This is a genomic window from Streptomyces sp. DI166 (assembly GCF_900091315.1).
In the GTDB taxonomy this organism is placed as follows: domain Bacteria; phylum Actinomycetota; class Actinomycetes; order Streptomycetales; family Streptomycetaceae; genus Streptomyces; species Streptomyces fuscus.
Window position 1 is genome coordinate 1 of sequence record NZ_FLSP01000067.1, and the last position, 49,842, is coordinate 49,842.

46 protein-coding genes and 1 pseudogene are annotated in these 49,842 nt (G+C 70.7%); 21 read left to right on the plus strand and 26 right to left on the minus strand.

Annotated features, from left to right (window positions below; translation table 11 throughout):
- Positions 1-49 precede the first annotated feature (49 nt).
- The gene (locus GA0115233_RS27640) at positions 50-754 is read left to right on the plus strand and encodes a restriction endonuclease (protein ID WP_093723064.1); all 705 of its coding nucleotides are present in this window, start codon (positions 50-52) and stop codon (positions 752-754) included.
- Positions 755-779: 25 nt separating this feature from the next.
- Here GA0115233_RS27640 and GA0115233_RS27645 read toward each other — a convergent pair whose 3' ends face one another.
- Both GA0115233_RS27645 and GA0115233_RS27650 read right to left on the minus strand, forming a co-directional pair.
- Positions 780-4,511, minus strand: a complete 3,732-nt coding sequence (locus GA0115233_RS27645; RefSeq protein ID WP_093723025.1) for a caspase, EACC1-associated type — start codon at positions 4,509-4,511, stop codon at positions 780-782.
- Positions 4,508-4,924, minus strand: a complete 417-nt coding sequence (locus tag GA0115233_RS27650; protein ID WP_093723026.1) for a hypothetical protein — start codon at positions 4,922-4,924, stop codon at positions 4,508-4,510. The genes GA0115233_RS27645 and GA0115233_RS27650 overlap by 4 nt, the downstream gene beginning before the upstream one ends.
- Positions 4,925-5,596: 672 nt before the next feature.
- Here GA0115233_RS27650 and GA0115233_RS27655 point away from each other — a divergent pair.
- Together GA0115233_RS27655 and GA0115233_RS27660 are read left to right on the plus strand one after the other, a co-directional pair.
- Entirely contained in the window at positions 5,597-7,873 is a 2,277-nt protein-coding gene (locus GA0115233_RS27655) for a GmrSD restriction endonuclease domain-containing protein (RefSeq protein ID WP_093723027.1), read from the plus strand.
- 371 nt (positions 7,874-8,244) lie between these two features.
- Positions 8,245-9,072 carry a glycoside hydrolase domain-containing protein gene (locus GA0115233_RS27660; RefSeq protein WP_093723028.1) on the plus strand — a complete coding sequence of 276 codons (828 nt, stop codon included), beginning with the start codon at positions 8,245-8,247 and terminating at the stop codon, positions 9,070-9,072.
- Here GA0115233_RS27660 and GA0115233_RS27665 read toward each other — a convergent pair.
- Together GA0115233_RS27665 and GA0115233_RS27670 are read right to left on the minus strand one after the other, a co-directional pair.
- Entirely contained in the window at positions 9,069-9,449 is a 381-nt protein-coding gene (locus GA0115233_RS27665; protein WP_093723029.1) for a MazG-like family protein, read from the minus strand. The two genes, GA0115233_RS27660 and GA0115233_RS27665, sit on opposite strands and share 4 nt — an antisense overlap.
- Positions 9,450-9,484: 35 nt before the next feature.
- Entirely contained in the window at positions 9,485-10,042 is a 558-nt protein-coding gene (locus GA0115233_RS27670; protein WP_093723065.1) for a DoxX family protein, read from the minus strand.
- A 140-nt stretch (positions 10,043-10,182) separates the two neighbouring features.
- On the opposite strand from GA0115233_RS27670, the gene GA0115233_RS27675 reads away from it, so the two are divergent.
- Positions 10,183-10,509, plus strand: coding sequence for a hypothetical protein (locus tag GA0115233_RS27675; protein ID WP_093723030.1), 327 nt, complete (start codon positions 10,183-10,185; stop codon positions 10,507-10,509).
- Positions 10,510-10,562: 53 nt separating this feature from the next.
- Positions 10,563-11,443 (plus strand): IS5 family transposase gene (locus GA0115233_RS27680; protein ID WP_107406465.1). Its coding sequence is split into 2 segments (ribosomal slippage): positions 10,563-10,923 and positions 10,923-11,443, totalling 882 coding nucleotides; the frame shifts between segments, so codons are not numbered across the junction.
- Between the two features lie 14 nt (positions 11,444-11,457).
- Here GA0115233_RS27680 and GA0115233_RS27685 read toward each other — a convergent pair.
- Positions 11,458-11,781: a hypothetical protein gene (locus tag GA0115233_RS27685; protein ID WP_255310375.1), complete on the minus strand. Its 324-nt coding sequence runs from the start codon at positions 11,779-11,781 to the stop codon at positions 11,458-11,460.
- Between the two features lie 235 nt (positions 11,782-12,016).
- Here GA0115233_RS27685 and GA0115233_RS27690 point away from each other — a divergent pair, with 235 nt between their 5' ends.
- Positions 12,017-13,006 (plus strand): aldo/keto reductase, encoded by a 990-nt coding sequence (locus GA0115233_RS27690; RefSeq protein WP_093723032.1) that lies wholly within the window; start codon positions 12,017-12,019, stop codon positions 13,004-13,006.
- A 297-nt stretch (positions 13,007-13,303) separates the two neighbouring features.
- Here the strand turns inward: GA0115233_RS27690 and GA0115233_RS27695 are convergent, their stop codons facing one another.
- A complete protein-coding gene (locus GA0115233_RS27695) occupies positions 13,304-14,071 on the minus strand; it encodes an SDR family oxidoreductase (RefSeq protein ID WP_093723067.1) in 768 nt (255 codons plus the stop codon).
- Between the two features lie 135 nt (positions 14,072-14,206).
- On the opposite strand from GA0115233_RS27695, the gene GA0115233_RS27700 reads away from it, so the two are divergent.
- Complete coding sequence (locus GA0115233_RS27700) at positions 14,207-15,850, plus strand: alkaline phosphatase D family protein (RefSeq protein WP_093723033.1); 1,644 nt, start codon at positions 14,207-14,209, stop codon at positions 15,848-15,850.
- A 28-nt stretch (positions 15,851-15,878) separates the two neighbouring features.
- Here the strand turns inward: GA0115233_RS27700 and GA0115233_RS27705 are convergent, their stop codons facing one another.
- Positions 15,879-16,874: a Gfo/Idh/MocA family protein gene (locus GA0115233_RS27705; protein ID WP_093723034.1), complete on the minus strand. Its 996-nt coding sequence runs from the start codon at positions 16,872-16,874 to the stop codon at positions 15,879-15,881.
- 88 nt (positions 16,875-16,962) lie between these two features.
- Here GA0115233_RS27705 and GA0115233_RS27710 point away from each other — a divergent pair, with 88 nt between their 5' ends.
- The 5 genes from GA0115233_RS27710 (at position 16,963) to GA0115233_RS27730 (ending at position 22,127) form a co-directional block, all read left to right on the plus strand.
- Positions 16,963-18,297: a multidrug effflux MFS transporter gene (locus GA0115233_RS27710; RefSeq protein ID WP_093723035.1), complete on the plus strand. Its 1,335-nt coding sequence runs from the start codon at positions 16,963-16,965 to the stop codon at positions 18,295-18,297.
- Complete coding sequence (locus GA0115233_RS27715) at positions 18,234-19,424, plus strand: serine hydrolase domain-containing protein (RefSeq protein WP_176711958.1); 1,191 nt, start codon at positions 18,234-18,236, stop codon at positions 19,422-19,424. Before GA0115233_RS27710 ends, GA0115233_RS27715 begins: the two co-directional genes overlap by 64 nt.
- Positions 19,425-19,561: 137 nt before the next feature.
- Entirely contained in the window at positions 19,562-20,584 is a 1,023-nt protein-coding gene (locus tag GA0115233_RS27720; protein WP_093723036.1) for a small ribosomal subunit Rsm22 family protein, read from the plus strand.
- A 50-nt stretch (positions 20,585-20,634) separates the two neighbouring features.
- Positions 20,635-21,237, plus strand: a complete 603-nt coding sequence (locus GA0115233_RS27725) for a TetR/AcrR family transcriptional regulator (protein ID WP_093723037.1) — start codon at positions 20,635-20,637, stop codon at positions 21,235-21,237.
- A gap of 158 nt (positions 21,238-21,395) precedes the next feature.
- A complete protein-coding gene (locus tag GA0115233_RS27730; protein ID WP_093723038.1) occupies positions 21,396-22,127 on the plus strand; it encodes a bifunctional DNA primase/polymerase in 732 nt (243 codons plus the stop codon).
- A 10-nt stretch (positions 22,128-22,137) separates the two neighbouring features.
- Here GA0115233_RS27730 and GA0115233_RS27735 read toward each other — a convergent pair whose 3' ends face one another.
- The 7 genes and pseudogenes from GA0115233_RS27735 to GA0115233_RS27765 form a co-directional block, all read right to left on the minus strand.
- Positions 22,138-23,133 carry a hypothetical protein gene (locus GA0115233_RS27735; protein WP_093723039.1) on the minus strand — a complete coding sequence of 332 codons (996 nt, stop codon included), beginning with the start codon at positions 23,131-23,133 and terminating at the stop codon, positions 22,138-22,140.
- Positions 23,093-23,965 (minus strand): iron uptake transporter permease EfeU, encoded by an 873-nt coding sequence (gene efeU, locus GA0115233_RS27740; protein ID WP_093723040.1) that lies wholly within the window; start codon positions 23,963-23,965, stop codon positions 23,093-23,095. Before efeU ends, GA0115233_RS27735 begins: the two co-directional genes overlap by 41 nt.
- 4 nt (positions 23,966-23,969) lie before the next feature.
- Positions 23,970-25,196, minus strand: a complete 1,227-nt coding sequence (gene efeB, locus GA0115233_RS27745; protein WP_093723041.1) for an iron uptake transporter deferrochelatase/peroxidase subunit — start codon at positions 25,194-25,196, stop codon at positions 23,970-23,972.
- Between the two features lie 10 nt (positions 25,197-25,206).
- Positions 25,207-26,343, minus strand: a complete 1,137-nt coding sequence (gene efeO, locus GA0115233_RS27750; protein WP_093723042.1) for an iron uptake system protein EfeO — start codon at positions 26,341-26,343, stop codon at positions 25,207-25,209.
- A gap of 126 nt (positions 26,344-26,469) precedes the next feature.
- The gene (locus GA0115233_RS27755; RefSeq protein ID WP_093723043.1) at positions 26,470-27,291 is read right to left on the minus strand and encodes a heme ABC transporter ATP-binding protein; all 822 of its coding nucleotides are present in this window, start codon (positions 27,289-27,291) and stop codon (positions 26,470-26,472) included.
- Between the two features lie 102 nt (positions 27,292-27,393).
- Positions 27,394-28,482, minus strand: coding sequence for a FecCD family ABC transporter permease (locus GA0115233_RS27760; RefSeq protein ID WP_093723044.1), 1,089 nt, complete (start codon positions 28,480-28,482; stop codon positions 27,394-27,396).
- Positions 28,479-29,478, minus strand: a pseudogene (locus GA0115233_RS27765) (hemin ABC transporter substrate-binding protein). The gene GA0115233_RS27760 and the pseudogene GA0115233_RS27765 overlap by 4 nt, the downstream one beginning before the upstream one ends.
- A gap of 170 nt (positions 29,479-29,648) precedes the next feature.
- On the opposite strand from GA0115233_RS27765, the gene GA0115233_RS27770 reads away from it, so the two are divergent.
- From GA0115233_RS27770 to GA0115233_RS27780, 3 genes are all read left to right on the plus strand, one after another.
- On the plus strand, positions 29,649-31,046 hold the full coding sequence (locus tag GA0115233_RS27770; protein ID WP_093723045.1) for an HtaA domain-containing protein: 1,398 nt from the start codon (positions 29,649-29,651) through the stop codon (positions 31,044-31,046).
- A gap of 32 nt (positions 31,047-31,078) precedes the next feature.
- Positions 31,079-32,572 (plus strand): HtaA domain-containing protein, encoded by a 1,494-nt coding sequence (locus GA0115233_RS27775; protein ID WP_093723046.1) that lies wholly within the window; start codon positions 31,079-31,081, stop codon positions 32,570-32,572.
- 68 nt (positions 32,573-32,640) lie between these two features.
- Complete coding sequence (locus tag GA0115233_RS27780; RefSeq protein WP_093723047.1) at positions 32,641-33,285, plus strand: PhzF family phenazine biosynthesis protein; 645 nt, start codon at positions 32,641-32,643, stop codon at positions 33,283-33,285.
- Between the two features lie 39 nt (positions 33,286-33,324).
- Here GA0115233_RS27780 and GA0115233_RS27785 read toward each other — a convergent pair whose 3' ends face one another.
- Entirely contained in the window at positions 33,325-33,972 is a 648-nt protein-coding gene (locus tag GA0115233_RS27785; RefSeq protein WP_093723069.1) for a biliverdin-producing heme oxygenase, read from the minus strand.
- 118 nt (positions 33,973-34,090) lie between these two features.
- Complete coding sequence (map, locus tag GA0115233_RS27790) at positions 34,091-34,948, minus strand: type I methionyl aminopeptidase (protein ID WP_093723048.1); 858 nt, start codon at positions 34,946-34,948, stop codon at positions 34,091-34,093.
- A gap of 58 nt (positions 34,949-35,006) precedes the next feature.
- On the opposite strand from map, the gene GA0115233_RS27795 reads away from it, so the two are divergent.
- Positions 35,007-35,234 carry a hypothetical protein gene (locus GA0115233_RS27795; protein WP_093723049.1) on the plus strand — a complete coding sequence of 76 codons (228 nt, stop codon included), beginning with the start codon at positions 35,007-35,009 and terminating at the stop codon, positions 35,232-35,234.
- Here the strand turns inward: GA0115233_RS27795 and GA0115233_RS27800 are convergent, their stop codons facing one another.
- Together GA0115233_RS27800 and GA0115233_RS27805 are read right to left on the minus strand one after the other, a co-directional pair.
- Positions 35,235-36,506, minus strand: a complete 1,272-nt coding sequence (locus tag GA0115233_RS27800; protein WP_093723050.1) for an MFS transporter — start codon at positions 36,504-36,506, stop codon at positions 35,235-35,237.
- A gap of 58 nt (positions 36,507-36,564) precedes the next feature.
- Positions 36,565-37,167 (minus strand): hypothetical protein, encoded by a 603-nt coding sequence (locus GA0115233_RS27805; protein ID WP_093723051.1) that lies wholly within the window; start codon positions 37,165-37,167, stop codon positions 36,565-36,567.
- Between the two features lie 104 nt (positions 37,168-37,271).
- On the opposite strand from GA0115233_RS27805, the gene npdG reads away from it, so the two are divergent.
- Together npdG and GA0115233_RS27815 are read left to right on the plus strand one after the other, a co-directional pair.
- Positions 37,272-37,979 (plus strand): NADPH-dependent F420 reductase, encoded by a 708-nt coding sequence (gene npdG / locus GA0115233_RS27810; RefSeq protein ID WP_093723052.1) that lies wholly within the window; start codon positions 37,272-37,274, stop codon positions 37,977-37,979.
- A 60-nt stretch (positions 37,980-38,039) separates the two neighbouring features.
- Positions 38,040-38,222: a hypothetical protein gene (locus GA0115233_RS27815; RefSeq protein ID WP_093723053.1), complete on the plus strand. Its 183-nt coding sequence runs from the start codon at positions 38,040-38,042 to the stop codon at positions 38,220-38,222.
- Here the strand turns inward: GA0115233_RS27815 and GA0115233_RS27820 are convergent.
- The gene (locus GA0115233_RS27820) at positions 38,212-39,012 is read right to left on the minus strand and encodes a site-2 protease family protein (RefSeq protein ID WP_093723054.1); all 801 of its coding nucleotides are present in this window, start codon (positions 39,010-39,012) and stop codon (positions 38,212-38,214) included. The two genes, GA0115233_RS27815 and GA0115233_RS27820, sit on opposite strands and share 11 nt — an antisense overlap.
- A gap of 104 nt (positions 39,013-39,116) precedes the next feature.
- Between GA0115233_RS27820 and GA0115233_RS27825 the strand changes: the two genes are divergently transcribed.
- Positions 39,117-39,650 carry a DUF6578 domain-containing protein gene (locus tag GA0115233_RS27825; RefSeq protein WP_093723055.1) on the plus strand — a complete coding sequence of 178 codons (534 nt, stop codon included), beginning with the start codon at positions 39,117-39,119 and terminating at the stop codon, positions 39,648-39,650.
- 51 nt (positions 39,651-39,701) lie between these two features.
- Entirely contained in the window at positions 39,702-42,932 is a 3,231-nt protein-coding gene (locus tag GA0115233_RS27830) for a BTAD domain-containing putative transcriptional regulator (RefSeq protein WP_093723056.1), read from the plus strand.
- Positions 42,933-42,945: 13 nt separating this feature from the next.
- Here the strand turns inward: GA0115233_RS27830 and GA0115233_RS27835 are convergent, their stop codons facing one another.
- The 7 genes from GA0115233_RS27835 to GA0115233_RS40285 all read right to left on the minus strand — a co-directional run bounded on the left by GA0115233_RS27835 (position 42,946) and on the right by GA0115233_RS40285 (position 49,288).
- Positions 42,946-43,755 (minus strand): ABC transporter permease, encoded by an 810-nt coding sequence (locus GA0115233_RS27835; protein ID WP_093723057.1) that lies wholly within the window; start codon positions 43,753-43,755, stop codon positions 42,946-42,948.
- A complete protein-coding gene (locus GA0115233_RS27840) occupies positions 43,752-44,777 on the minus strand; it encodes an ATP-binding cassette domain-containing protein (protein ID WP_176711959.1) in 1,026 nt (341 codons plus the stop codon). The genes GA0115233_RS27835 and GA0115233_RS27840 overlap by 4 nt, the downstream gene beginning before the upstream one ends.
- Positions 44,778-44,853: 76 nt before the next feature.
- Positions 44,854-45,903 (minus strand): endonuclease/exonuclease/phosphatase family protein, encoded by a 1,050-nt coding sequence (locus tag GA0115233_RS27845; RefSeq protein ID WP_093723059.1) that lies wholly within the window; start codon positions 45,901-45,903, stop codon positions 44,854-44,856.
- Between the two features lie 180 nt (positions 45,904-46,083).
- Positions 46,084-46,725: a TetR/AcrR family transcriptional regulator gene (locus GA0115233_RS27850; RefSeq protein WP_093723060.1), complete on the minus strand. Its 642-nt coding sequence runs from the start codon at positions 46,723-46,725 to the stop codon at positions 46,084-46,086.
- Positions 46,726-46,762: 37 nt separating this feature from the next.
- A complete protein-coding gene (locus tag GA0115233_RS27855; RefSeq protein WP_093723061.1) occupies positions 46,763-48,313 on the minus strand; it encodes an MFS transporter in 1,551 nt (516 codons plus the stop codon).
- A 182-nt stretch (positions 48,314-48,495) separates the two neighbouring features.
- Positions 48,496-48,867, minus strand: coding sequence for a VOC family protein (locus tag GA0115233_RS27860; protein WP_093723062.1), 372 nt, complete (start codon positions 48,865-48,867; stop codon positions 48,496-48,498).
- Between the two features lie 91 nt (positions 48,868-48,958).
- Positions 48,959-49,288, minus strand: a complete 330-nt coding sequence (locus GA0115233_RS40285; RefSeq protein WP_141689575.1) for a hypothetical protein — start codon at positions 49,286-49,288, stop codon at positions 48,959-48,961.
- A gap of 84 nt (positions 49,289-49,372) precedes the next feature.
- Here GA0115233_RS40285 and GA0115233_RS41200 point away from each other — a divergent pair, with 84 nt between their 5' ends.
- Positions 49,373-49,816, plus strand: a complete 444-nt coding sequence (locus tag GA0115233_RS41200; protein WP_304363118.1) for an IS3 family transposase — start codon at positions 49,373-49,375, stop codon at positions 49,814-49,816.
- The last annotated feature ends 26 nt before the right edge of the window (positions 49,817-49,842 follow it).

Here is a 49,842-nt window from a genome sequence, read left to right on the forward strand (position 1 = left end):
GTCCCGCCTTGCCGAGACTCTCGCTCAGGGCGGTTCGGGGGAGGGCGGGATGGCTGTTCAACGTGGACGGAATGCGGCTCGTCGTCGTGGGCGGGCGACAGGAGCGAAGCCGATCGTGCTCGGTGGTGGCGGGCTGCTGATCGTGCTGGTGGTGTTCTGGTCGGAGGTGTGGCCGTACGTCGCCGGGAGCGTGGTCCTCGGCGGTATCGGAGCCGTGGGCTGGTGGCTGTGGCGCACCGACCGGAGGGTGCGTGCCCGGGATCGCCGTTGGCGCCAGGACGAGGCGGTGAAGGCCGGTCGGCGGACCCTGGTCGAGGTGGATGCGATGACGGGCACCGAGTTCGAGGAGTTGGTTGCCGGCTTGTGCCGCAGGGACGGGTGTACGGAGGTCCGGCGGGTGGGTGGTTCGCACGACAACGGTGCCGATGTCGTCGGTCGTCTGCCGGATGGCCGGACGTTTGTGATCCAGTGCAAGCGGTACGCGCCCAGCAGCACCATCGCCAGCCGTGAGCTGCGCGATCTGCTGGGTGCCAAGGTCCACTTCCAGGCCGACGTGGCGGTGTTCGTGACGACCACCAGGTTCAGCCGTCCCTCCGAGAGGTTCGCCGTGGAGCACGGCATTCTCGCCGTGCACCGCGATCACCTCGGCTTGTGGAACAACGGAGCGTCCCTGCTGGCGCTGAGCCGTGTGAACGGTCGCGGTCAGGGGGACTCCCGTCACCGGGCGCGCTGGAAGCAGGCCTACGGGAAGTGACCGGCGCCCCAAAGCCGTTCAGCGGTCAGTGGGTGCTCGTGTCGTACAGTCTCCACGCCGGGTACCGCAGGGCGGGACCGCACTCTTCGCCGTTCTCCACGAGCCGACGGCGGTGCAGCATCAGGCGCAGGTGGCGCGCTTCGTCAGCGCCTTCGTCCGGCCCGCGGTCGAGCAGGACGGCCTGTGTACGGTCAGCGTCCTGGGTTCGTACCAGGACATCGACGGGGTGGCCGTGGACACTCTCGCCGACCGCTGCTGTTGTTCCCGGCTGCGTGGACATGACCTTGTAGAGGCGCTGCAGCAGGTCGTCTCCTGCTAGGGCTTCGATGCGAGACCCGGTCGTGGTGGCGGCGTTCAGGAGCTCGCCGGCGACACCACCCCATCTGCGCCACAGGTGCATGTCGCCGACCACAATGAGGTGGCTGCGGGCGCGGGTGATGGCGACGTTCCAGAGGTTGAGCTGGCGGTGGACCCAGCCAATCGCGCTGTCGTGCATGCCTTGACCGGCGACGAGGGAGAAGACCATGACGTCGCGCTCACCGCCCTGGAAGGTGTGCACGGTGCCCACGCGCACGCGTTGCCGGTCGTATTGCCTCAGTTGCGCGCGGAGTTCGTCGGCTTGAGGCGCGAAAGGGGTTACCACGCCGATCGTGGCTTCGTCGGGGAGTCCCTCCAGCAGGGCGCGTACAAAACTGTCCACCTGCCGGACCTCGTCGTGGTTCACCCAGGAGCCGCCGTACGGGGGCCGGGCGGCTCGTCCGGGAACGTGGGACCAGAAGATCGGTGGCTTGCGCAGGGATGGGCGGTCCCGGGTGTCGGTGAGGACCGTCAGCCCTTGGTCGTAGAAGAGTTCGTTGGACACGGCGGCGATGTCCGGGTGGCAGCGGAAGTGTTCGTCGAGGAGCAGGGTGCCTCCCGCGGAGCGCTCGGCGGCGTGGAATGCGGAGTGGCGGCGGTGGGCGAGCCGGTTCTTCTCCAGCCAGCCGGAGCGCAGGCCGGCCTTGCGGCGGATCAGAGCTTCGCGTTCGGGGCTGACCTTGACGATGTGCGGGAGCTGCATGGCATCCCCGATGACCAGGGCCCGCCGCGCCCGGAACAGCAGTGGAAGCACGTGCGGAATGGCGCACTGGCTGGCTTCGTCGATGACGACCAGGTCGAACAGGGCGGGACCGAGCGGGAAGCGCCGAGCGGAAAGGCTGGTGACCGCCCAGCCGGGTGCGGCAGGGAGCACTTCACGCATGGCGGCCCAGTCGGTGCGGTTGCTGTCTCTGGCGCTCAGAAGATCGCGAATGCGCCGTCGGCCGGTCCACGCGTTGCTTCGTACGGTGCTTTCCAGCAGGATGCGCGAGGCGTTCTGCACGCCCGCTTCAGCAGCGTCGACCTTCGTAGCCAGCGCGGTGTCATCGACACGGGAGACCTGTGCGTATCCGTTGCGCCAGGCCACTTCCGCAGCAGCGAAGTCGGCCAGAGCGAGGCAGCCTTCTGCCCGGTCCCCTTCGAAGGCCTTGAGACCGATCTTGCTCAGGAAGCGGCCGCGCCGCCAAGTGCCGAAGAACCGGGCGTGGGCCAGACGCCGCGCCCGGACCTCCACCTGATCAAGGCTACTTACCTGTTCAATGACCGCGTTCAGTTCGGTTACGGACCGGCCGAGTTGGGCGGCGTGCTCCTCACGCAGCCGGCCGGCTTGAAGCAGGTTCTTCTCGGTCATGGCGACCTGGGCGAGATCCTGCTGGACACGCGCGAAATGGCCGCGGGCGATGTCGACGTCCATGGCGGCCGTGGCCACGTTGGGAACGGGTTCCGGCGCGGTGCGCAGGGTGTCCAGGCCTTTGGCCTCGGCTTCGACGTAGTTCCCGGTCTTGGCCCTGGCCGAGCCGGTGCGTATGACACTGCCGGGTACGAGCGTGTCGCAACGGCGCCAGACCTCGTCCACCGCCTCGTTGTTGTTGGAGGCCACGAGAACGGTCTGGTCGCTCGTCACCGCTGTGGCGACGAGGTTGGCCACCAGCTGGCTCTTTCCGGTGCCCGGCGGTCCCGTGGCGACGGTCAGCCGTTGCGTCATGGCCGAGTGCAGTACGGCGGCTTGGGCCTTGTTGCAGGGCAGTGGTGTGACCAGGCGCGTCGGCTCTGGTTCCGACAGGGTCAGTGCGCGGCTGCGTTCGGCCGGATCGGGCGAGAGAGCGGCGAGCGCCGTCGCCTGGATGCGGTCCGTCTGCTCCGCGATACCGGCGAAGTCGTCCAGGAGCTTCTTCGTGTAGGCGGTGTCGGGCAGAGCCGTGAAGAGCACGGCGGCGTTGCGCGCGCCGTCGCCGGGCGTGTGAATGTCGATGTGGTCGGCCAGCTGATCGGGCAGGAGTTCCTGGACGCAGGGAATCTCGAACTCCTCCCGGAGGAGCTTGCTCGCTTCCACCGCCATGCGGTCGTGCTGGCCCCGATGCCAGGTCGGCTGGAAGGTGTCTGCGAACTGGGCGGCCTCCTCGTCACCCAGCCAGTTTCGCGCCAGCTGAGGGTGCGGCTGGACGGGACCGTACGGCTTGAGCCGTACCCGGCCCTCTTCGGACACGACCTCCACGCGGCGGGTCAGCAAGGGCGCGAACTTCGGGTGCCGCCAGGGGCCGCCTCCTCGTGGCCCGGTCAGGACCACGGCCGGGTAACCGGCCCACAATTCGGCCTCCTGCTCGACGGCCGACTCGATCAGCGCGTCTGCCTCTGCCGGGACGGGGATGCAGCCGTCGTCATCGACATCGCCGGAGAGAAGCCGCTCCGTGCCGGAGAGGCAGACGTACGAAGTGTCGTGGTCGCCGACGGACATCAGCGGTGTCTCGGTCTCGTCGGACAGCACGCACTCGCGGTAGTAGTCCAGGAGACGGTGCCACGTTGGCTGAGACGAGGCGGATTTGCGAGTAGGGGCCCCGGCCTGCGGTTCGGACGAAGCGGTGGGGCGACGGGTGAGAGGGGTGAGCAGCGGAGCCGCGCCGAACGGGCAGTCGGCGATGACGATACGGTCGTCGACGCCGTGCGCGAACTTGACCGGCACCTGGCGGGCACCCTGGGCTCGCATGCGTCGGTTGACGTAGTGGAAGAGGTCCTCCACCGACACGTCGCCCTTGCCGTCCTTGCCCACCCTGCCGGTGCGCAGGGCTTCGATGACCTCAGCGGTGAAGGCGGACGGCTGCACCTCGCCGGTACTGGCCGCGTCGGCGTACGAGTCCTCACCGGCCCGTGACGACGACAGCACGTACACGCCGCGGCTGGTGAGCAGAGGCCGCTCCTGCTCGGCGGACTTCGCTACGGAATCCGGCTGCCGGTCGGAGGTGCGCAGGCCCACGGCGAAGCCGCCGCTGCGGCAACAGTCGATCAGCACCACCTTCTGCGGGGCCCAGCACTGCTCCAGCTGCTCGTTGACGAACCCCGCGCTCACGCCCGTTTCAGCGATCCGGTCGAAGTCGGTGTCGGTGGCGATGAAGTGGAACTCCCCGCCGTCCCGCACGAGTCGCGCACCGTGTCCGGACACGTAGACCAGGGCCAGTTCATCTTGCTCGCAGGCGTCCAGGAACTCGCTGACGGCCTCCTGCATGTCGGCGGCGGTCAAATTCTCCCGGGACGTGACGGAGACGAACCCGCCGATGTTGCGGTGCCTGAGAACCTGCTCCATGCCCCAGACGTCGGCCCGTGTGGAGGGCAGCGGAGGGAAGCGGCTGTCGTCGTAGTGCTCAATGCCGATCAGCAGGGCGCGGCGCTTGACGAGCCGGGTCACTCGCCGTCACCTTCCGGTCCGTAGGACGGGGCTTCACCCACCTTGTCCAAAAATTCGCGGACGACTCGCTCCTGAGCAGCGTCCGGGCGGCCTGTGATAGAGACGGAATGTCCGTCGTAGGTGACCTCGACCTTGCGGTGACGGTCCTTGGCGCACCATTCCTTGATCGCGGTGATCAGGACTTGCGAAGCGGGCCGGGCGACCGCGGTTGCCGTGGCTGCCCACAGCGCCACCTCGCCGACGCCGACGCCCTTGTGGCCCGGTTGGAGGGCCGCGTCGTCTTCGGTGAAGCCGGCGACCACGCCCTCTGTTCCGTGCAGGGCCGCAAACAGATCGCGCGTGAGGCGTTCCTGCCGCAGCGCGTCCCCGCCGGCAGCCACCACGAGCTGCCACCGGCGTCCCCCGTCCTGCATGCACCGCTCCTCGTCATCACGTCATCACGTGGGATGACTTTGGCATGAAGGTGCCCCCGGAAACAGCTCGCCGGGGACGCGCAGGGGCACCATTCAGCCAGCCGTGACTTCAGTGTTGCCGACGCGGCGTAACGGGCCCGTCCCAGTCGTCCTGGCGGCTGACAGCTCTCCACCTCGATCGCAGAGCGTGTGCGGGCGGGTGGAGGAGTACACCACCCGAGTACCGCCCGTTCCGCAGCGACATCGTCGGAGCGTCGATATGGGACAACGTGATTCCTGCTGTGGCGTGCCGCATTAGCACGGTGTGTTATCGCGTCCTGCTCTTCGGCTGTCTGTTGAGGGCGATTCTGTCGGCCACAGCCAGTAAATACGCACAGGTGTTCATTTGTGACTCCTCCCGCCTGTGTTTATCGAACAAGGCGCACCCCAGCCCTCATCTCGCCTGAGTGTTAACCGAGTCGACATGAGGCGCTAGTTGTTGCGTTCGCCGACTGTGCGTTACGCGCGGCCATGCCTTCCGGCGAGGCTCCTCCCTGGAAGAGCAGTGGCTGGTTGGATCCCGTCACCGCGCATTCCGCGGCGTCCCCGCGTGGTAGAAACCTGAGGCGTTGTTCCCACGCTCTGACCCCTGCCACCCGCCCAGTTGACCTCGGACGTTAGGAGCCCTCGGCTGTGCCACCCACTTTGTACCGTGACACCAATTACACGATCAGGCATCTGATCGAGAGCATCGAAGGCGGCCGTATCGGACTCCCCGACATCCAACGCCCGTTCGTCTGGTCTGCGGCGAAGGCCCGCGATCTCTTCGACTCGATGTACCGGGGCTACCCCATCGGTACGCTGATGTTCTGGGAGACCGGTGCTGAGGTGGGGACGCGACAGATCGGAACTGAAACAGGCGATCGAACGCCCCAGTTGTTAGTTGTCGATGGGCAGCAGCGGCTCACCGCCCTGTTCGCTGTCCTCACCGGGCGCAAGATCGTCACTAAGTCTTTCGACGAGATCAACGTTCGTATCGCGTTTCACCCCGAGGACCAGGCGTTCGAGGTCACGGACGCGGCGATCGAGCGTAACCCTCACTTCATTCCGGACATCACCGCGCTCTGGGTACAAGGCGGTTACAAGCCCACCGTCCGGCAGTTCTTCCACCGACTCGAACAGGCCAGCGGACAGCCGTTGTCGAACGCTGTCAAGGATGAGCTCGAAGAACGCATCGACAGGGTCCGTGACCTGCACGAGTTCCACTTCCAGGTTGTGGAGTTGGGAGCTTCGGCCGACGAGGAGCAGGTGGCGGACATCTTCGTGCGCATCAACTCCGAAGGCGTGAAGCTCAATCAGTCCGACTTCATCCTCACCCTGATGTCAGTGCATTGGGAGAAGGGGCGCCGCCAGCTCGAAGACTTCAGCCGCAGCGCGGTGATCGCGGGGCTCCCCGGTCCCAGCCCTCGGAATGCCTTTCTGGATCCCAGCCCGGATCAACTGCTGCGCGTAGCCGTCGCTGTCGCCTTCCGGCGCGCCCGGCTGCAGCACGTCTACAGCGTCCTGCGAGGTAAGGATCTCGAAACCGGCAAGGTCACCGCCGCTCGACGGCAGGAGCAGTTCGATCGGCTCGCCCAAGCACACACGAAGGTCCTGGACCTGACCAGCTGGCACGAGTTCTTCCAGTGCGTCACGGCGGCCGGCTTCCGCAGCCGCAAGATGATCACCTCCGACAACGCCCTGCTGTACAGCTACACGATCTGGCTGATCGGACGCCATGACTTCGGGCTGACGGCCGATGAACTCCGTCCCGTGATCGGACGGTGGTTCTTCATGGCGCACACCACTGGCCGGTACTCCAACTCACCTGAGTCGCAGATGGAGTTCGACCTGGGGCGCATTGGCAGTCTGCCGCCAGGCGACGGCCGCGCCTTCACCGCGGAACTTGACCGGATCATCGCAGCGAACTTCACCGGTGACTACTGGGACATCTCCCTCCCGAACCGGTTGGACACCTCCTCGTCGCGTTCACCGGTGCTGTTCGCCTACCAGGCGGCGCTCAACATCCTCGACGCCGAAATGCTCTTCGGCGACCAACGAATCCGTGATCTGTTGGACCCCTCAGTCAAGCCCGCCAAGGCTGTCGACCGGGACAACCTGTTCCACCGCAAGGTGCTCGCCGGACTCGGTATCACCGACCGGCGCCAAGTCAATGCCATCGCCAACATGGCCTACGTGACATGGCCGGCAGATGAGCCGTCCAACACCGACGCACCACAGGACTACTGGCCGAGGATCACGGACGCGATGGACCCGGCGGTGCTTGAGCGGCAGGTGCGGTGGCACGCCCTCCCGGTCGGCTGGGAGCAGCTCGACTATCCCACCTTCCTGGAACGGCGGCGCCAGCTCATCGCCAAGGTCGTGCGGGAAGCGTTCGAAACCCTTACGGGGGAACGTCCCGCGTACATCCCGACCACCCCGGCCGACATGATCGCCGCCGGCGAGTCCCAGGGCACCGAGTTCAAGGCCAGCGCCCGCTGGAACGTGCACACTCGGCAGGCCGACAAGTCCCTGCGGCACAACATCGTCAAGGCCGTCTGCGGCTTCCTGAACGGCGAGGGTGGAAACCTGTTTATCGGCGTCGCCGATGACGGGACTGTCCTCGGCATCGAGGACGACCTCACCACTCTGGAGCCGCAAGCCGGCGTCGACGGGTACGAGCTCTTCGTACGCCAACTCCTCGACAGCAGCCTCTCGACCCCGACGGCGACCACCGTCCGTGTACGCTTCCCCGAAATTTCCGGCACGGTCGTCTGCCAGATCAGCGTCGCCGCGGCCGGTAGGCCGGTGTTCGCCAAGCCCGCCAAGGGTGGCAACGGCCTAACCGACTTCTGGGTCCGGGTCGGCAATGCCACCAAGCAACTCCACGGCGATAACCTCCTGCGCTACCAGGAGGAGCACTGGGGATGAACGTCCTTATGGCCAGCCCGATCCGCCTTCCCGGCGTCTTCGGCGTGCTTGAACACACAATGGCCCGCGCTCTGCGGGAGCGGAGCACACGCAGCAGCCGCAGACTGTCGGTCTGGCGCAACTGGAGCTGACGGACGCAGAAGGGCCGCAGGTGCGCACGCGACCCCAGGAGGCAAGTGGCAGGCGGCTCGTCCTGCCGCACCCCCTCCGGCCCAGGCCGGAGGGGGTGTCCTGTCTGCGGATAGACCATCTTCGATAGGCTGCGGAGCGCTCCGACTGCCGGAGTTCTACCGCCGCCGCCGAAGATCAGCTCGCGTGAGCCTTCCCGCGTATCGGACGTGGCCGCGGGCCGTGATCCGAATGGGGTGGGGATGTCCAGGCACCGGCTGTCCAAGAGGGGCCGTTACATCGCGTGGGCCACGACCGGTGTCGTCGTGGTCGCCGGAGCCGGGATCGCGGCGCAGACCTCCATGGCCGCCACGAGCTGGCCCGCGCAGAAGACGTACACGGGACGAGCGTTCGACACCTGCACGGCGCCCTCGCTCGCCGCGATGAAGGCGTGGAAGACCGGCTTCTACGGTGCGGCGGCGGTGTACATCGGCGGCAGGAATCGCGGCTGCGCGCAGCCCAACCTCACCGCGTCCTGGGTGAAGTCGGTCAACGCCGCGGGCTGGAAGCTGATCCCGCTCTACGTCGGCGCCCAGCCGCCCTGCCAGGCCAGCAGGAACCCGGAGCGGTTCACCGCGTCAACGGCGGCTTCTCTCGGGGCGAGCAACGCCAAGGACGCTGTCGCCAAGGCCTCGGCCCTCGGCTTCAAGCCCGGCAGCCCCATCTACCTCAACATGGAGTCGTACGACATCACGAACAAGGCGTGCAACGACGCCACGTTGAAGTACGTGCGCTCCTTCACCAAGACCCTGCGGGCGAAGACGTACCGCGCCGGTCTCTACGGCTTCAGCAGCTCCAGTGCCAAGGCCATCGCCACCGCCAAGGACCGGACCGACCTGCCGGGCAACCTCTGGTACGCGCTGTGGGACAAGAAGAACACCACCACCGCCGACTGGCCCTGGGACCCCAAGCTGTACACGAATCACAGCCGCGCCCACCAGTACATGGTCAACAGCAAGGAGACCCGCGGCGGCCACACCATCACCGTCGACCGAAACGCCTGGGACGCTCCGGTGGCACTCATCGGTTAACGACTGGGTCGGCGGCCGCTGCGCGGCTCGGTCCCCTCCCCGCCCAACGACCGTTCCCGCACCCGCCCCACGTGCTCCGTCAACACTTCCCGCGCCTCCGGCGTCAACGTCCGCAGCACTACCAGCGCCGTGATCACCACGTCGCACAGTTCCGCCTGTACGTCCTCCCACGTGTGGGAGGAACCCTTGCGAGGGTTCTGGCCCGTCGCTCCGATCACCGCCTCCGCGACCTCGCCGACCTCCTCCGAGAGTTTGAGGATGCGGAGGAGGAGGGCCTCGGGGCCGTCGAGGGGGCGGTGGGTGTCGAGCCAGGTCCAGAGGTGCTCGATGTCGGTCCAGAGGTCGGGGGTGGGGGACAGGGCGGGGTGGTCAGTCATGCGCAGAGACTCGCACGCGCCACTGACACGGCCCCCTACCGGGCCATCGACTCCTCGAACAGGGCCCCCTGCTCGCCCTCCTTCTCCTCCCGTACCCGCTTGTTGCGCAGGCCCACCACCACCGCCGTGCCCGCCGCCGTGGCCGCCAGGGCCGCCGGGACCATCCAGCCCCGGTCGAAGATGTGGCCCAGGGCGTGGTCCAGGGAGAGGCGGCCCGGGCCCGTGATCGCCAGGCCCGTTGCCGCCAGGCCCAGTGTTGCCGCGTACTCGTAGCCGCCCTCGGCGTTGAAGAAGCCGTTGGGGGCGTGGACCGCGGCGGCGCCTGCCATCGCGCCCGCGGCTGCCGCGCCCGCCGCCGGGGTCGCCAGGCCCAGCGCCAGGAGCGTGCCGCCGCCCGCCTCCGCCAGGCCCGCCATGCGGGCGTTCGCCTGGCCGGGGCTGTAGCCCACCGACTCCATGAACTGGCCCGTGCCCTCGATGCCCCCACCGCCGAACCAGCCCAGCAGCTTCTGCGCCCCGTGCGCCGCGAGCACCCCGCCGGCGCCCAGTCGGAGGAGGAGCAGGCCCAGGTCCCGTCGGTCGTATGCGCTCACGTTCACTCCTGTGACAGATGTGGCGGACGGAAGGTCTTGTTCCTCACCGTCGCATCGGCCTCGCCCACACGGCCCGTCCTGGATGGCGTTCGGGTGGCGTTCGGGTGGCGGGCGCCCCGGCGCGGTGTGAGCCTGCCGTCATGACGATTCAGCCCAAGAACCTCAGCGACCCGGTCGTCCGGGACTTCGTGACCGCCCTCAACCAGCACGACCGGGACACGTTCAGGTCCCTGCTCACCCCGGACGCCACCATGGCCGACGACGGCACCGACCGTGACCTCGACGACTGGATCGACCGGGAGATCTTCGAGTCCAACGGGCACATGGAGGTCGACAAGGAGTCCGACGGCGGGCACGCCCTCCTCGCCCGGTACCGCAACGACACCTGGGGCGAGATGCGTACCCGGTGGCGCTTCGATGTCGACGACAGCGGGAAGATCCGGCGGTTCGAGACCGGGCAGGCCTAGGGGCTGTCCGGCGGATCATGTGACTGTCGGATTGATCGCACGTTGTTCTCAGCATGGGGCGGGGTGATCTGACGAATGTCGAGTGGGTCCGGCTGGAGCCGCACCTGCCGGCGTCGGGACAGCGTGGCGGCCGGTGGAACGATCACCGCAGAGTTATCAACGGGATCCTGTTCCGGGTCCGAACGGGCATACCGTGGCGGGACCTTCCCGAGCGTTTCGGTAGCTGGAAGACCGTCTATGAACGCCATCGGCGCTGGTCGGCGGACGGCACGTGGGACTGGATCCTGCGTGCCGTCCAGGCCGACGCTGACCTTTCGGGCCGGATCGACTGGAGCATGGTCAGCGTCGACTCGACGTCCTGCCGTGCACACCAGCACGCTGCCGGCGCCCGCAAGAAGAAGCCACGCGTCCCGAAAAAAGGACGACGCCCCGGCATCACCACCCCGACGAAGGACTGGGACGGTCCCGGGGCGGCCTGACCTGCAAGATCCACCTCGCTGGTGAGGGCGGATGCCGGCCCTTGGCCTTCCTGCTCACGCCCGGCCAGTGGGGCGACGCGCCGCAGATGATCGAGGTCCTCGAACGCGTCCGCGTTCCCCGACCACAGGGTGGACGGCCACGCACCCGACCGGACCACCTCGGTGGCGACAAGGCATACAGCTCACGCCGCAACCGCCGCTACCTGCGAAGACGCCAGATCAAACACACCATCCCCGAGCCGAAGGACCAGCGGGCCAACCGCAAACGGCGCGGCAGCAAGGGCGGCCGGCCCACCGGCTTCGACAGCGAGATCTATAAACGCCGCAACGAAGTCGAGCGCACGATCAACCGGCTCAAGAACTCAAGAGCCGTCGCCACCCGCTACGACAAGCGGGCCTATGTCTTCCACGGCACCGTCACCACCGCAGCGATCCGCTTATGGCTTCGGCCGTGATCCGCCGACACCCTTCAGACGCCTGAGGGATCGGCGTGGTCCGGGTTTCGGCGGAACGGCAGCAGCTGGCTGAGGGCAATGAGGAGAAGCCCAGCGAACAGGAGGGCGTTTCCGCCGAAGAAGCGGACCTCCCAGGAAACGCTCGGCAAGATTCGAAAGTAGAAGAGGCTCTGCAGAAGGGGGGACGCGCCCGTGAGCAGGGCGCCGAGGCCGTGGAGCTGGGGCCTGGTGACATGGCGACGCGCCGTAGGCAGGATCCACCCTGTCCGGAGCGTCACGATTCCCAATGCGATCGCCAGCAGCCCCAAGAACGCGCCCGTTCCTACCACCCATGCCATGGTGCCGCTCCGCTCCGACCGTTAAGAGGCCAGGAACGCGAGTTACGCCCGGCCCGAAGATGCCCCCATTGTCGCTGGACCTAGTGGTGCCTGACCATGCCGACGCCAGGCAATCTCCGCGCTTCTCCACTGCCGTATATGCGCTGACTGCTCAAGATCCGCCGGACAGGCCCTAGACGCCGCTCGCCGAAGGCCCTTGCCTTGAAGTGCGCTTCAATTTCTAGCCTTCCGGGCCATGGAGACCAATTTCAGAGCATTGGGTCATAGCGGCATTCGCGTCAGCGCGCTCGGGCTCGGGTGTTGGGCCATCGGTGGCGAGTTCAGCACCCCCGACGGGCAGCCCCTCGGGTGGGGGCGCGTCGACGACGAGGAGTCCGTACGGGCCGTGCGGCGCGCCCTCGATCTGGGGGTCACCTTCTTCGACACCGCCGACACCTATGGCGCCGGGCACAGTGAGCGGGTGCTGGGGCGGGCGCTCGGCGCTCGGCGGGGCGAGGTCGTCGTCGCCACCAAGTGGGGGAACGTCTTTGACGAACGCAGCCGAGTTCTTCTCGGAAGCGACGACTCCCTCGACCATGCCCGGCGTGCGCTCACCGGTTCGCTGCGGCGGCTCGGGACCGATTACATCGACCTCTATCAGTTTCACGTGTCCGACGCCGACCCTGGTCGTGGCGCCGAACTCCGGGATCTCTGCGAGGAGTTCGTGCGGGAAGGGCTTGTGCGGGCGTACGCCTGGAGCACGGACGATCCCGGCCGCGCCGCCGTCTTCGGCGCGGGCGCGCACTGTGCGGCCGTACAGCATCGGCTGAACGTGCTTCAGGACGCGCCCGAGATGCTCGCGCTGTGTGAGGGAGAGGGGCTGGCCAGCGTCAATCGGAGTCCGCTTGCCATGGGGTTGTTGGCCGGGAAGCGGGGTGCGGGGGAGGCGTTGGAGGCCGGGGACATTCGTAGTGCGCCGCCTGCCTGGCTGGAGGGGTTCTCGGCGGGTGGGGCCGCCGATCCCGAGTGGCTGAAGCGGGTCCACGCCGTCCGGGACGTACTCACCAGCGGCGGGCGTACGCTCGCGCAGGGTGCCCTCGCCTGGATCTGGGGGCGCAGTGCGCTCACCGTGCCGATTCCCGGGTTCCGTACCGTCGCCCAGGTCGAGGAGAACGCGGGGGCCATCGGCAAGGGGCCGCTCACCCCGGCCCAGCTGAAGGAGATCGACGGCATCCTCGGGCGGTAGGCCCACAGCGCCGAACGTCGTACGGCAGCCGCCCACGGCACGGTGTGTACCCCGCGGTCCCGCGCGAGGTCCACCCCCAACCCGTGCCGTGGAGCGGCTGCCGTCTCCCCCCTCGGTATGGCTCAGTGGAAGCCCTCCACTCCAACTGTGAAGTTCTTGTGGAGGAGAGTTGAGCATATGACTTTGACCGGCCGCAATGGAGCGGACGGTCAAATTCCGGATGTGTAAATCGGTGAGGGCGGGATCGAACGCCCCTTAGCCGCGGCCGAACGCCGCCTAGCCGCGGCCGAACGCCGCCTAGCCCCGGCCCACGTACGGCATCGTCGTCGCCAGTACCGTCGCGAACTGCACGTTCGCCTCCAGCGGCAGTTCCGCCATGTGCCGCACCGTGCGTGCCACGTCCGCCACGTCCATCGCCGGCTCCGGCGCCATCTCGCCGTTCGCCTGGAGCGCGCCGGTCTGCATACGGGCCGTCATGTCGGTGGCCGCGTTGCCGATGTCGATCTGGCCCACCGCGATGTTGTACGGGCGGCCGTCCAGGGAGAGGGACTTCGTCAGACCGGTGAGGGCGTGCTTGGTCGCCGTGTACGCGACCGAGTGCGGGCGGGGGGTGTGCGCCGAGATCGAGCCGTTGTTGATGATGCGGCCGCCCTGCGGGGTCTGCTCCTTCATGTGGCGGTACGCCGTCTGCGCGCACAGGAACGCCCCGTTGAGGTTGGTGTCCACCACGTGCCGCCACGCCTCGTACGGCAGATCCTCCACCGGCACCCCGCCCGGGCCGAACGTACCGGCGTTGTTGAACAGCAGGTCCACCCGCCCGAACCGGTCCACCGTCGCCGTGAACAACGCGGCCACGTCCTCCGGCCGCGACACGTCCGCGCGTACGGCGAGAAAGTCGCCCTCCGGCACCAGCGCCGCCGTCTCCTCCAGCTTCTCGGTGCGGCGGCCGGCCAGCGCCACCGACCAGCCCGCGCGCAGCAGTTCCTCGGCCACCGCGCGTCCGATTCCGGAGCCCGCGCCGGTCACCACGGCCACCCTCGGCCTGTCCGTTCGCTTCGTGTTCATGGGTCCGGAGGGTACGGGAGGGTCCGCCATCCGAAACTCATTCATCCGCCATATGGGTGTTGTGTACGCGCCAATCGAGAGTCGTCCGCGGCCGGTGCAATCCCTGATGCGTTCATTTCGTCAGGGGAGGACCGGATGCCACTCGACGCCCACGTCTCACGCCACACTGCCGAACTGCGAGCCGCGGCCGCCCACTTGGGCCGCCGCCGGTTCCTCACCGTCACCGCTGCCGCCGCCGCGCTCGCCTTCGCGGTGCACCTGCCCACGGCCGGTGCCGCGGGCGCCGCCGAACTGGACGCCGCGCGCATCGGCGACGACCCCTTCACCCTCGGCGTCGCCTCCGGCGACCCGCAGCCCGACTCGGTCCTGCTGTGGACCCGGCTGGCCCCGGAGCCCTTCGCACCCGACGGCGGACTGCCCGACGAGCGCGTCACCGTGTACTGGGAACTGGCCCACGACCCCGAGTTCCGACGCGTCGTCAGACGCGGTGACACGCTCGCGCACCCCGAGTTCCGGCACACCGTGCACGTCGAGGTGGGCGAGCTCGACGCCGGCCGCGTGTACTACTACCGCTTCCGGGCAGGCACCTGGATCTCCGGGACCGGCCGGACACGCACCGCCCCCGCACCCGGCGACATGGTCTCCCGGATGAAACTGGCCGCCGTCTCCTGCCAGGCGTACCACGACGGCTACTTCACTCCGTACGCGCACCTCGCCGACGACGACAGTGTCGAGGTTGTCTTCCACCTTGGTGACTATCTGTACGAGTACGCCGTCAGCCCCGTCGGCGGAGCCCGGAACTACACCGACCGCGCCCTGCCCTCCGTCTTCAACCGGGAGACCCTCACCCTGGAGGACTACCGCCTGCGGTACGCCCTCTACAAGACCGACCCCGATCTGCGCGCCGCGCACGCCGCGCACCCCTTCGTCGTCACCTGGGACGACCACGAGACCGAGAACAACTACGCGGGCGGCACCCCGGAGGACAGCGTGCCGCCGGAGGAGTTCCTGCTGCGGCGCGCCTCCGCCTACCGCGCCTACTGGGAGCACCTGCCGCTGCGGCCGCTCCAGCTTCCGCAGGGGCCCGACATGCGGCTCTACCGGCGGCTGCACTGGGGGCGGCTGGCCCAGTTCGACGTGCTCGACACCCGGCAGTACCGCAGCGACCAGGCCCAGGGCGACGGCGCCAAGGTGCCCGGGCCCGAGGTCGACGACCCGGCGCGCACCATGACCGGCGAGACGCAGGAGCGGTGGCTGCTCGACGGGTGGCGGGCCTCGCGGGCCGTCTGGAACGTCCTCCCGCAGCAGGTCGTCTTCTCGCAGCGCAAATTCGACCTGACGGAGCCGTCCCGGGTCTCCATGGACGCGTGGGACGGCTACCGGGCCGCGCGTCGCCGGGTGCTGGACGGCGCGGAGGCCGCCGGCGTCACCAACCTGATGGTGCTCACCGGGGACGTCCACGTGGGGTACGCCTTCGACATCAAGGACGACTTCGACGACCCGTCCTCGCGGGTGCGCGGCACCGAGATCGTGGCGACCTCGATCGCCAGCGGGCGGGACGGCGCGGAGCGGCCCGCCAACTGGGCCACGTACCTGGCCGCCAACCCGCACCTGCGGTTCTACGACGGGCGGCGCGGCTATGTGACCGTCACGCTCGACGAGTCGCTGGCGCGGGCGGACTTCCGGACGGTGCCGTACGTGACCGCGCCGGGGGCGCCGGTCAGTACGGCCGCGTCCTTCGTGACGGAGGTGGGGGAGCCGGGGTTGAAGCCCGCCTGAGCGCGCTCGCGGCTTCCGCCTGCTCGCCCTATTCCCCCGGGTACCGCACGCCGATCCGGTCCCGGATCGCGTCCAGCGTGCGCATCACCGCGAGGGTGCCGTCCAGGGGGACCAGCGGGGACTCCGTCTCGCCCGCCCGCAGCGCGCGCATCACCTCGATGGCCTCGTGGCGCATGCTGGTGCGGGGGCCGTCGGCGGAGTCGGCGAGGAACTTCTCCGGGTCGCGTCCGTCGCGGTGGAGGACGAAGTGGTCCGGGAAGAAGAAGCCGTGCGGGATGTCGATACGGCCCTGGGAGCCGGTCACCGAGGCCGCCGTCGCCGTGCCGCCGACGATGGAGCAGTGCACCGAAGCGAGAGCGCCGCTCTCCCAGGAGAGCACCGCACCTGTCTGGAGATCGACGCCCTCGTCGGAGAGCGCTGCTCTCGCCGTGATGTCCGAGGGCTCACCGAGCAGCAACTGCGCGAACGACACCGGGTAGACGCCGAGATCGAGCAGCGCGCCCCCGCCCTGCGCGGGGTCGCGCAGCCGGTGCGAGGCCGGGAAGGGACCGGCGATCCCGAAGTCCGCCGACACACTGCGCACCTCGCCGATCGCCCCGTCGTCCACCAGCGCCTTCAGCCTGCGGACCATCGGGTTGCAGTACATCCACATTGCCTCCATCAGGAAGCGCCCGCGATCCCGTGCCAGGGCGACCAGTTCCTCCGCCTCGCGCAGGTTCAGTGTGAACGGCTTCTCGCACAGCACGTTCCGCCCGGCCTCCAGGCACAGGCCCGCCGCCGCGCGGTGCGCCGAGTGCGGGGTGGCGACGTAGACGACATCGATGTCCTCGTCCGCCGCCAGCGACTCCCAGTCGCCGTAGGCCCGGCCGATCCCGAACCGCTCCGCGAAGGCGTCCGCCGACGCCTGCGAGCGCGAGGCCACCGCGACCACCTCGGCGTCCGGCAGGTCCACCAGATCCGCCGCGAACGTGGCCGCGATTCCCCCGGTCGCCAGGATCCCCCAGCGCACCCTCTGCTCCACCATCCTCGAACCCCACCCTTGCTTTACTGACCCTCGGCACTGTGTTCGAGCTGAGAGCATAGGTGGCGGATCGCGAAAAGAGGGAGGGCACATGCCCGAGAGCGGGGCGTGCGAGGCATCCGCATCGAACGGCGAGACAAGCACGGCCAAGGGGGCGCGGGCGGCCGCACCGAGCAGCGCGGGCGGTGCCGTACGGCGGACATCGCTGCTGGTCACCTTTATCCTCGGCGGGCTGACCGCCACGCCCCCGCTGGCGATGGACATGTACCTCCCGGCCCTCCCGCAGGTCACCGGGGCCCTCGGTGCGCCCGCCGCGACCGTCCAGCTCACCCTCACCACCTGCCTGGCCGGAATGGCGCTCGGGCAGTTGGTGGTCGGCCCGATGAGCGACCGCTGGGGGCGCAGGCGTCCCCTTCTCATCGGGCTCGCCGTGTACGTCCTCGCCACCGCGCTGTGCGCGCTCGCGCCCACGGTGGAGTTCCTGGTCGCCTTCCGGCTGGCCCAGGGGCTCGCGGGCGCCGCCGGGATCGTCATCGCGCGGGCCGTCGTACGCGACCTCTACGACGGCGTGGCGATGGCCCGCTTCTTCTCCACCCTCATGCTGATCTCCGGCGTCGCGCCGATCGTGGCGCCGCTCATCGGCGGGCAGATCCTGCGGGTGACGGACTGGCGGGGCGTGTTCGTCGTGCTGACCGTCGTGGGCGCGCTGCTGGCCGTACTGGTGTGGGCGCGGCTGCCCGAGACCCTCGACCCGGCCGATCGGCACCAGGGCGGCGGGCGCGAGGCGCTGCGCTCGATGCGCGGGCTGCTCGCCGACCGTGTCTTCGCCGGGTACATGCTGACCGGCGGGTTCGCCTTCGCGGCGCTGTTCGCGTACATCTCGGCCTCGCCGTTCGTGGTGCAGGAGATCTACGGCGCCTCCCCGCAGACGTTCAGCCTGCTGTTCGGGCTGAACTCCGTCGGGCTGGTGATCGTGGGTCAGATCAACGGCAAGGTGCTGGTCGGCCGGGTGAGCCTGGACGCCGTACTGGCCACGGGGCTCGGCGTGGTGCTGCTGGCGGCGGTCGGGCTGCTGCTGATGGCGGCCGGGGTGTTCGGCGAGGTGGGTCTGGTGCCGGTGGCGGCGGCGCTGTTCGTGCTGATGTCCGCCATGGGTGTGACCATGCCCAACACGCAGACCCTCGCGCTGCTGCGCACCAAGCGGGCCGCAGGCAGCGCCTCCGCGCTGCTCGGTACGACGTCCTTCCTGGTCGGCGCGGTGGCGTCGCCGCTGGTGGGGGTGGCCGGTGAGGACACCGCCGTGCCGATGGCCGTCGTCCAACTGGTGGCCGCACTGGTGGCGGTGGGCTGCTTCGTGGGAATGTGCCGTCCCTGGAGCAGGCGGTCCGGCGTGGAGGGATCCGGCGTGGAGGGAGCGGAGAGCTGAGCGCACCGAAACTGCGCGCCGGCACACCGGAGCGGGCGGGTCTGGACCCCGGGGAACTCGGGCACCTGGTCCGCGAGGTGCACGACCTGACCGCGGGCGAACGGCCCTGGGCGGCGGGCGCGGTGGTGATCGCCGGACGCGGCCCCTGCGTGGCCGTGGAGGAGGCGGCGGGCTGGGCGGTCCGCTACGCCTCGTACGACCCGGAGACGGACAGGGGAGTGGAACTCCCGCCCTCGGCGCGGGTCCCGATGACCGTGGGCACCGCTTTCGACCTGGCCTCCGTGACGAAGCTGTTCACCGCCGTGGCCGCGGTGCAGCAGATCGAGCGCGGGACGCTCGGGGTGGACGCGGAGGTCGGGGCGTACCTGCCGGACTTCCGGGGCGCGGCGCGGTACGGGGTGACGGTACGGCAGCTGCTGACGCACACCTCGGGGCTGCGGCCCGAACTCCCGCTGTACGACTGCGCGGACGACGAGGAACGGCTGGCGCGACTGCGGGCGGAGGTGCCGATCGGGGTGCCGGGCACGTACTGCTACTCCGACCTCAACATGCTGCTCCTCCAGCACGTCCTGGAGCGCATCACCGGGCGCGGCCTGGACACCCTGATCCACGACGGGATCACCCGCCCCCTCGGCATGACCTCCACCCACTTCGGCCCGTGCCCCGGCGCGGCGGCCACGGAGGACCAGCGGCGGCCGTGGGCCAAGGCGGACCGGGGGATGCTGCGGGGCGTCGTCCACGACGAGAACGCCTGGGCGCTCGGCGGCGTGGCGGGCCACGCGGGCCTGTTCTCCACCGCCCGCGACCTGGCGATCTTCTGCCGGACCCTGCTGTCCGGCGGCTCCTACGGCCCCGCGCGCATCCTGGGCCCCGACTTCGTGGAACTCCTCCTCGACCCCCCGGGCCTGGGCTTCGCCCTGGACCAGGAGTGGTTCATGGGGGAACTGGCGGGACGGGGAGCCGCGGGCCACACGGGCTTCACCGGCACGATGCTGCTCCTGGACCGGGCGACGGACACGTTCCTGGTCCTGCTGGCGACCACGGTGCACCCGAGGCGCAGGCCGGCCGACAACCGGCCGCGTGCGGCAGCGGCGACTCGCGTGGCACGGGCCGTGCGGGAGAGGTGACACGGGGGACGACGGGGGGCGGGGCGTGGAGAGGCGGGGCGCCGGCCGTCGCGTCGCGTACCCGTGCCGCGCGCACCGCCGCGTACCGGCTCGCCAGCCCCGTCAGTTCGACCGGCGGGCCGGAATAGAATCGCCGGGTGAACGACCCCGGGGCCTCGGCCGAGACATTGCGTACCGCTCTTGACGGGCTGCTGGACGGGCTTCCGGCTCGGCAGGCCGGGGCCGCGGTGGAGCGGCTGATCGCCAACTACCGTGGGGCCACGCCCACCGACGCGCCCATCCTCCGGGACCGTGCCGATGTCGCCGCCTACGCCGCGTACCGGATGCCCGCCACCTTCGAGGCGGTGCGGGCCGCGCTGGAGGCGCTCGCGGAAGCCGCCCCCGAGTGGGTGCCGGGCAGTCACGTCGATGTCGGCGGCGGTACCGGCGCCGCGACCTGGGCCGTCGGCGCCACCTGGCCCGGCCCGCGCCCCGTCACCGTGCTCGACTGGGCCGAGCCCGCGCTCGCCCTCGGGCGGGAGATCGCCGCCGCCAGCCCCGACCTGCGGGACGTCCGTTGGCAGCGCTCTCGTATCGGATCGGCGCTCTCCATCGAGAGCACTGATCTCGTCACCGTTTCCTACGTGCTCAACGAGCTCCCCGAGACCGACCGCGCCACCCTCGTCGACACCGCCGCCTCCGTCGCGCAGGCCGTCGTCATCGTCGAGCCCGGCACCCCCGACGGATACACCCGGATCATCGAGGCCCGGGAACGGCTCGTCGCCGCCGGTTTCCGGATCGCCGCCCCCTGCCCCCACAGCGCCGCCTGCCCCATCGTCCCCGGCGCCGACTGGTGCCACTTCTCGGCGCGGGTCAGCCGCTCCTCCCTGCACCGCCAGGTCAAGGGCGGCTCCCTCGCCTACGAGGACGAGAAGTTCGCCTACGTCGCCGCCGTACGCTTCCCGGTCACCCCCGCCCCCGCCCGGATCGTCCGCAAACCGCAGATCCGCAAGGGTCAGGTCCTCCTCGACCTCTGCGAGACCGGGACCGGGGCCGGGACCGGGACCGGGACCGAGGCCAAACCCGCTCTCGCCCGCACCACCGTCACCAAGCGCCACGGCGACCTCTACAAGTCCGCCCGCGACGCCGACTGGGGCGATCCCTGGCCCCCGGCCGACTAGAGACCCCGCTGACGAGACGCACCGTCTTGTCGGCTGCTAAATTCGGACCCATGGCCAAGAACGTCGCCCCCGACTCCACCCGCCGCAGCGAGAAGTCGCGCCGCGCCATCTACGACGCCGCCCTCGCCCTCGTCGGGGAGGTCGGGTATCCGAAGACGACCATCGAGGGGATCGCCGCCCGGGCCGGAGTCGGCAAGCAGACGATCTACCGCTGGTGGTCGTCCAAGGCCGAGGTGCTGATGGAGGCCTTCCTCGACCTCGGGGAGCAGGCCGGGGGCGAGTCGTACGCCATTCCCGACACCGGCGACCTCGCCGCCGACCTCAAGGCCGTCCTCCGCGCCACCGTCGACGAACTGAAGGACCCCCGCTTCGAGGTACCCTCGCGCGCCCTCGCCGCCGAAGGTGTCGTCAACGAGGAGCTGGGCCGGAAATTCGTCGAGAAACTGCTCGAACCCTCGCTCCAGCTCTACGTCGCCCGCCTGCGCTCCGCCCAGCAGGCCGGAGACGTACGCCCCGAGATCGACCCCCGCATCGCCCTCGAACTGTTCGTCTCCCCGCTCGCCCAGCGCTGGCTGCAGTACTCCGGGCCCATCTCCTACGAGTACACCGACACCCTCGTCGACTACGCCCTGTACGGACTCGCGCCCCGCTGAGTGAGGCACCGCACACCATAAATCGTGGCAAAGCATGTGATGACGGTTGATCCCCGCCTCGTCCCACCTACCCCTGTTGTCTGCTACGGCCCCCCGGAGCGCACGATGGTGGGACGATAAGGCATGCTGTTCCGCACGACAGCGAGGCGAGGGGATAGATGAGCGCGGAGTTCGGCGACCGGAGTCTGACGGGCAAACTCTCGCGGTGGCTGCGCCGCCGCCCCGAGCAGGCCGCCGACGACGGCGGCCGAGAGGTCCTGCTGCTCGCCGCCGCCTCCGCCGGACTGCCGCTCGCCCCCGCCGCTCACCCGGCCCCCGGCTACGGCTGCTCCTGCGACCGCGTCGGCTGTCCCACCCCCGGCCGGCACCCGGTGTCGTTCGCCTGGCAGACGCAGTCCACCACCGACCGCGCCCAGATCGAGCGCTGGGCCCGCCACCAGCCGCAGGCCAACTTCATTACCGCCACCGGCATGACCCACGACGTGCTCGACGTCCCCCTCGACGCCGGCCGCGAGGCCCTCGACCGCCTCCTCGAAGCGGGCGTCGAGGTCGGCCCGGTCGCCGAGAGCGACGACGGCCGCATGCTCTTCTTCACCCTCACCCGCGGCACCCCCGAGGACGAGGACGAGTGGTGGCCCTGCGAGCTGGACTGCCACCCCGAGACCATGGACGAGCACCCGGGCCTGCGCTGGCACTGCCGCGGCTCCTACGTCCTCGTACCGCCCGCCCGGCTCCCCGGCGACGACCAGGGCGTGCGCTGGGTACGCGGCCCCGAGCATCCGCTGCCGGACCCGCTCAGCCTGCTGGAGGTCCTCACCGACGCCGGCGCCCGGCACGTCGGCCAGGACAGCGACGACCACGCCCACACCGCCTGGCCCACCCGGCGCTGACCCGGCGGCGCTACTCGCCCTTCGCGCCGGTCAGACCCTCGATCCGGCCCAGCACCGACACCGTGTCCGTGCCCCTCATCGGGTCGAGCGCCACCTCGTTGGAGACGAACTCCATCGTCAGCGACTGCTTGATCTCGCCCTTCGTGAGCGCCCGCACGTTCTTGTTCGGGGTCGGCACCGAGGTGCCCGGGGCGGCCGTCTGCTTCTGGAAGTGACGCGTGGTGAAGAACACCAGCGCCCCGCCGTCCGCCGTGCGCAGCGCCAGCGGCTGGTAGTCGCCCGCGGTGAGCGGCTCGTCGATGTACTGCGTGACCAGGCCCGGCCGTTCGGCGCTCTGCTCGCGCTTCTCGCGCCAGCCGGTGGTGTGGCTGCCGTCCGCGAAGGACCGCCCGCCGTCCTTGAGGTAGTCCGTGTAGCGCTTGCTCAAGTCCTGTGGCGGTATGGCCAGTTCGGCGGTGTTGGGGTCCACCGCCTCGGCCCAGCCGTCCGTGTCCTTCTTGAACTCCGGCAGATCGTCCGGCGCCACCAGCGTCAGGTACGCGACCTCCCACGGCGCGTCCAGCGCGTCCCGGGTGAACACCAGCAGCCAGCGGGAGTCACCGCCGCGGTTGCCCTTGGCGTTCGCCAGGAACCAGCGCGGCCAGCCCGGCTTCTTCGGGATCGTGAACTCGGCGTCGGTGAACTCCAGGGGCGAGTGCGCGGAGTTGCCGTTCGGGTTGTTCGCCCGGCCCGCCTTCAGCCGTGCCTCGTCGATGTCCCCGAGCGCGCCGGTGACATGGTCGGCGTCCAGGGAGCTGTCGTACGCCTTGTCGGCCGCGTTGTAGGCGGTCGTGAACTCCTTGAGGGCCTCGGCGGCCTCCGCCCGGGTGGCCGCGGGGATCATCTCGTTCTCCCCGTGGACCACCACGCACCCGCTCGCCGTCAACGACAAAGCGGTCACGGAGGCCGCTACCAGCATCCTCCGGTCAAGACTGCTCAGCCTGCGAGGGCCGCGATCCGTGCTCATCGGGTTGCTCCACCTTCCCCTTCCCGGAGGCGAACCCTACCGGGGCGAGGAACAGCGCGAGTGTCGGGACCAGGTACAGCAGCCACACCGTGACCTGGAGAACGGTCGGATCGGGCTGGAAGTTGAACACGCCCTTCAGCAGGGTGCCGTACCAACTGTCCGGCGGAATCGTCCCGGTGATGTCGAAGGCCTTGTTCGTCAGACCCGGCAGCCAGTCGGCCTCCTGCAGATCGTGGAAGCCGTACGCCAGCACGCCCGCCGCGACCACGACCAGCATGCCGCCGGTCCAGGTGAAGAACTTCGCCAGGTTGATCCGCAGCGCGCCCCGGTAGAACAGCCAGCCCATCAGCACCGCGGTGGCCAGGCCGAGGAGCGCGCCGATCACCGGGTCCGAGGAGCCGTCGCCGGCCGCGCGTACCGACGTCCACACGAACAGCGCCGTCTCCAGGCCCTCCCGGCCGACCGCCAGGAACGCCGTGGCGACGAGCGCGCCGGTGCCGATCTCCAGGGCGGCGTCCAGCTTGCCGTGCAGTTCGGCCTTCAGGTGCCGGGCGGTGCGGCGCATCCAGAACACCATCCACGTCACCAGGCCGACCGCCAGGATGGACAGGGTGCCGCCGAGCGCCTCCTGCGCCTCGAACGTCAGCTCCTGGGAGCCGAATTCGAGGGCGCAGCCGAAGCCCAGGGCGAGCGCCACCGCGATGGCGATACCGGTCCACACCGGCTTCAGCGCGTCCCTGCGGCCGGTCTTGACCAGGTAGGCGACGAGGATGCAGACGACGAGGCTGGCCTCCAGGCCCTCGCGCAGGCCGATCAGATAGTTCGCGAACACGGTCCTACGCCTTTCCCTCGAACAGCGCCCGGCCCCACCAGTCGTCCTTGTCGCGGACGCCGGGCGGGATGGCGTAGATCGCCGAACCCACGTGCTGGATGTACTCGTTGAGCGCGTCGGTGGCCAGGCTGCGCTGGATGGGGATGAAGCCCCGGCGTACGTCCTTCTGGTACGCGAGGAAGAACAGGCCCGCGTCCAGGCGGCCGAGCCCGTCGGTGCCGTCGGTGAAGGAGTAGCCGCGGCGCAGGATCGTCGCCCCGTCGTTGGAGTCGGGGTGCGCGAGCCGGACGTGCGCGTCGGGCTTCATCGCCTTCAGGAACGGCTCGTCGCGCTCCTTGGCCTTGCCGACCGGGGCGCCCTCGCCCTTGTCGCGGCCGAAGATGTCCTCCTGCTCCTGGAGCGAGGTGCGGTCCCAGGTCTCGATGTGCATGCGGATGCGGCGGGCGACCAGGTAGGAGCCGTCGACCATCCAGTCGGGCCCGTCCTTCTCGCCGACCCAGACGAACTTCTGAAGCCGGTCCGTCTCGGTGCCCGCGATGTTGCGGGTGCCGTCCTTGAAGCCCATGAGGTTGCGCGGGGTCTGCTCCTCCGGGGTGGTGGAGGAGGTCTTGCCGAAGCCGAGCTGCGACCAGCGGATGACGACCTTGCCGAAGCCGATGCGGGCCAGGTTGCGGATGGCGTGCACCGCGACCTGCGGGTCGTCCGCGCACGCCTGGACGCACAGGTCGCCGCCGCTGCGATTGCGGTCGAGGTTGTCGCCCGCGAACTTCGGCAGGTCGACCAGGGCTTCGGGGCGGGCGTCGGCGAGGCCGAACTTCTCGAACAGGGACGGGCCGAAGCCGATGGTCAGGGTCAGCCGCGAGGGCTTCAGGCCCAGCGCCTCGCCGGTGTCGTCCGGCGGGGCCTCGGGCAGCCCGCCGAACCCGCCCTCGCCGACCGCCTTTCCGGCGGTCATCCGGCGGGCGGCGGCCGTCCACTCCTTCAGCATCGCCACGAACTCGGCGCGGTCCTCGGTCTGCACGTCGAACGAGGCGAAGTGCAGCCGGTCCTGCACGGGGGTGGCGATACCGGCCTGGTGGGCGCCGTGGAAGGGCACGGCGCCGCCCGGCGCGGGCGCGTCCTCGCCGTTGCGGGCCACGGCGACGGCACCGCCGGCCGCGGCGGCACCGAGCGCGAGCCCGGCGCCGCCCCAGCCGAGCAGGGCGCGGCGGGAGGGGGATTCGGAGGTCATGGGGTGCCCCCTACTTGGTGACGACGGCGGCGGCGAGCTTGGAGAGCGGCTCGGCGAGCGCGTTGACCGCGTCGGACAGCTCCTTGCGGTCGGCGGCGCCGACCTTGTCGTAGGAGGTGAACTCGTAGGAGTCCTTGTCCGCGCGGTACTTGTCGAGGAGCGCGTCCAGGGCCGCGAACTGCTTGTCCAGTTCGGTGGTCAGGGCGGCGTCGTTCTCCTGGGCGACCGGCTTGAGCAGCTCGTAGGACTTCTCGGCGCCCTCGACGTTGGCCTTGAAGTCGACCAGGTCGGTGTGCGAGTAGCGCTCCTCCTCACCGGTGACCTTGCCGGTGGCGACCTCGTCGAGGAGTTCCTTGGCGCCGTTGGCCATGGAGGTCGGGGTGATCTCGGCCTTGCCGACCCGGTTCTGCCAGTCCTTCAGGTCCGTGATCAGCCGGTCGGCGAGCTTCTTGTCCTCCCCGGTGATCTTCTTGTCCTTCCAGAGGGACTTCTCCAGCCGGTGCCAGCCGGTCCACTCCTGGTCGCCCTCCAGGCCGTCCTCGCGGAGGTCGACCTTCGGGTCGATGTCACCGAAGGACTCGGCGACCGGCTCGGTGCGCTCCCAGCCGATGCGGGAGGGCGCATACGCCTTCTTCGCGGCCTCGACGTCCCCGTCCTTGACCGCCTTCGCGAAGGCCTCGGCGAGCGGCAGGGTCTCGTCGGCCTGCGCCTGCGCGTACTGGCGGTAGGCGGCGACGGCCTTGTCCAGCCGCGGGTCGCGCTTGGTGGCGCCCTTGCCGGTGGCCTTGACGGACTGCCGGATGCCGTCGCCCTTCATGCCGGGCTTGCAGGCGATCTGGTAGTCGCCGGGCTTCACCTCGGCGGTGACGCGCTGCTTGGTGCCGGGGCCTATGTTCTCCCGCTCGGTGACGACCCGGTCGTCGGGGAAGAGGATGTAGACCTCGGTGACCTTGGAGCCCTTGTTCTCGATCGCCAGCTCGACGTGCCCGGCCGGGAACTCCTTGGTGGAGACCTCGCACTTGTCGTCGGTCGCGGTGACCTGGACGACTCCGTCGCCGTCGCCGCCCTTCTCGGTGCAGCCCGTCACGGCGGTGAGGGCTGCCGCTACGGCGGTGGCGGCGAGGGCGGAGAGTCTGGCGGGGCGCATGAGGGCTCCTGTGAGTGACCGGATGGTTACCCTCACGTAAAGTGAGGCTTACCTAACGTACTGGGCGTGACTCAAAAGCAGTGTCTTGATTTGGTCAAGTACAGCCATGGGCACGCCAAAGGGGAGTCAAAGATTCCTGCGAGGTGTGACGAGGATCCCGTCCGTTCGCGGGTGCGGAAGCACTTCCACGGGCTGGTCGTACACCTCGGACAGCAGGTCCTCGGAGAAGACCTCCTCGGGCGGCCCGTCGGCGGCGACCCGGCCGCCGCGCAGGACCGCCACCCGGTGCGCGTAGGCGGCGGCCAGGTTGAGGTCGTGCAGGACGACCACGACGGCGTCCCCGGCCGCCGCGCGCTCCCGGCACAGCCGCAGCACCAGTTCCTGGTGCCGCAGGTCGAGGGCGGCGGTGGGCTCGTCGAGGAGCAGCAGCGGGGCGCGTTGCGCGAGAACCCGGGCGAGCGCGACGCGGGCGCGTTCGCCGCCGCTGAGCGCGGAGAAGGGGCGGGCCGCGAACGCCTCCACCTCGGTCCGCCGCATCGCCTCGGCGACCGCCGTGTCGTCGTCCTCCAGGCCGAGCGCGGCCCAGGGTGCCCGTCCCATCCGTACGACCTCCTCCACCGGGAAGGGAAAGCTCAGCGCGGACGACTGCGGCAGCACCGCGCGGCGCAGGGCGAGTTCGGGGGCGGACCAGTCCGGCGCGGGGCACCCGTGAATCCGTACGGCACCGTCCGCGGGCGCGATGTCCGCGGCGAGGGCGCCTAGCAGGGTGGACTTTCCGGCCCCGTTGGGCCCGACCAGCGCGAGCACTTCACCCGCGCGGACGGAGACATCGACACCGTGCAGGACGTGCCGGGCGCCGAGCCGGACGTGAAGTGCTTCGGCTTCGGCGAGGGTGTCGCCGGGGGAGGTGGGGGGTGGGGGAGTGGGGCGGGAGCGGAGCAGTCGCACGGGAGGACCTTCCGGAACGGGGGAGAGGGGACTTGACGGACGCCAGGGGCGCGGGGAACTGCGCGACCCGCCCCCACCGGCGCCGCGGACGACACACAACCGCTACGCCCACCCCCCGTGCCGCCGCCGAGTCCGCCTCAGCAGCCAGAAGAAGAACGGACTCCCCACCAGCGCCGTCAGCACCCCCAGCGGCAACTCCGCCGGCGAGGCCACCGTGCGGGCCGCCAGATCCGCCGCCAGCAGCACCACCGCCCCCAGCAACGCGCTCGCCGGCACCAGGAACCGGTGCCCCGGCCCCACCGCCATCCGCAGCAGATGCGGGACGACCAGGCCGACGAAGCTGATGATCCCGGAGACGCTCACCGCCGCCGCCGTGAGCAGGGCGATGACGAACACCAGCGTGATCCTGAGCCGTTCGACATCCACCCCCAGATGCCGCGCCGGGCGCTCGCCCAGTGCCAGCAGGTCCAGGCGGCGGGCGTGCAGCGGGGCCACGACCAGCCCCACCGCGGCACAGGGCAGCACCGCCAGCACCTTCGGCCAGGTCGCCTGCGACAGCGAACCGAGCTGCCAGAAAGTGATCTGCTGGATCGCCGCCGCGTCCGCGAAGAACAGGAACAGTCCGATCACCGCCCCCGCGAAGGCGTTCACCGCGATACCGGTGAGGATCAGCGTCACGACCTCCGTGCGGCCCCCGGAGCGGGACATGACGTAGACGAGGAACACGGTCGCGAGGCCCGCCACGAACGCCGCCACCGACACCGTCCAGGTGCCGAGGAAGTCGAGCCCCAGCGCGATCGACGCCACCGCTCCCACCGCCGCGCCCGAGGAGATCCCGATGACACCGGGCTCGGCGAGCGGGTTGCCGAACACGCCCTGCATCAGCGCGCCCGCACAGCCCAGGGAGGCCCCGATCAGCAGCGCGAGGACGATGCGCGGGAACCGCACGTTCCACAGCACCGACTCGGCGACCCGGTCCAACTCCGTTCCGCCCAGCCCGATCCGGTGCTGCACCGAGGCGAGCACATCGCCGACCGGCACCGGATAGGCGCCGATCCCGGCGGCGACCGGCACCAGCACGAGCAGGGCCACGACGAGTCCCGCGGTCACCAGCCAGGCGGCCGTACGCGGCCCGCGGCCCGGCGCGCGGGTGGCCTCGGGGGCGGGTGCCGCCTTCTCCAGTACGCTCACGCGGCACCGCCCTCGTAGAGCTGCTCGACGACGGAGGCCAGCACCTGGTCGGTGCGCGGGCCGTAGTTGAGCAGCACGCCGTCCTCGACGGAGACGATCCGGCGGTCCATCCCGGCCGGGGTCTGCGCGATTCCGGGGATCTTCACCAGCCCGTCGACGCCGCCGACCGAGTCAAGTCCCTTGCTCATCACCAGGATCGCGTCCGGGGCCGCCTTCACCAGCGCCTCGCTGGTGATCGCCGTGAAGTCCTTCGTCAGCCCCGACGCGGCGCCCGCGTCGATCCCGCCGGCCGCCTCGATCAGGGAGGTCGCCCCGGACGCCGTGCCGCCGATGAGGTACACCGAGGCCGAGCCGCGCAGGTAGAGGAAGGCCACCCGGGGCCGGTCGCCGGAACGCGGAACATCCTTGCGCACGGCGGCGATGCGCCGCTCGGAGCGCGCCGTCAGCCGCTCTCCCGCGTCCGGTACGCCGAGCGCCTCCGCGACCGCCCCGATACGGATGCCGACGTCGTCGAGGTCCTGCGCCGGGCCGACGACGAGGACCGGCACGCCCGCGGCCCGGATCTGCGCCATCGCTTCCTCGGGACCGCTGGTGGTCTCGGCGATCACCAGGTCCGGACGGAGCGAGAGCACGCCCTCGGCGGAGACGTCGTGGCCGCGGGTGACCAGGGGCAGCTCCTTCGCCTGCTCGAAGGTGGCGGTGACATCGCGGGCGACGACCCGCTCGCCCAGCCCGAGCGTGAAGACGATCTCGCTGAGGCTGCCGGACAGCGGCACGATCCGCTCGGCCCGACTGACCGTCAGCCGCTTGCCGTCGGCGGAGTCGACGGTGACCGGCAGCTTCGGGGCGGGTGCCGGGGAGAGGGGGTTCCACCCGGTCGGCGGCCCGCTCCGGGGCCTTGTCCGCCGCCGCCGAGGTGCCCTGGCAGGCGGTCGCGGTGGTCAGGGCGAGCGCCGCGAGGAGCGCTCCCGCCAGTCGTGTGCGCAGACGTCGCACGGTCGGCCCTTCCTCTCCGCGCCCGTCTGACGTGCGCTTTTTTCCTGTGAGTGAGCTGTGTTCGGGGTCCGGTCTGTTCACCGGACCCGCTGTAGCTTAGGTTAGCCTTACCTCACCTGGCCAGAAGTCATCGGGTTCTGGCCGGATCTCGCTGTCCCTGGAGGTCACCCATGTCCCCACCCCTGTCGAGGCGCCTGTGCGGCCTGTTCGCCGCGCTGTGTCTGGCCGTCACCGGGGCGCTGCTCCCGGCCGCCGAGGCACACGCCGCGAGCCGTCCCGTGCAGGGCGGACGGCTGGACTGGGGCATCAAGTCGTCCTTCCAGACCTATGTCACCGGCCCGGTCGCGAAAGGCAGTTACTCGCTGACCGGCGGCGCGGCCACGGTCGGCGGCTCCGGCTTCCGGTTCCACTCGGCCACCGGCACCTACGACGGCGCCACCGGCACCTTCACGGCGTCCTTCTCCGGCGGGGTCCGCTTCCTCGGCCACCGCGCAGACTCGGGGACCCATCAGCTCGACCTCACCATCAGCCGCCCTACCGTCCGCGTCTCCGGGTCCTCCGGAACCCTGTACGTGGACATCACCAGCAAGGCGAAGGACACCGGGACGGTCACGACGTCCAGCCAAGTGCCCTTCGCCGCCCTCTCCCTGGGCGGCATCAACATGCGCGGCGACGGCGACCGGGTCGTCCTCAACAACCTCCCGGCCACCCTCACCGCCCAGGGCGCCCAGTCCTTCGCCGGGTACTACACGGCGGGGACCGCGCTCGACCCGGTGAGCCTGTCGGCGGACGTGCAGCCCAAGGCGGTGACGAAGTCGCCCACGCCGTCCGCTTCCAAGTCCCCCGGGAAGAAGCGGACTCCGGACGCCGCCATCAAGGACGGTGCCGTCGACTGGGGCGTGCGCCGCACCTTCCGGGAGTACGTCACCGGCGACATCGCCCGAGGACAGTGGACGCTCTCCTCCGGCGCCCAGGACGGCGGCGCGCTGTTCCGCTTCCCCGAGGGCGAAGGGACGTACAAGAAAGGCGAGTTGACCGCCCGCTTCAAGGGCGCCGTCCGCTTCACCGGCCAACAGGGCCTCGATCTGCGGCTCGACGACCTCCGGGTCACCGTCGAGAGCGGCAAAGGCACCCTCTACGCCGATGTGAAGAGCCCCGAATTCACCGGCGAGAAGGTCCCGTTGGTCACTTTCCCCGCGGAGAAGCCGAAGGCCGGGAAGGGCCTGGTGCGCCTCACCGAGGCACCCGCGAAGCTCACCGCGCGCGGCGCCGAGGCATTCGGCGGGATGTACCAGGCGGGCGCCGAGATGGACCCGGTCTCCCTGGCCGTCGCCACCACCGCGAGCGCCGAACTGCCCGCCCTGCCCGACCTCGGCAGCGATATCGAGGCGAGCGAGTCGCCCACGCCCAGCGCCTCACCCGAGCCCTCCACCGAGCCCGTCGCGAGCGCCACGGACGACGACGAGGGCGGCGCCTCCGCCGCGCTGCCCCTCGGCCTCACCGCGGGCGGACTGGCCCTGGTGGCCGCCGCCACCGCGCTGATCGTCCGCCGCCGACGCGCGAACTGACCCACACCCACCCCCGAAGGAGACCCCCGACCATGCCCAGCAGAGCGCAGCGCCGTCCCCTCGCCCTCGCTGCCGCCGTCGCCACGGCGGCCGCCCTCGGCGCCACCGCCCTCGCCGCCACCACCGCCTCGGCCGCCGAAGTCCCGCTCAGCGGCTACGAGTTGACCTGGGGCATCAAGCAGTCGTACCGCACGTACGTCACCGGCTTCGCGGCCGGCAGCTTCACCCCCGCCGACGGGGCCTCGCAGGCCGCGGACAACGGCGCGTTCACCTTCGTCGACGGCACCGGCACCTACGACTCCACCGCGCACACCATGGACCTGGCCTTCCAGGGCAGCCTGAAGATCACCTCCACCGCGCACCGCTTCGAGTTCACCCTCTCCGACGTACGGTTCGACAGCGCCGCCGCCGAGATCACCGCCGATGTGACCAGGGACGGCACGACCACCCAGGACGTGCCGCTCGCCGATGTGACCGTCACGCGCTCCATGGCGGACATGGCGACCACGCTCACCGAGGAGGCGGCAACCGTCTTCGGCAGCGCGAGCTACGCCGGGGCGGCGGGGGACCCGCTGACCGTCGTGCAGAAGAAGGAGTCGCAGACCCCGACCCCGACCCCCACGTCCACGCAGACCGAGACGGCATCCCCCGAGCCCACGGCCACGCCGTCCGCGACCCCGAGCACCACCCCGAGCGCCACGCCGTCGGCGTCCGCCACCACGAGCCCGTCCCCCTCCGCCGAGCCCTCCACGGAACCTTCCCCCGCCCCCGCCGCCGGTGACATCGTCGACGGCACCCTCGGCTGGGGCGTGAAGCAGTCCTTCCGCACGTACGTCGTCAACGGCGTCGCCAAGGGGACGATCACCACGTCCGACGGGGCTTCGCAGGCCGCGAACAACGGGGCGTTCACCTTCGTCGACGCGACCGGGACGTACGACACCGACAACGACACCCTCAGCGCGGCCTTCAAGGGCGCGGTCACCTTCAAGGGCCACGAGGAGAACGGCGGCGAGTACGGCCTCGACCTGACCCTGTCCGGCCTGGAGGTCAGCCTTGACGGCGGCTCCGGCGAACTCACCGCCGACGTCACCAGCCTCGGCAAGACCAGCAAGGACGTGGTCCTGGCCGAACTCGACGCCAAGACGGACGACTTGAAGGCCAAGGACGACGTCATCACCCTCGACGACGTCAAGGCCACCCTCACCGCGGCGGGCGGGGAGGCGTTCGGCGGCTTCTACTCCGCCGGGGCCGAACTCGACCCGGTGGACGTACGGGTGGCGCTGAGCGAGGACGCGGACCTGCCGGGCGGCGGCGGTGACGACGACGGCCAGGGCACCACCGGCGGGAGCGGCACCACGGGCGGGGTGACCGGCGGTACCGGTTCCACCACGGGCGGCGTGACCGGCGGCCTCGCCGCCACCGGCTCCGACGTCCCGGCCGCGGCCCTCGGCACAGCGGCGGCACTGACCGTCGCGACGGGCGCCGGCGTGGTACTCGCGATGCGCAGGAGGCGTACGCAGGCGTAGGACCGGGGTGAGGCATATGACCCCCGCATACGGGGGTCTCGCCGGACAAGCGGTGTTTCAATACCCCCGTGACTGACTACGACGTGCTCCGGGTCTTCTGCGGACCGCGCGGAGGATACGGCAATGAGCTGGGCGTCGTCCGGGACGGCCGGGTGCTGCCGGAGCCGGACGAGCGGCAGGCGTTCGCGGCGAAGCTGGGGTTCAGCGAGACGGTGTTCGTGGACGACCCCGAGCGCGGTGTCGTCGACATCTACACGCCCAGCGTGCGGCTGCCGTTCGCCGGTTACCCCTGTGTCGGCGCGGCCTGGCTGCTGGACGTGCCCGAGCTGGTCACCCCGGCCGGAGTGGTCGGCGCCCGGCAGGACGGGGAGTTCTGCTGGATCGAGGCACGCGCGGAGTGGGCACCGCCGCGGACGCTGCGGCAGTACGCGACGGCCGCCGAGGTCGACGAACTGCCCGTGCCGCCGCCGGGGGAGTGGATCTACGCCTGGGCGTGGGAGGACGAGGCCGCTGGCCGGATCCGCGCCCGGGGCTTCCCCGGCCGGGGCGACGGCATCGAGGAGGACGAGGCCACGGGCGCGGCGGCGATCCTGCTGACGGACCGGCTGGGCCGCGCCCTGAACATCACCCAGGGCACGGGCTCCCAGCTGCTGACGGCACCGCAGCCCGGGGGCTGGGTGGAACTCGGGGGACGGGTCTACCTGGAGCGCTGAGCGCAGGACCGGAGCGCTGAGCACACATGAGGGCAACGCTCACGCCGACAGCGGGAACTCCTCGCCCAGCGCCCGGAACACGGCCGTGTTGAGCGCGAACGCCTTCTTGCACTCGCCCACGATCCGCTGCTTCTCCAGCTCGTCCGCCCGCACCCCGTCCAGGAGTTCGCGGTAGGCGCGCTTGAAGGCGGCCGGGTTGGTGATGCCCTCGAAGACGTAGAAGCGGACGCCGTCGCCCTTCTTCTCGAAGCCCCAGGTCTTCTCCGCGCGGTCGCGGATGATCTGGCCGCCGGAGAGGTCGCCGAGGTAGCGGGTGTAGTGGTGGGCGATGTAGCCCGCGGGCCAGGTCTCGGCGCACTCCCGGACCCGGTCGGCGTAGGCACGGGTGGCCGGGAGCGCGGTCACGCCCGCCCGCCAGCGCGGGCCGCGCAGATGCGCCAGGTCCCGCTCCAGGGCCGCCAGGCGGTACAGCTCCGGCCGGACGAACGGCCCGGCCACCGGGTCCGCCGCCAGCCGCTCGGCGTGGCTCTCCAGTGCCTCGTAGACGAACCACAGCTGCTCGGTGTAGCGCGCGTAGGCGTCGACGCCGAGGCGACCGCCGAGCAGGTCGCTCATGAAGGTGGAGGTCTCCGCCTCCACGTGCTGCTCGTGGGAGGCGGTGCGGATGACGGTCGAGAAGGAGTCCATGCCGACCATCCTCTAAGGTGAGGCTTACCTAAGTCAATAGGTTTGCCGACGCGCTGTCGGTAAAAAGCGTACTGAAAAAGGCCCGCCCCGGCAGTGGGGCGGGCCTGCGGGTTCAGGGCTACGGCAGGGTCAGGATGTCCGCGCCGGTCTCCGTGACCACCAGCGTGTGCTCGAACTGCGCCGTGCGCTTGCGGTCCTTGGTCACGACCGTCCAGCCGTCGTCCCACATGTCGTACTCGTGGGTGCCCAGCGTCAGCATCGGCTCGATCGTGAAGGTCATCCCCGGCTGGATCACCGTCGTGGCGTGCGGGCTGTCGTAGTGCGGGATGATCAGCCCCGAGTGGAACGAGGAGTTGATGCCGTGGCCGGTGAAGTCCCGGACCACGCCGTACCCGAAGCGCTTGGCGTACGACTCGATGACCCGCCCGATGACATTGATCTGGCGGCCCGGCTTGACCGCCTTGATCGCCCGGTTCAGGGACTCCCGGGTGCGCTCCACCAGCAGGCGGCTCTCCTCGTCGACGTCGCCGACCAGGTAGGTGGCGTTGTTGTCGCCGTGCACACCGCCGATGTACGCGGTGACGTCGAGGTTGACGATGTCGCCGTCGCGCAGCACCGTGGAGTCCGGGATGCCGTGGCAGATGACCTCGTTGACGCTGGTGCACAGCGACTTGGGGAAGCCGCGGTAGCCGAGCGTGGAGGGGTAGGCGCCGTGGTCGCACATGTACTCGTGCGCCACCTTGTCCAGTTCGTCCGTGGTCACCCCGGGCGCGATCAGCTTGGCCGCCTCGGCCATCGCCCGCGCGGCGATCCGGCCGGCGATCCGCATCGCCTCGATCGTCTCGGGGGTCTGCACCTCGGGACCCGTGTACGGGGTCGGCGCGGGCTTGCCGACGTACTCGGGACGCCGGATGTTTCCGGGCACGGAACGGGTGGGAGACAGCTCCCCTGGTACGAGCAGCGACTGGCCAGACATGCCAGCGAGTCTAACGAGCCGCCGTGGGGGAACATGTCGGTGGCGAGAGGAGCGGGACATGGCCCTGTTCAAGAAGCGCACGGCGGGCAAGCCGGGCGAGTGGTACTACTGCCTGGAGCACAAGAAGGTCGAGGAGGGGCCGGACTGCCCCGGCAAGGACCGGTTCGGTCCGTACGCCTCCCGCGCGGAGGCCGAGCACGCGATGGAGACCGCCCGCGAGCGCAACCTCCAGTGGGAGAACGACCCCAAGTGGCACGACGCTCCGCAGGCCGCCGACGACGACTGATCAGGCCTTGGTGGCCGCCGCCTCGCGCTGGGCGCGCACGCTCCTGGCGTGCTCGCTGGTGCGGGCGTCGTACGTCATCAGCTTCGGCAGGCACAGGGCCAGCAGCCCGATCGCGCCGACGCTCAGCAGACCGCCCGACCACACCGACGCCCGTACGCCCCACCAGGCGGCGAAGCCGCCCGCCCGGACCTGGCCGAGGGTCGGTCCGACGGAGTACGACAGCAGCTCGATCCCGGCGAGGCGGCCGCGCAGCTCGTCCGGGATCGTCTGGTTCCACATGATCCCGCGGTAGATACCGCTGACCATGTCGCAGCCGCCCGCGACGGTCAGGAACAGCAGCACCAGCCAGACATTGCCGACCATGCCCGCGGCCGCGATCGCGACGCCCCACAGCGCCGCCGCCAGCACCACCATCCGGCCGTGCCGGTGCACCCGCCCGGTCCAGCCACTGCTCAGGCTCACCAGCAGCGAGCCGAAGGGCAGCGCCGCGTACATCAGCCCCAGCGACCACTCGGCGTCCAACTCGTCGGCCAGGAACGGCAGCAGTGCCAGCGGCATCGCCAGGAACATCGCCGCGAGGTCGATGGCGTAGGTGCCGAGCAGCTCCTTGCGGTTCCAGGCGTACCGGGCGCCCTCCCAGATGCCCTTGAGCGACGGCTTCGCGGCCTCGTGCGAGGCGGGGGAGGGGGCCAGCGGGAGGATCAGCACCACCGAGAGGACGAAGGTCAGCAGATCGGCGGCGTACGCCCAGCCGAGCCCCGCGTACGCCACGACCACGCCCGCCACCGCCGGACCGGCGACGCCGCCGACCGTCCAGCGCAGGGAGTTGAGCGAGGCGGCGGCCGGCAGGTGCTCGTGCTTCACGATCCGCGGCCACAGCGAGTCCAGCGCGGGCCGCTGCACCGACACCAGCGCCGAGGACAGCGCGGCGACGACGTACAGCGGCCATACGGCGGGCTCCGGCATCAGCGCGTTCACCAGCAGCGCGGCACTGAGTACCCCCTGCCCCGCCTCGGTCCACAGGATCAGCCCGCGCTTGTCCAGCGCGTCGGCGAGCGCCCCGCCGTACAGCCCGAAGACGATCAGCGGGACCAGCTCCACGGCCCCGATCGCGCCGACGGCCGCCGCGGACCCCGTCAGCTCCTTGATCTGGACGGGAAGCGCGACGAACGTCAGGAAACTGCCGAAGTTGGAGACCAGCCCCGACAGCCACAACCGCCGGAACTCGGCGGACGCACGCCAGGGGGTGAGATCGGGAAGCAAGGAGGCCACAGCAGGTCATCGTCGGTACGGACGGGAGACCGGGGCAACTGTTTTTCGGCGGGGCCGCTCACCACCGCGTCGGCGGCGGGGCCGTCAGATGGTCCGCCAGCGCCGACAGGCGGTCCCGCCAGCGGCGCGGGGACCGGGGCGAGGGCAGGCAGTTCTCGCCCGCCGCCGCGCTCACCAGATGCTGGACCGTGTCCAGGTCCAGGTCCGTCGTCTCCGGGACCGGGAGGGCCTCGTGGGACATCGTCACCAGGTCGCCCTCGGCGGGGCCCAGGGAGAGGACCGTGGCCCCGGAGCGGCGGGCGTCGTGGATGTGTTCCAGGAGGGTGTCGTCCGGGGCGCCCGGGGCCACGACCAGCAGGGTCTCGCCCCGCCGGGCGGCCGCCAGCCGGCCCAGGCCCACCGCCAGGTGCGCCGGGTCCGTCGGGCGCGGGGCGTGGCGTACCAGGGTGGGCGTCAGTTCCGGCGTCCCCGACCACGCCGCCTCGTCCACCAGGTGGGCCGCCAGATGCCACGGCTCGTGGGCCGGGGTCCCCACCAGCAGCAGGCCCCCGCCGTGGGAGACCACCGAGCCCCGCAGCACCCCGGCGAACCTCCGCGTGGCCCCCAACCACTCGGTTCCGGCGAGTACTTCACGCAGCAGCGCGACCCGTACGGCATCCATGGGCCCGCATCCTGCCGCACCGGCCGGAGCGGCACGGCCGGTTCCGGTGGAATTCGCCCGACCTGGGCAATCGGGGCCCCGCGCCGCACCCGTAAAGTCGGGCCATGACCTCTACCGACAGTGCTGCACAGAAGGCCCCCGCCAAGGACCCCTGGGACCTGCCCGACGTCTCCGGGCTGGTCGTGGGCGTGCTCGGCGGGACCGGGCCGCAGGGCAAGGGACTGGCCTACCGGCTCGCCAAGGCCGGCCAGAAGGTGATCATCGGCTCGCGCGCCGCCGACCGCGCGCAGGCCGCCGCCGAGGAGATCGGCCACGGCGTCGAGGGCGCCGACAACGCCGAGTGCGCCCGCCGCAGCGACATCGTGATCGTCGCCGTGCCGTGGGACGGCCACAGCAAGACGCTGGAGTCCCTGCGCGAGGAACTCGCCGGGAGGCTCGTCGTCGACTGCGTCAACCCGCTCGGCTTCGACAAGCAGGGCGCCTACGCCCTCAAGCCCGAGGAGGGCAGCGCCGCCCAGCAGGCCGCCGCCCTGCTCCCGGACTCCCGGGTCACCGCCGCCTTCCACCACCTGTCGGCCGTGCTGCTCCAGGACCCGGAGATCGACGAGATCGACACCGACGTCATGGTCCTCGGCGAGGCCCGCGCCGACGTCGAGACCGTCCAGGCCCTGGCGAGCCGCATCCCCGGCATGCGCGGCATCTTCGCCGGCCGGCTGCGCAACGCCCACCAGGTCGAGTCCCTGGTCGCCAACCTGATCTCCGTCAACCGGCGCTACAAGGCGCACGCGGGACTCCGCATCACGGACGTATGAGGGGATGGGGGACACTGGAGGGCGTCGTACCGCAGTGTCCCCCGACAGGAGCCGCACACCATGCCCCGCCTCGCCCTCTACGCCCTGCTCGTCTGCGTCCTCGCCGTCGTCGCGGCCGTCGTCTCCTTCGTGCAGGGCAGCTGGCTCGGGATCGTCTGGGTCCTGCTGGGCGGTCTGTCGTCCAACATGTGGTGGTACTACGTCAAGCGCGACAAGGCCCGCCGCCAGTCCGTCACGGGCTGACCGAGCAGACCTCGCTCCCGCCCCGCCAGAAGCGGAAGAGGTCGTAGCCGCAGTACGTGTCGAACTCGTCCACCCCGAGCCCGCGCAGGATCGCGTCCACCAGGTCGAAGAACGCCGCGTTCACGCCCGGCAGCCACAGCAGCGCGAACACCAGCAGCAGGCCGAACGGCGCGATCGGCTCCACCTGGCGGCGGACGCCGTGCGACAGCCACGGCTCGATCACGCCGTAGCCGTCCAGGCCCGGCACCGGCAGGAAGTTCAGGATCGTCGCCGTGACCTGGAGCAGCGCCAGGAAGGCGAGCGCGAACCGGAAGTCGGCCGGCACGCCGTCCAGCGCGTCCAGCCAGAACGGCGCCGTGCACACCGCCGCGAACAGCAGGTTCGTCAGCGGGCCCGCCGCCGAGATCAGGCTGTGCTTCCACCGCCCCCGGATCCGCCCGCGCTCGATGAACACCGCACCGCCCGGCAGACCGATCCCGCCCATGATCACGAACAGCACCGGGAGCACGATGCTGAGCAGCGCGTGCGTGTACTTCAGCGGGTTCAGCGTGAGGTAGCCCTTCGCGCCGACCGTGATGTCCCCGCTGTGCAGGGCGGTACGGGCGTGCGCGTACTCGTGCAGGCACAGCGAGACGATCCAGGCCGCCGTCACGAACAGGAACACGGCGACACCGGGCTGCTCGGCGAACCCGGTCCAGGTGGCCCAGCCCGTCACCGCCGTGACGGCCAGGATGCCGGCGAAGACCGGGCTCATCCTCCGGTCGCCGGGGCGGGCGTCGGTGACGGTCATGCTGCTCCCTGGGCTGCTCGGCGCGCGGTGCTGGGGCCCGACGGTACCGGGCGCAACGGGAAAACGTCTCGCGGTCGGACGCCGGTTCCGGAGAAGGTGGGGACATGGGGAAGTGGAAGGTGTTCTACGAGGACTGGCAGATGGAGTGCTGCGGCACTCCCTTCGCGGTGGGCGACGAGGTGAGCTGGCCGCTGCTGCTGATCGAATCCGGCGACTGGGACGACGAGGTCTCCAAGGTCGTCGGCGAGGTCGCGCAGGTCAACGGCGTACGGGTGCTGAACGACGACTCGGGGCTCACGGTCGCCCTGCACGAGGACTCCGTCGACCAGGTCGCGCCGGAGGACCTGGGCGAGGAGAAGCCCGGCGACCGGATCCGCCTGGTCGGACTGCTCTCCGTGGAACGCCACGGCGCCCAGTGGCCGGACGTCACCGGCCGGGTGGCGGACATCCACCTGGTCAGCCAGGAGTACGCCGAGACCGACCCCGCCTCCCGCACCTGGGAGCCGGTACCGGGCACCCGCACCCTGCGCCCCGTCGAGGCCTGCCCCAAGTGGTTCACCGAGGCCGAACCGCACACGCAGGGCCGCCACGTCCGGGAGGCCGGGGTACTGGTCACCCTGGAGGTCCCGGACCACTGACCGCCGCCCGACCCGGCCCGTGCACACAGCCCCGTGCACACAGCAGAGACAATGGACCCCGTGCGCTATCGCATCCTCGGCACCACTCAGGCCCTCCGTCCCGACGGCACCCCCCTACCGGTCGGCGGGGCACGCCTGCGCGCCCTGCTGAGCGCCCTCGCGCTGCGGGGCGGCCGGGCCGTGCCCGTGCAGTTCCTGGTCGACGAGGTGTGGGGTGCCGACCCGCCCGCCGACGCACCCGGCGCCCTCCAGGCACTGGTCGGACGGCTGCGCCGGGGACTCGGCGCCGACGCGGTCGAATCCGTGGACGGCGGATACCGGCTCGCCGCCCGCCCCGACGACATCGACCTGCACCGCTTCGACCGGCTCACCGCCGACGGACTGCGCGCCCTCGCCGACGGCGACCCCGCCAAGGCGGCCGGCGTCCTCGACGACGCCCTCGCCCTGTGGCACGGCCCCGCCCTCGCCGACCTCCCCGACCGCACCGCCGAGGCGGCCCGCTGGGAGACCCGGCGCCTGGACGCGCTGCGCGCCCGGCACACCGCCGCCCTCGCCCTCGGCCAGGCCGAGCAGGCGCTGCCGGAACTGACCGCCCTGTGCGACAGCCACCCCCTGGACGAACCACTCCAGGCACTGCGTCTGCGCGCCCTGCGCGACCTCGGCCGCCCCGCCGAGGCCCTGGCCGCCTACGACGACGTACGACGACTGCTCGCCGAGCAGCTCGGCTCCGATCCCGGGCCCGAACTGCGGGAGCTGCACGCCGAGTTGCTGAAACCGGCCGAGCGGGCCCCGCTCGGCAACCTGCGGGCCCGGCTGACCTCCTTCGTCGGCCGGGAGGCCGACATCGAGGCCATCCGCGCCGACCTCGGCAGGGCCCGGCTCGTCACCCTGCTCGGCCCCGGCGGCGCCGGGAAGACCCGGCTGTCCCAGGAGGCCGCCGAAACCCTCCGGGACGCCGCCCGCGACGGCATCTGGCTGGCCGAACTCGCCCCCGTCGACGACCCCGCCGCCGTCCCCGAGGCCGTCCTCACCGCCGTCGGCGCCCGCGAGACCGTCCTCTACGGCGCGGGCGCCGAGGAGTTCCGCAGCGTCACCGACCGCCACGACGACCCCGTCGAACGGCTCGTGGAGCACTGCGCCCGGCGCCGCCTGCTGCTCGTCCTCGACAACTGCGAGCACGTCGTCGACGCCGCCGCCCGGCTCGCCGAGCACCTGCTGGCCCGCTGCCCGGGCCTGACGGTCCTCGCCACCAGCCGCGAACCCCTCGGCGTACCCGGCGAGGTGCTGCGCCCGGTCGAGCCACTGCTTGAGCCCTACGCCCTCCAGTTGTTCGCCGACCGAGGAGCCGCCGCCCGCCCCGGCTTCCGCGTCGACGACGACCCCGCGGCCTGCGCCGAGATCTGCCGCCGCCTCGACGGACTGCCCCTGGCCATCGAACTCGCCGCCGCCCGGCTGCGGATGCTCACCCCCCGTCAGATCGCCGACCGGCTCGACGACCGCTTCCGGCTGCTGACCTCCGGCAGCCGCACCGTGCTGCCCCGCCAGCAGACCCTGCGCGCCGTCGTCGACTGGTCCTGGGACCTGCTTGACGAGGACGAACGCGAGGTCCTCGGCCGCCTCTCGGTGTTCTCCGGCGGCTGCGACCTGCCCGCCGCGGAAGCCGTCTGCGGTCCCGCCGCCCTCGACGCGCTCGGCTCCCTGGTCGACAAGTCCCTGGTGGTGGCCGCCCCTTCGGGCGACGGCATGATGCGCTACCGGCTCCTGGAGACCGTCGCCGAGTACGCGGGCGAGCGCCTGGACGAGTCCGGGCAGCGCGCCGAGGTCGAGCGCGCGCACCTGACGTACTACCGCGAACTCGCCCGCCTCACCGACCCGTTGCTGCGCGGACCGGACCAACTGCGGGCCGTGGAAAGGCTCCAGCGGGAGTACGAGAACCTGCGCACCGCGCTCCGCCACGCCGTCGCCGAGCGCGACGAGCAGGAGGCGCTGACCCTGGCCCTGTCGCTGGCCTGGTACTGGCAGATGCGCGACCTCAGGATCGAGGCCCGCAACTGGTGCGCGGAGGTGATGCGGCTCGGCCCCGACCCCTTCGCCGCCCCGGCCGAGCCCGCCCGGCCGGTGTGGCAGAAGGTCACCGCGGAGCCGCCGCCGTACACCGGGGAGGTGCTCGCGGAGGCGCGGCGCGGTGTCCATCTGGCCCATCTCGCCTGCATGGACACCGAGTTGGACGCCTGGCAGAACGACGCCGCGCAGCAGAAGCTGCGCACCATCGCCGAGACCTACCCGCCGGGCCTGCCGCAGTCCTGCCGCAGCCCCGGCCTGGTCGCCGTGTTCGCGGTCATGCTCACCGGGGACATGGACGCGGTCGCCGGCATGCTCGACGCCTGCGTGGAGACCAGCCGCACCACCCCCGGCTACGAGTGGGAACTGGCCGCCACCCTCCAGATGCGCGCCAACCTCCTCGCCCACCGCCCCGGCCGCGGCGAGGACGCGGCCCGCGACGCCGACGAGTCCCTCGCCCTCTACGAGCGCCTCGGCGACTCCTGGGGCCGCGCCGAGGCCCTGTCGGCACGCGCGGAGGCCCGGGAGCGCCGCGGCGCCTACGCCGAGGCCGCCGTCGACTACCGGGCCGCCCTGGAACTCGCCCGCCACCTCGGCGCCCGCGCCCAGGAGGCCGTACTCACCGCCCGGCTGGCCGGTGCCCTGCTGGAGGGCGGCCAGGGGGAGGAGGGCGAACGCCTGCTGCGGCAGGTCCTCGCCGAAGTGGAGGGCGGACACAACGAGGCCATGCCGTTCAGCCGGGTCATCCTGGCCGGCTGGCTCAGCATCACCGACCGCATCCCCGAGGCCCGCGAGCAGATCCGGATGCTGCGGGAGAACTTCGGGCCCGCCCAGTTCCATGTCTTCGACGCCTTCATCCTCAGCGGGGAGGCCTGGATGGACGCCGCCGAGGGCCTGTACGAGGAGGCGCTGGAGAAACTGCGGCGCGCCCTGACGCAGTCGGACAACGACGTGGCGCGGGCCATGGCCCCCCATCTGGTCTCCAGTTGCCTGGTCATCGCGGCGCTCGCGCTGTCCGGCTGCCGCCCCCTGGACGGGGCCCGCTGCCTGGGGGCCGCCGAGGCGCTGCTGCCACCCGGACACCCGCTCTCCAGGCTGGAGCGCGAGTGCCGGTCCAGGGCCGTCGCGACGGTGCGCGCCGCCCTCGACCAGGAGGCGTACGAAACCGCGTACGCGGAGGGCGGCGGACTCTCCGCGAAGGAGGCCGCCGCCCTGGTGTGAACCGTCGCGCGGGTCAGGTCTTGGTGCGGAACTTGTGGACGGCGATCGGCGCCATGACCGCCGTGAGCGCCACCGACCAGCCGAGGGTCAGCCACAGGTCGTGGGCGACCGGTCCGCCGTTCATCAGACCGCGGGAGGCGTCGGCGAGTGCCGACAGCGGGTTGTAGTCGGTGAAGTTCTGCAGCCAGCCCGGCATCGAGTCCGTCGGTGCGAAGATCGACGAGCCGAACTGGAGCGGCATCAGCACCAGGAAGCCCATCGCCTGCACGGACTGCACGCTCTTCATCGTCACGCCGAGGGTGAGGAAGACCCACATCAGCGACGAGCCGAAGGCCACGGCCAGGGCGACGGCGGCCAGCAGACCGCCCCAGTTGGTGACGTCGAAGCCGACCAGCAGGGCCACCACGAACATCACGCCGGTGGCCAGCAGCATGCGCAGCAGCTCCACCGCAATCTTGGCGAACAGCACCGAGCCGCGGCCGATGGGCAGCGACCGGAAGCGGTCCATGACACCGGAGTTGAAGTCCTGGTTGAAGCCCGTGCCCACGCCCTGGGCCATGGTCATGCCCATCATGGCGAGCATGCCGGGCACCAGGTACTGCACATAGGCGTCCTGTCCGCCGCCCAGCGCCTGTCCGATCGAGCCGCCGAAGACGTACACGAACAGCAGGGTGAAGACGATCGGGAAGAGCACGGCGTCGGCCATCGACTCCGGGTCCTGCCGGATCCACAGCAGATTGCGCCGCAGGAGCGCGCCGGTGTGCCGCAGGTGGCCGCGCAGCGGGATACGGGCGTCGGCGGTGGTGATCGTGGGGGCGCTCATACGGCGACCTCCTCGCGTGCGTCGGTGGGCTCGGCGTCCTGCGGGGTACTGGCGCGGTGGCCGGTGAGGGACAGGAACACCTCGTCCAGGCTGGGCAGTTCGGTGGAGACGGAGGCGAGGGTGACCCCCTGGGCGGTCACCGCGGCGACCACGGCGGTGAGCTGCTCGTCGCTGAGGATCGGCACCAGCAGCGCGCCGCGCTCGACGTCCACGGTGGTGGTGGCCAGCCCGGTGATGCCGAGTCCGTCGAGGTGGGCGGCGAGCGGGCGCAGCCGCAGCGGATCGGCCGGCTTCACCCGCAGCGTCCGGCCGCCGACCTTCGCCTTCAGCTCGTCGATACCGCCCTTGGCGATGACCTTGCCGCGGTCCACGACGGTCAGTTCGGAGGCGAGCTGCTCGGCTTCCTCCATGTACTGCGTGGTCAGTAGCACGGTGACCCCGTCCCCGACCATCGCCTTGACCTCGTCCCACACCTCGTTGCGGGTGCGCGGGTCCAGGCCGGTGGTGGGCTCGTCGAGGAAGAGCACCGAGGGGCGCCCGATCATCGAGGCGGCGAGGTCGAGGCGGCGGCGCATACCGCCGGAGTAGGTGCCCGCGGGCCGCTTCGCCGCGTCGGTCAGCGAGAACCGCTCCAGCAGCTCGTCCGCGCGGGCCCGGGCGGCCTTGCGGGGCAGGTCCAGCAGCCGCCCGATGAGGTACAGGTTCTCCCAGCCCGGGAGCTTCTCGTCCACGGAGGCGTACTGCCCGGTCAGTCCGATCACCCGGCGCAACTGCCGGGGCTGGCTCACCACGTCGTACCCCGCCACGGTGGCCTGTCCGGCGGTGGGCGGGAGCAGCGTCGACAGAATCCGTACGAGGGTGGTCTTCCCGGCCCCGTTGGGTCCGAGCACCCCCATCACGGACCCCTCCCGCACCTCCAGGTCCACGCCGTCCAGCGCCTTGGTCTCGCCGTAGTGCTTGACCAGCCCCCGCACAACCACGGCGCTCCCCGCGCCACTGGGCTTCATGTCGATTCGCGTCATGGGAAGGACAGTGCCAGCCCCCACCGACAGACCACCGACAGCGGACCTACAGCCGCCGACACCTCACCGACAGGTCCTACGACGCGCTGTCGTCGACCTTCACCCGCGCCGCCACCGGCAGATGGTCGCTCCCGGTCTCCGGCAGCGTCCACGAGGTGACCGGCTCGACGCCCTTCACCAGGATCTGGTCGATGCGCGCGGCCGGGAACGAGGCCGGCCAGCTGAACCCGAAGCCGTTGCCCGCCGCGCCCTGCGTGGAGCGCATCTGGGAGGTGACGGCGTTCAGCGCGCGGTCGTTCATGGTGCCGTTCAGATCGCCGAGCAGCACACTGCGCGGCAGCCGCTCGTCGGCGATGGCCTCGCCGAGGGCGTCCGCGCTCTTGTCCCGCTGCCGGGCGGTGAACCCGGCCTCGATCTTCACCCGCACCGAGGGCAGATGGGCGACGTACACCGCGACGTCCCCGGACGGCGTGGCCACCGCGGCCCGCATCGCCCGCGTCCAGCCCAGCTCCAGGTCGACCGACTTCACCCCGCTCAGCGGGTACTTGCTCCACAGCCCGACCGTGCCCTGCACCGAGTGGTACTTGTACGTCGAGGCCAGCGCCTTCTCGTACACCGGCACCGCCGTCGCGGTCAGTTCCTCAAGCGCCAGCACGTCCGCCCCGGACGCGGCCACGTCCCGGGCGGTGCCCTCGGGGTCGGGGTTGTCGGCGTTGACGTTGTGCGTGGCGACGGTGAGGTCGCCGCCCGCCGCGGTCTTGTCGGAGAGCAGCCCGCCGAAGAGGTTCAGCCACACCGCCACCGGCAGCACCGCCGCGATCAGCGCGGTCGCCGACCGGCGCACCAGACCCACCACGAGCACCAGCGGGACGAACAGACCGAGCCACGGCAGGAACGTCTCGGTGAGACTGCCGAGGTTTCCGATCCGGTTGGGGATGTGCGCGTGCAACACCATGACCAGTGCGAGGGCCACCGCGAAGGCGCCGGTGACGATGCCCCGGCGCCATGTCCCGCGCTCGCGCCATCCGGCCAGCCACCGTCCCAGCAGGCGCCGGAACCGGTTCCGCCGGTGCTCGGACCCCGAGCTGCCGTTGTCCGTCTCCGTCATGTACGCCTGCTGCGCCATACCGTCGCCTCACTGCCTGCCGTGCACACCATCGTCCCCCGCGGTTACGACCCTAGGGGATGATCGGTTCTGTTCCGCCGTCCCATGACGGCCGTACGGGCACGAGGACGTACAAGTCGGCTTCACGAGTTCCGGTTCCCGATGGCGAAAGCGCGCTCTGTGACGAAACGCGCACATCCCCTACTCGGCAGGAGAACTGACGGGCGGTGAGCCGGCCGGCCGCAGACCTTCCAGCAGCGTGTCCACGATCCGCTCCGAGAGGCCGTCCGGTAGATCGGCGTCCGGGCGCATCACCGCACGCACCAGCATCGGGCCCACGAACAGGTCGTTGAGCAGCTCCACGTCGACGTCCGCGCGCAGTTCGCCGTTGCGCTGGCCGCGCCGCAGCACCTCGATGCCGAGCCGGCGCCGGGGTGCCACGACGAGCTTGTTGTACGCCTCCCAGATCCTCGGGCTGGACTTCATCTGGGCGTGCACGCTGTGCAGGATCACCGAGGAACGGCTGACCAGACCGCGCTGCCTGAGGGTCTCCAGCAGGGCGACGAGGTCGTCGCGCATGGAGGTGCCGGGCAGTTCCTCGTCGGGCGGCTCGGCGGCCCGTACGACGTCGACGAACAGCTCCTCCTTGCCGCGCCAGCGACGGTAGATCGCGGCCTTGCCGACCCCGGCGGTCCGGGCGATCCGCTCGATGGACAGCTCCGCGAGCGGCACACCGTCCTCCAGGAGCTTCATCACGCCCTCGATGATGGCCCGCTCCACGGCCTCGCTCCGGGGTCGGCCGCGCGCGGGGGCGTCGGTCTTGGGCTTGTCAGCGAGGCTCACCTGTATGCGTCCCTTCCGTGTACCGGGGGATTCTCCCCTACGGGCGCTGCTGGGTACGCCCCGGCAGGAACAGGCCCACGACCACCGCGCCGATCACCGCGACCGCGGCACCGCACAGCGCCGTCACATGCATGGCGTGCAGGAAGGACTCGTTGGCGCGGGCGACCAGCGGACCGCCGTCGGGGCCGAGGCGGGCCGCCACGGCGAGGGTGGACTCGATCGACTCGCCCGCGGTGTGCCGCAGGGCCGGCGGTACCGCGCCCAGGTCGCCCTCGATGGACGAGCGGTACGCCGTGGACAGCACCGAGCCGAGCACCGCGATGCCGAGGGCGCCGCCGACCTGCCGGAAGGTGTTGCTGAGCGCGGAGGCCGAACCGGCCTTCTCGCGCGGCAGGGCCTGCATGATGACCACGCTGACCGGGGTCATGATGTGCGCCATGCCGGTGCCCATGAGGAAGAAGATCACCTCAAGGATCCAGATCGGGGTGTCCTCGTCCAGCGTGGCGAAGGCGGCCAGCATCGCGGCGATGAGCGCCATACCGGCGGTGGTCGTCGCGCGGTTGCCGAAGCGGTCCACCAGCAGCCGGGCGCGCGGCGCGAAGACCAGTTGGGCGACGGCGAGCGGCAGCAACAGCAGACCGGTCTCCAGCGGCGAGTAGCCGCGCACGCTCTGGGTGTAGAAGACGGAGAAGAAGGTCACGCCCATCAGCGCGAAGAAGACCAGCGCGATCGCGGCGATGGCCGAGGAGAAGACCTTGTCGCGGAAGTAGGTGACATCGATCGACGGATGGTCGCTGCGCTTCTCGAACACCACGAAGGCGACCAGGACGGCCAGTCCGGCGCCGGTCGTGGCCAGCACGGTGGCGTCCGTGAAGTCGGCCAGCTCGCCGCCCCGGATGATGCCGTAGACCAGCAGGACCAGGCCGACGACGGACAGGGCCACGCCGATCGGGTCGATCCGGCCGGGGTTCGGGTCGCGGGAGTCGGGGACCAGCCAGATCATCAGGGCCACGGCGACCACCACGATCGGCACGTTGACCAGGAAGACCGAGCCCCACCAGAAGTGGTCCAGCAGGACGCCGCCGGTGATCGGTCCGATGGCGATGGCGAGGCCGACACCACCGGCCCAGATGCCGATGGCCTTGGGCTGTTCGTCCCGCTCGAAGACGTTCATCAGGACGGCGAGGGTGGCGGGCATCACGAAGGCGGCGCCGAGACCCATGACCGCGCGGAAGCCGATCAGCTCGGCCGGTGACCCGGCGAAGGCGGCGAGCGCGGAGCCGATGCCGAACACGACGAGCCCGCCGAGCAGCACCCGCTTGCGGCCGAGCCGGTCACCGAGCAGTCCGGCGCTGAACAGCAGGCCCGCGAAGACCAGGGTGTAGGCGTTGATCGCCCATTCCAGCTCGCTCTGGCTGGCGCCCAGGCCGGTCGGGGCCGGGGTGGAGATGGTCTTGACGGCGACGTTCAGGATCGAGTTGTCGAGCACGATGATCAGCAGGCTCAACATGAGGACGCCGAGGATGGCCCAGCGGCGCCGATGCACCGCTTCGGGTATCCGGGGGACGGCGGGAGCAGGAGCAGTCATGGCTCCCACCGTAGGCCCATTACGATACGGACCGGTACCGTAATGTATTTCTTTTACCCCGCTCGACGGATTCCACCGCCGCTTCCCGGTGCAGGCCCCTCTTCGGGGCACCAGCCGCACATGGCTCAGCACCACCATCACCGCCACAGCCAAACAGGTCGAAGCCCTCGTGAACCCGGCGATCAGCGCGTGTCGATGCAGAAGGGATGCCCAGCGGGATCGGTGAGGACCCGCGCCCTGTCCCCATGCGGCTGATGATCCGGCTTGCCCGCACCCAGCTCCAGCAGCCGGGCCTCGGCCTCGTCCAGGCTCTCCACGACCTTGAAGCAGATGTGAAGCTGCTGGAGAACGATCTGACCAGGCCAACTCGGAGCCCGGTAGTCCTCGACCCGCTGGAAGCCGATGAAGAGCCCGTCCTCACGGTTGAGACCGGCGAACTCGGCGTCCGACTTCGGGTGTGGCTCAAAGCCGGTGGCCTGCTGATAGAACGCCGCCAGAGCCAGCGGATCAGGGCAATCCAGCGTTATCGCGACCAGTTCCATCTGCAGGGGCATGAGACCTCCGAGCCGATCAGTGGACTTCCAAGCACGCCATAGAGGCGGCTGCCTACAGTTAAGCGGGACGAGGAGAGCGCGTTCGTTCCACTCAACCGTAAGTACAGCTGGTCAGGGCCTTGAACCGTTCCGGGCTCCGTAGACTCGGCATCGGCACGACCGAGACGCTGCGTAAGTGGGTGTAGCGGGAGCAGATCGACGCCGGCACCCGGCCGGGCACGACGACGGATGAGTCGGCGGAACTGAAGCGGCTGAAGAAGGAGAACGCTGAGCTGAAGAGGGCGAACGACATCCTCAAGGCAGCAGCGTCTTTCTTCGCGGCCGAGCTCGACCGGCCACACACACGCTCGTAGCGTTCATCGACGAGCACAAGGGCCGCTTCGGCGGCGTCGAGCCAATCTGCCGGGTCCTCACCGACCACGACTGCAAGATCGCTCCCTCCACCTACTACGCCCACCGCAAACGCCAGGCCGCCCCCGCGACCCGCACCGTCCGCGACACCGAACTGAAGCCCCTGATCAAGGAGGCGTACGACACCAACTACCGTGTCTGTGGTGCCAGAGAGATCTGGCGCCACCTGAACCGACAAGGCCATTTCGTGGCCCGCTGCACCGTCGAACGCCTCATGCGCGAACTCGGCACCACCGGCGCCGTCCGCGGCAAGAAGGTGATCACCATGGCCCCCGACCCCACCGCACCCAGGGCACCGGACCTGGTCGACCGCGGGCTCGTCGCCGACGCACCGAACCGCTGCTGGGTCGCAGACTTCACCCACGTGGCGACCTGGACCGGCGTCGTCTACGTCGCCTTCGTCGTGGACACCTTCTCGCGCCGCATAGTCGGCTGGTCGGCCGCCACCACGAAGGAGACCGGCTCGTCCTGGACGCGCTGGAGATGGCCTTGTGGCAACGCGACCGCGACCAACGCACCCACGTTCGAGGCGAGTTGATACATCACTCGGACGCCGGGTTGCAG

Excerpts from the sequence above, each read along its gene's own strand:
- GA0115233_RS27640 (WP_093723064.1), top strand. The coding sequence starts at position 50 with ATGGCTGTTCAACGTGGACGGAATGCGGCTCGTCGTCGTGGGCGGGCG.
- GA0115233_RS27650 (WP_093723026.1), bottom strand. The coding sequence starts at position 4,924 with ATGCAGGACGGGGGACGCCGGTGGCAGCTCGTGGTGGCTGCCGGCGGG.
- GA0115233_RS27660 (WP_093723028.1), top strand. The coding sequence starts at position 8,245 with ATGTCCAGGCACCGGCTGTCCAAGAGGGGCCGTTACATCGCGTGGGCC.
- GA0115233_RS27665 (WP_093723029.1), bottom strand. The coding sequence starts at position 9,449 with ATGACTGACCACCCCGCCCTGTCCCCCACCCCCGACCTCTGGACCGAC.
- GA0115233_RS27675 (WP_093723030.1), top strand. The coding sequence starts at position 10,183 with ATGACGATTCAGCCCAAGAACCTCAGCGACCCGGTCGTCCGGGACTTC.
- GA0115233_RS27685 (WP_255310375.1), bottom strand. The coding sequence starts at position 11,781 with ATGGCATGGGTGGTAGGAACGGGCGCGTTCTTGGGGCTGCTGGCGATC.
- GA0115233_RS27690 (WP_093723032.1), top strand. The coding sequence starts at position 12,017 with ATGGAGACCAATTTCAGAGCATTGGGTCATAGCGGCATTCGCGTCAGC.
- GA0115233_RS27695 (WP_093723067.1), bottom strand. The coding sequence starts at position 14,071 with ATGAACACGAAGCGAACGGACAGGCCGAGGGTGGCCGTGGTGACCGGC.
- GA0115233_RS27700 (WP_093723033.1), top strand. The coding sequence starts at position 14,207 with ATGCCACTCGACGCCCACGTCTCACGCCACACTGCCGAACTGCGAGCC.
- GA0115233_RS27705 (WP_093723034.1), bottom strand. The coding sequence starts at position 16,874 with ATGGTGGAGCAGAGGGTGCGCTGGGGGATCCTGGCGACCGGGGGAATC.
- GA0115233_RS27710 (WP_093723035.1), top strand. The coding sequence starts at position 16,963 with ATGCCCGAGAGCGGGGCGTGCGAGGCATCCGCATCGAACGGCGAGACA.
- GA0115233_RS27725 (WP_093723037.1), top strand. The coding sequence starts at position 20,635 with ATGGCCAAGAACGTCGCCCCCGACTCCACCCGCCGCAGCGAGAAGTCG.
- GA0115233_RS27730 (WP_093723038.1), top strand. The coding sequence starts at position 21,396 with ATGAGCGCGGAGTTCGGCGACCGGAGTCTGACGGGCAAACTCTCGCGG.
- GA0115233_RS27735 (WP_093723039.1), bottom strand. The coding sequence starts at position 23,133 with ATGAGCACGGATCGCGGCCCTCGCAGGCTGAGCAGTCTTGACCGGAGG.
- efeB (WP_093723041.1), bottom strand. The coding sequence starts at position 25,196 with ATGACCTCCGAATCCCCCTCCCGCCGCGCCCTGCTCGGCTGGGGCGGC.
- efeO (WP_093723042.1), bottom strand. The coding sequence starts at position 26,343 with ATGCGCCCCGCCAGACTCTCCGCCCTCGCCGCCACCGCCGTAGCGGCA.
- GA0115233_RS27770 (WP_093723045.1), top strand. The coding sequence starts at position 29,649 with ATGTCCCCACCCCTGTCGAGGCGCCTGTGCGGCCTGTTCGCCGCGCTG.
- GA0115233_RS27775 (WP_093723046.1), top strand. The coding sequence starts at position 31,079 with ATGCCCAGCAGAGCGCAGCGCCGTCCCCTCGCCCTCGCTGCCGCCGTC.
- GA0115233_RS27785 (WP_093723069.1), bottom strand. The coding sequence starts at position 33,972 with ATGGACTCCTTCTCGACCGTCATCCGCACCGCCTCCCACGAGCAGCAC.
- map (WP_093723048.1), bottom strand. The coding sequence starts at position 34,948 with ATGTCTGGCCAGTCGCTGCTCGTACCAGGGGAGCTGTCTCCCACCCGT.
- GA0115233_RS27795 (WP_093723049.1), top strand. The coding sequence starts at position 35,007 with ATGGCCCTGTTCAAGAAGCGCACGGCGGGCAAGCCGGGCGAGTGGTAC.
- GA0115233_RS27805 (WP_093723051.1), bottom strand. The coding sequence starts at position 37,167 with ATGGATGCCGTACGGGTCGCGCTGCTGCGTGAAGTACTCGCCGGAACC.
- npdG (WP_093723052.1), top strand. The coding sequence starts at position 37,272 with ATGACCTCTACCGACAGTGCTGCACAGAAGGCCCCCGCCAAGGACCCC.
- GA0115233_RS27815 (WP_093723053.1), top strand. The coding sequence starts at position 38,040 with ATGCCCCGCCTCGCCCTCTACGCCCTGCTCGTCTGCGTCCTCGCCGTC.
- GA0115233_RS27820 (WP_093723054.1), bottom strand. The coding sequence starts at position 39,012 with ATGACCGTCACCGACGCCCGCCCCGGCGACCGGAGGATGAGCCCGGTC.
- GA0115233_RS27825 (WP_093723055.1), top strand. The coding sequence starts at position 39,117 with ATGGGGAAGTGGAAGGTGTTCTACGAGGACTGGCAGATGGAGTGCTGC.
- GA0115233_RS27830 (WP_093723056.1), top strand. The coding sequence starts at position 39,702 with ATGGACCCCGTGCGCTATCGCATCCTCGGCACCACTCAGGCCCTCCGT.
- GA0115233_RS27835 (WP_093723057.1), bottom strand. The coding sequence starts at position 43,755 with ATGAGCGCCCCCACGATCACCACCGCCGACGCCCGTATCCCGCTGCGC.
- GA0115233_RS27840 (WP_176711959.1), bottom strand. The coding sequence starts at position 44,777 with ATGACGCGAATCGACATGAAGCCCAGTGGCGCGGGGAGCGCCGTGGTT.
- GA0115233_RS27845 (WP_093723059.1), bottom strand. The coding sequence starts at position 45,903 with ATGGCGCAGCAGGCGTACATGACGGAGACGGACAACGGCAGCTCGGGG.
- GA0115233_RS27855 (WP_093723061.1), bottom strand. The coding sequence starts at position 48,313 with ATGACTGCTCCTGCTCCCGCCGTCCCCCGGATACCCGAAGCGGTGCAT.
- GA0115233_RS27860 (WP_093723062.1), bottom strand. The coding sequence starts at position 48,867 with ATGCCCCTGCAGATGGAACTGGTCGCGATAACGCTGGATTGCCCTGAT.